This window comes from Leisingera methylohalidivorans DSM 14336, assembly GCF_000511355.1.
GTDB classification, from domain to species: Bacteria; Pseudomonadota; Alphaproteobacteria; order Rhodobacterales; family Rhodobacteraceae; genus Leisingera; species Leisingera methylohalidivorans.
In genome coordinates this window covers 3,155,968-3,212,843 of the sequence record NC_023135.1, presented here as the reverse complement: position 1 = coordinate 3,212,843, position 56,876 = coordinate 3,155,968, and the positions used below count along the sequence as shown (strand labels likewise).

Here is a 56,876-nt window from a genome sequence, read left to right as displayed (position 1 = left end):
CCTTTCAACTACAGCTGCATAACACACAGTTTTTGATTGATGCAATTCTAGCAATAATAATGGCCGATACGGCGATTGCTTGTGAGGTGCCTGTGATTGATTTTGGAGGAGTGACCTCTGACCCGAGATCAAGACGCCAATGCAGCAAGGGCTGGCTGAGGCGGACATAGCGACCTACAAAATCGAAGGACAACAAAATGAGTAATGTTGATAACGCAGCACTGGACAAGATGCTGCACGAGGCATTCGATGCTGCATCCGCCCTTTACAAAGAGCGCGGCTTCCAGCGCCGTGTGGGCTTTGGCAAGAAACCGGCCCTTGTCAGCGTTGATCTTGCCAATGCCTGGACCCGGCCCGGAAACCCTTTCACCTGCGATCAGGAGAAGATGGACAACGAGATCATTCCGGGCATGCAGCGCCTGCTGGAAGCCTGCCGTGCCAATGGGCATCCGGTGATCCATGTCACCACTGCCTATGAGATCACAGACCGGAAGGCACCGTTCACAGACATGGGGCTGTGGCACGACAAGATCCCGGTTGATGTGGTGGACCTGGCTGACAAGGACCTGTGGGCGATCGACAGCCGGATTGCGCCGGTCGAGGGCGAATATACGCTGCTGAAGAAACGGGCGAGTTCGTTCCACGGCACCGAACTGGCCGGCATCCTGCGGGCCAATGGGGTTGATACCATCCTGGTGACCGGCGTGACCGCCTGCGCCTGCGTGCGTCAGACGATCTGCGACGGTATTGCGGATGGTTTCCGCACGATTGCGGTCAAAGAGGCGATCGGCGACCGGGTCCCGGGTGCTGTCGCCTGGAACCTGTTCGACATCGACGCGAAGTTCGGTGACGTCGAGACCGTCGACACCTGTGTCGATTATCTCAACACCGTCAGCAACCGCTAAGCGCTGGGGAAATCCCGGAAGGGCGGTCGAGCGCCCTTCCGGACAGGGAGGAATTGGAGGACATCATGGCTCGCATCGGCGTTGACGTAGGCGGTACAAACACCGACCTTGTGCTGGAATGCAATAACGGCACTTTTTTCCATAAAGTGCCCAGTACCCTGAAGGACCAGTCGATCGGCGTGGTCGAGGGCATTCACCAGATTTGCGAAATTGCCGGGATCGGCAAAGAAGCAATCGAGGTCATCAACCACGGCACCACTGTCGCAACGAACATTACCATCGAGCATAACGGCGCCGAAGTCGGGATGCTGACGACGAAAGGCTTCCGCGACATCTTGCACATCGGCCGCCACAAGCGCCCGCATAACTTTTCCCTGCATTTTGAAGTGCCCTGGCAGAACCGGCCGCTCGTCAAGCGGCGCAACCGGATCGCCATCAGTGAACGGATCCTGCCGCCAACCGGCGAAATTGAAACGCCGCTGAACGAGGATGAAATCCGCAGTGCCTGCGCGCTGTTCCGCAAGCGCGGCATCACGTCGGTCTGTATCGGTTTTATGTTTTCCTTCCTGAACGATGCACATGAAAAGCGTGCCCGCGACATCGTGCTGGAGGAAATTCCGGACGCTTACGTCTCGGTGTCTTCTGACGTTGCAAATGTCATCCGCGAATATGAGCGGTTTTCCACGGTTGCCATGAACGCGTTTGTCGGCCCGCGGTCGGCCTGGTACCTCCGCAATCTGGAGCAGAAGGTGAAGGAAGGCGGCATTCCGGCCAAGCTGCGCGTCATCCAGTCAAACGGCGGGATATCCACCATTGACGGATGCGCCCGAAAGCCCGTGAGCATCCTGATGAGCGGTCCCGCCGGCGGTGTGCTGGGGGCGCTTTCCGAAGCACGGCTGGCGGGGACGGACAACATCCTTACCGTCGACATCGGCGGCACGTCGGCGGACATTTCCACCATTGCCGGGGGTGAAATGCGCATCAAGAACCCGCGTGATACCCTGGTGTCGGGACATGCGGTGATGGCCCCGATGATCGACCTGGAAACCATCGGCGCAGGCGGCGGGTCGATTGCCTATCTGGATGAGGCGGGCGGTTTCAACGTCGGGCCCCGGTCAGCCGGTTCGGAACCCGGGCCCGCCTGTTACAACCGCGGCGGCACGGAACCGACCGTGACAGACGCGCAGGTCGTTCTGGGCCGTATGGATGCGGACAAGTTTCTTGGCGGCGACCTGCCGTTGGACCCGGAACTGTCGCACAAGGCAATCAAGGAAAAGATCGCTGATCCTATGGGGGTTTCTGTGACAGAGGCCGCGCTAGGGATCATCAAGATCGTCAACAACAATATGGCGCTGACGATCCGCTCCAATTCGGTTGCGCGCGGCTATGACCCGCGGGAGTTCTCGCTCATGCCGTTCGGCGGTGCCGGCCCGTTCCACGGTGTTGCTTTGGCGGAACTTGTTTCCGCGCGGGACGTGCTGGTTCCGATTGCGCCCGGGATCACAGCTGCCATGGGGCTGCTGGGCACCGACCTTCAGTACGAGCACACCCGCTCGGTCATCACCAATCTGTTCCAAGCTGACCAAAGCGCCATCGGCAGGGTGAACGCAGCTGTCGCGGACCTGCAGGCTGCCGGTAAGGCCGATCTGGAAAACGACGCCATTCCAGAGGCGCAGCAGAATTTCGACGTGATCGCCGAAGTGCGGTATCACGGCCAGGGTTTCGAGCTGCGCGTGCCGATGCCGAAGGAAGGCCTGGCGCTGGAAAACGTGCCGGACGTGATCCGCGCGTTCCACAAGCAGCATAAGGCGGATTACGGATATTCCTTCGATGACAGCCTTGTCGAGCTGTACAATGTGCGGGTCATCGCGTCGGCAAATGTCCGGCACCTGGAGCTGGCACCGCTTTCATTAGGCAGCCAGGACGATACCAAGGCGGCCTTCATGTACCAGCGCGAAACTGTCTTCGACGATGGATCGGTGCATATGACACCGCGCCTGGATCGCGGGAAACTGGGAGCGGGAATCCGCGTTGAAGGCCCGGCCATCATCATCCAGCACAATTCAACAACGCTGCTGCCGCCCGGCTATGCCGCTGAGGTTCAGGATTTCGGAAGCCTGCGCTTGAGCAAGTCCTGAGGGAGAAAAACAATGCCAAAAGATATCAGTAAACCGATCGATCCGGTCACTCTTCAGGTCATCCGGGGGTCTATCGAAACCATTGCGGAGGAAATGGCGCATGTTCTGTTCCGCATGTCCTTCTCCTCGATCATCCGGGAGTCCGAAGATCTGGGCGCCGGGCTTTTCGACACAGGTTTCAACACGCTCTGCGAGTCCGAATCCACGCCGATGCACATTGGCTCGATCCCAGGGTATCTGCGGGGTATCGCGGACTCCCTGGATGACGGCGAGTGGTATGAAGGCGATGTTGTCGTCCACAACCATCCCTACCTGGGTTCGTCGCATACCCCCGATCTGGCAATCGTCATTCCGATTTTTCACGAAGGTGAGCTGGTCGGATACGCGGGCAATACCGCGCATCATATCGATATCGGCGCCGCAACACCGGGCCTGATCATCGATGTGCCGGATGTTTACGCCGAGGGCATGCTGTTTGCCGGCACCAAGCTTTACCGCAAGGGCGAGCGCAATGAGACGATGTGGAATTTCATCCGCAACAACTCGCGTGCTGCGCGCCAGCTTGTGGACGACATCGAGGCGCAGATTGCTTCTGCCCGGCTTGGCGCGAAGCGCTTTAAGGAATTGTTGGAACGCTATGGCAAGGACCTGGTGTTCGGCGCCTGCAACCAGTTGATGGACTACTCCGAGAAAATGCTGCGGCAGCGGATTTCGGACATTCCGGATGGTGAATACCGTGCCGAAGGCTGGCTGGATGATGATGGGCGCAACCGCGGCCAGACGCTTCCGGTCAAGGTCTGTGTCCGGGTTGTCGGAGACACCATCGAAGTCGACCTGACCGGATCAGCGCCGCAGACGCCCACCGCCTACAACGTGCCGTTTGAAGGTTCCACGAAAGTGGCCGCGTTCGCAGCGTTCCGCAAATTGCTGCTGGACACCGCGACTTCGGACACCAGAGTGCCGTCGAACCAGGGGTCGTTCCGGCCGATCAAAGTGACCGCCCCGGAAGGCACGATCTTCAACCCGATCGCGCCGGCCTCTGCGGAGGCCCGCTTTACCCAGTGCAACTTCATGATCGACCTGATCCTGAAGGCAATGGCGCCGGTCCTGCCGGAAGACATCATTGCCGGGTCGTCGGCCAGCATTTCCTTTGCCTCTTACGCAGGGGTGCGGGACGACGGGGAGTACTGGGTGTTCCTGGAAGTCAACGAGGGCGCCTATGGCGGCCGCCCGGAGTCCGATGGTCCTGACGCCATTGACAATCTGATGGCCAACACCCGCAACAATCCGCTGGAAGACCTTGCGATGCATATCCCGATGATCTGCGAGCGGTACGAATTGCGCGATGACGTCATGCCGGGTGCCGGCAAGCACCGCGGCGGGATCGGTGTCGTGAAGAGCCAGCGGATGCTGACCGATGGCATCATCACCCATGAGAGCGAACGGCATACCAATGTGCCATGGGGGATTTTCGGCGGCACGGAAGGGGCGGCCGGGAAATGCGAGATCTACAACTTTTCCAGTACCGGACCTGCGCGTCAGATGCATTCCAAGTTCCATGGCGAGGACGTCCGGAAAGACGACGTGATGGCCTACTACAGCCCCTGCGGCGGCGGCTATGGCAGCCCGCTGGAGCGCACTCCGGAAAAAGTTCTGGACGATGTGCTGGATGGCTTCTGCACTCCGCAGCACGCCCGGGATGTTTACGGGGTGGTGCTCGATCTGGACGCCGAAACCGTTGATGCGGCGGCAACCGAGGACCTGCGCCGGTCGCTGGACACCTTGCGTTAACCAGTGCGGAGGCCGTCATGAGCACCGAGAGAATGAAAAGCTATCGCAGTTTCATACCGAAGAGCGCAGCCTATTTCCCGGTGAAAGATGCCCTGCCTCCGCGCGACATCCACTTTGTTCTGCTGCCCAGGTTCACGATGCTGGCCCTGAGCAGCGCCATCGAGCCGCTGCGTGTTGCAAACCAGCTCTCACAGCATGAACTCTACCGCTGGCACACGGTGGCGGATACCCCGGCGGCCGCAAGCTCTTGCGGCGTTGAGCTGAATGTTCAATCGAGTCTGAACGGACTGCAAACAGCGGGTCAGCTGTTTGTGTGTTCTGGCACGGACCCCCGCAATGCGGCGTCCGAACGAACGATGCAGGCGCTGCGCCGGATCTCCCGGATGGGAGGGAAGATCGGCGCCCTGTGCACCGGTGCTTTCACCCTGGCCCGGATGGGCCTGCTCCGGGACAGGCGTTTTACGCTGCATTGGGAAAATCAAGCCAGTTTCCGCGAAGTTTACCCTGACCTGCAGAGCAGCGAACGGATCTTTGAAATCGATGGGCCGCTGCTGACCTGCGGCGGTGGGCATGCCGCAACGGATATGATGCTTGCACTGATCACTGCAGACTATGGCAAGGCTTTTGCGCAAGCCGTCGGGGACATGTGCCTGCATGGTGTGCCGCGGCCGCCGGAGACACCGCAAAAGACATCCTTTGCCTTCGCACATAATGCACGCAACCGGCATGTGACGGCTGCCATCGAAATCATGCAGCGCGATTTGGAAAGCCCGCTGTGCCTGGATGAGATCGCCCGGGAGTGCGGGTGTTCGCGGCGCCAGCTTGAGCGGCAATTCAAAAAGCTGCTGCGCACGCCGCCGGCCAAATACCACCGGAATCTGCGGCTCGATTTCGCGCACAGCCTGCTGATCGAAACAAATATGCAGCTTCTTGATGTGGCGGTCGCCGCCGGCTTCACGTCGCGGACACAGTTTTCAAGGTGCTTTTCCGAACGTTTCGGAACACCGCCTTCGAAGATCGGCACGCCCCCTTGTGCCGGCAACCCAACCAACAGGGAAACCAAACAATGACAATGACAGAAAAAATCCGCGAAGCGGAAACTGAACGCACCGGGCTGCTTGAGGAATCCATCCTGCCGACATTGCTGGAGCAGCGTCCGCTCGGCCTGGTTGGGTATGCCTGGATCTGGGTGGGAATTGCGGTCATCATCGCAACCTACTCACTTGGTGCTGCCGGTGTCGGCGGCGGTGTTCCGCTGGCAACGGTCATCCTGGTGATCATGCTGGCCAATATCGCGATCGGCGCATTCATGGTGCTGACGGCGGATATCGGAACTGAACACGGGCTGTCCTTTGCGGTCTATCTGCGCGCGCCGTTCGGCATTTATGGCACGCATCTGCCGGCCCTTTCCCGCGGCCTGATCGCCGCAATGTGGTTCGGCATTCAAACCTATCTGGGCGCCTTGGCGCTGAACGGGATCGGCCAGTACTTTCTAAGCTTCGACAACTGGGTGGTCTGGTACGCCGTGTTCGGCATCGTCCAGGTTGCGAACACTGCGATGGGGATCAAATCGGTTGAGCGGCTGGCGTCGCTGGCAGCCCCGGCAATCATCGCGATTTCGATCTGGATGTATTATACGCTGGAAGGCGTTGCCTCGACCAAAGGTGTGAACATCTGGACCTTTGAAGGGACTGGCGAAATGTCCTTGCTGGTGCTGTTCATCGCCAACATGGGCTTCTGGTCGACGCTTGCCATCGACATCCCCAACCTGACGCGGTTTGTGAAGACCGATGCCGGGGCCAAAGGCTTTGTAAAGCGCAACAAGAACATCTTCCTGGCGCAGCTGGTTGCCTTGCCCGTCACCCAGGCGCTGATTGCCGGGATCGGAGGCGTATCGTTCATTGCCACCGGCAATTGGAATCCGGTCGAGGTCATCCAGGGCCAAGGTGAGGGGCTGTCGCTGGTCGTTCTGCTTGCGCTGGTGGTGCTGGCGCAATGGTCCACCAACAACTCAGCCAACCTCATCCCCTCAGCGCTGACCTTCATCAACCTTGCGCCGCGTGTGATCAACTACAAGGCAGGCGTTGCGCTGGCAGGCGTCGCCGGCACGCTGTGCTTCCCATGGGAAATCCTGAACAACCTGTTTGTTTTCCTGGGCTACTACGGCGCGTTCCTGTCTGCCATCGGCGGCATCATGGTGGCCGACTATTACATTCTGCGCAAGCGCCGCCTCAATGTGCCGGACCTGTTCAAAACCGATGGCCAGTTCCGTTACTCCGGCGGTTTCAACCCGGCAGGCCTGATTGCATGGATCGTGGCGGGGGGTATTGCGGCCTGGTTCTCGCAGTACGCCTTCATCATCGGGTTCCCGCTCGGCCTCGCGCTCTATACCCTGCTGATGAAGACGATTGTTCTGCCGGGAAATCCGCAGGCTGAAATCAGCAGCGGATACGCGGATGAATTTCTCGCCACAAGCGAAGGGGTCAGCTGGGTCTATCTGGGGAAAGGCCGGTTCCAGCGTATGTCACCTGCGCAAACCCGCGATGAAGCGATCAGCCGGGAAGATTTGTAAGCCTCATTGACGATCCTCCCCGGCTTGCCCGCACCTGAACGGTGCGGGCCTTTTTGTTTAACCCGGTCAATGAACACCCGCCAATGACGGAGCGGTTCAGACCTTCGCCGGAGCGGATGGGCGCGCCCAGGGCCTGTCCGCAGTCAGCGGAAACCCCGTTACGCTTCAGCTATGAATGCCCGCTCCGGCGGCTCCGGCATGTTGTGTCTGATGCCGCATCCGGTTTTTGGCGGCCTTGGCGGGGGGTATTTTTGTCCGGACGGAAGCGGGGGGATTCCTTTTTTGGGGTGTTTGGAGCGATTCCGGGGGCGGTTCTGTGGATAAGGCGGGCCGGTCTGTGGGTAAGTCTGCCGGATCCCGGGGCGGCGGGGTCCGGGGCGGGATCCGGCGGTTGCGGCGGCGGTTCTGAGGGCGGCAGGCGGGGCAGGGGCTCTGAGTTTATTTCAGTGTAAGTGGTTGATTTTGATGGATTTGCGGTTTTTCCGGGCAGAAAGTTTTGTTTTTTTCGATTTTGGGCTTGCGGGTTCGGGGGGGTAACCGTAAAAGCCCCCTCACCGGCGGCGCTGAGGCGCAGCGGGACACACCGGACGGGGCGGCGGCGACGCAGGAACGGACGGGGGACACGGCGGAGAGACGCCGGGACGGGCCGGAGAGACGGCAGGACGCCCGGGAGAGACCGGGGCATTTTGATGGATTTGGCAGGCGGGCGCGCTGGGAGAACTGGCGCAACGGTCCTGTTTTTGACCTCGGGATGTTTGCTCTTTGACATTGATGGATAACTGAAGAGATATGTGGGCGGTTTGGTTCGTTTCGATGGATCAACGTCTGTATATCAACGCTCTTAGGAAGTTCGCTTCCGATGATTGAGTGTCAGCTTCACTGTCTTGTTCGGCTTCGGTTTCTTTTGAAACCAAGCACAACAGACAGAGAATAATTGGTTGCAGTTCCGGTTCCTAGCCGGGTCGGATCGCAAGGCATTTCAGACCCCCGTGTTTGAGTGTTTTGTTAAAGCAACCAGTGATGTGCAGAGGTTCGAACGTCAAGGATACGCTGGCAACGGCGTTTCAACTTGAGAGTTTGATCCTGGCTCAGAACGAACGCTGGCGGCAGGCCTAACACATGCAAGTCGAGCGCTCTCCTTCGGGAGGGAGCGGCGGACGGGTTAGTAACGCGTGGGAACGTGCCCTTCTCTAAGGAATAGCCACTGGAAACGGTGAGTAATACCTTATACGCCCTTCGGGGGAAAGATTTATCGGAGAAGGATCGGCCCGCGTTAGATTAGATAGTTGGTGGGGTAACGGCCTACCAAGTCTACGATCTATAGCTGGTTTTAGAGGATGATCAGCAACACTGGGACTGAGACACGGCCCAGACTCCTACGGGAGGCAGCAGTGGGGAATCTTGGACAATGGGCGCAAGCCTGATCCAGCCATGCCGCGTGAGTGATGAAGGCCTTAGGGTCGTAAAGCTCTTTCGCCAGAGATGATAATGACAGTATCTGGTAAAGAAACCCCGGCTAACTCCGTGCCAGCAGCCGCGGTAATACGGAGGGGGTTAGCGTTGTTCGGAATTACTGGGCGTAAAGCGCGCGTAGGCGGACCAGAAAGTAAGGGGTGAAATCCCAGGGCTCAACCCTGGAACTGCCTCTTAAACTCCTGGTCTTGAGTTCGAGAGAGGTGAGTGGAATTCCGAGTGTAGAGGTGAAATTCGTAGATATTCGGAGGAACACCAGTGGCGAAGGCGGCTCACTGGCTCGATACTGACGCTGAGGTGCGAAAGTGTGGGGAGCAAACAGGATTAGATACCCTGGTAGTCCACACCGTAAACGATGAATGCCAGTCGTCGGGTAGCATGCTATTCGGTGACACACCTAACGGATTAAGCATTCCGCCTGGGGAGTACGGTCGCAAGATTAAAACTCAAAGGAATTGACGGGGGCCCGCACAAGCGGTGGAGCATGTGGTTTAATTCGAAGCAACGCGCAGAACCTTACCAACCCTTGACATCCTCGGACCGCCAGAGAGATCTGGTTTTCACTTCGGTGACCGAGTGACAGGTGCTGCATGGCTGTCGTCAGCTCGTGTCGTGAGATGTTCGGTTAAGTCCGGCAACGAGCGCAACCCACATCCTTAGTTGCCAGCAGTTCGGCTGGGCACTCTAGGGAAACTGCCCGTGATAAGCGGGAGGAAGGTGTGGATGACGTCAAGTCCTCATGGCCCTTACGGGTTGGGCTACACACGTGCTACAATGGCAGTGACAATGGGTTAATCCCAAAAAACTGTCTCAGTTCGGATTGTCGTCTGCAACTCGGCGGCATGAAGTCGGAATCGCTAGTAATCGCGTAACAGCATGACGCGGTGAATACGTTCCCGGGCCTTGTACACACCGCCCGTCACACCATGGGAGTTGGGTTTACCCGAAGGCCGTGCGCCAACCACTTCGGTGGGGGCAGCGGACCACGGTGAGCTCAGCGACTGGGGTGAAGTCGTAACAAGGTAGCCGTAGGGGAACCTGCGGCTGGATCACCTCCTTTCTAAGGATGATGCTAGCATCATGGAGCCTGCTCCTGATCGTGCATCACTTAGCATGGACAGCAAACAAAGCTGTCCGCATCGGGGCATCGCAAGATGCCCTCTGGACCGGACCGTCCTCATATCTCTTCAGGAAAACACGCGGCAGCAGCCGTTACTGGCAGCTGTCGGTGACATAACCACTGAGTGCTGCTCTCGGGCATTGCCTTGCAATACCCTGTCGCACACCGGTTTTGTTTTGCAGAGCAGAACGAAAACCTGGGTCGGTAGCTCAGGTGGTTAGAGCGCACGCCTGATAAGCGTGAGGTCGGAGGTTCAAGTCCTCCTCGACCCACCATAATCCCTCGGGATATATTTGGGGCCTTAGCTCAGCTGGGAGAGCGCCTGATTTGCATTCAGGAGGTCAGGAGTTCGATCCTCCTAGGCTCCACCATCCCCCGCGGGGACGCCGTAAGGAAGAACATATCTTCAAGCAGTTTCTGACTGTTTGAACGTCTGTTCTTCAGACGAAAATTGACATCGTTAAGAGAGATACAATCAACAAGACTGTTGGCCGCCCGAGTGTGGGACCGGTCTCAGTCAGGTGCTGACTGTCCTTCGGGACGGGATGCGAGCTTCAGAATACGTCATGTTTCCTCAGACGTCCTGAAGTCTGCCTGATTGAAAAGACAGTGTTGTCCAAGTCAAGTACACTAACCCGCATGATCTGAGGATCATGCAACAAGTTCCTGGTCGCAGATGTGGCCGGGAGCGGGATAGTTTGCTTTTTGGTTCAGAATAAAGGCGCCGGTTTCTTACCAGCTTCCGGAGCCGCGGAAGGTAACACTTTCTTTTTCTGGATCAAATCAAGCGCGAGAAGGGCGTTTGGTGGATGCCTTGGCAGTAAGAGGCGATGAAAGACGTGATACCCTGCGATAAGCTTGGGGGAGCCGGGAATAGGCTTTGATCCCAAGATCTCTGAATGGGGGAACCCACCTGAAAGTTTGTTATAATAGCCGCCGGTTTATTCCGGATGGCTGCTTATAATGGGCTTAACCAGGTACTTATAGACTGAATACATAGGTTTATAAGAGCAAACCCGGGGAACTGAAACATCTAAGTACCCGGAGGAAAGGACATCAATAGAGACTCCGTTAGTAGCGGCGAGCGAACGCGGACCAGCCGAGCCTGATGAGTGAGAAGAACATGCTGGGAAGCATGGCCATAGCGGGTGACAGCCCCGTATTCTAAGCTCTGAGGGACGTATTAAGTAGGGCGGGACACGTGAAATCCTGTTCGAAGATCGGAGGACCACCTCCGAAGGCTAAGTACTCCTTACTGACCGATAGCGAACCAGTACCGTGAGGGAAAGGTGAAAAGCACCCCGGCGAGGGGAGTGAAACAGTACCTGAAACCGAACGCCTACAATCAGTTGGAGGCCCCTTGAGGGCTGACAGCGTACCTTTTGTATAATGGGTCATCGACTTGGTCTCACGAGCAAGCTTAAACCGTTAGGTGTAGGCGCAGCGAAAGCGAGTCTTAATAGGGCGCATGAGTTCGTGGGATCAGACCCGAAACCGAGTGATCTAGGCATGGCCAGGTTGAAGGTGCGGTAACACGCACTGGAGGACCGAACCCACATCCGTTGAAAAGGATCGGGATGAGCTGTGCCTAGGGGTGAAAGGCCAATCAAACTCGGAGATAGCTGGTTCTCTGCGAAATCTATTTAGGTAGAGCGTCATCCGAATACCCCGGGGGGTAGAGCACTGGATGGGTAATGGGGCCCCACAGGCTTACTGATCCTAACCAAACTCCGAATACCCGGGAGTACTGGATGGCAGACACACGGCGGATGCTAACGTCCGTCGTGGAGAGGGAAACAACCCTGACCTCCGGCTAAGGCCCCCAATTCATGGCTAAGTGGGAAAGCAGGTGAGACGTCCAAAACAACCAGGAGGTTGGCTTAGAAGCAGCCATCCTTTAAAGATAGCGTAACAGCTCACTGGTCTAATCAAGATGTCTTGCGGCGAAGATGTAACGGGGCTCAAGCCATGAGCCGAAGCCGAGGATGCACATAGTGCATGGTAGCAGAGCGTAGTGTGACATAGTTCCATGCGTCCTTACTTTCCTCCGGGAAAGATTGGACGCAAGGAGCTTTCGATGAAGCGGGCGCGTGAGCGATCCCGTGGAGAGATCACTAGTGAGAATGATGACATGAGTAGCGACAAAGAGTGTGAGAGACACTCTCGCCGAAAGTCCAAGGGTTCCTGCTTAAAGCTAATCTGAGCAGGGTAAGCCGGCCCCTAAGCCGAGGCCGAAAGGCGTAGGCGATGGGAACCACGTTAATATTCGTGGGCCAGGAGGATGTGACGGATTGTGAAGGTAGTTCATCCTTATCGGATTGAATGGGCTGCTGATCAGTCCCTGGAAATAGCCCTCCGTCAGACCGTACCCTAAACCGACACAGGTGGACTGGTAGAGAATACCAAGGCGCTTGAGAGAACGATGTTGAAGGAACTCGGCAAAATACCTCCGTAAGTTCGCGAGAAGGAGGCCCGGGTCCTACGCAAGTGGAATCCGGGGGCACAAACCAGGGGGTGGCGACTGTTTATTAAAAACACAGGGCTCTGCGAAGCCGTAAGGCGACGTATAGGGTCTGACGCCTGCCCGGTGCCTGAAGGTTAAAAGGAGGGGTGAGAGCTCCGAATTGAAGCCCAGGTAAACGGCGGCCGTAACTATAACGGTCCTAAGGTAGCGAAATTCCTTGTCGGGTAAGTTCCGACCTGCACGAATGGCGTAACGACTTCCCCGCTGTCTCCAACATCGACTCAGCGAAATTGAATTGCCTGTCAAGATGCAGGCTTCCCGCGGTTAGACGGAAAGACCCCGTGCACCTTTACTACAGCTTCGCACTGGTATCAGGATTGTGATGTGCAGGATAGGTGGTAGGCATCGAAACCGTGACGCTAGTCGCGGTGGAGCCTCCCTTGAGATACCACCCTTCGCACTCTTGATATCTAACCGCGGTCCGTTATCCGGATCCGGGACCCTGCGTGGCGGGTAGTTTGACTGGGGCGGTCGCCTCCTAAAGAGTAACGGAGGCGCGCGAAGGTTGGCTCAGAGCGGTCGGAAATCGCTCGTTGAGTGCAATGGCAGAAGCCAGCCTGACTGCGAGACTGACAAGTCGAGCAGAGACGAAAGTCGGCCATAGTGATCCGGTGGTCCCGAGTGGAAGGGCCATCGCTCAACGGATAAAAGGTACGCCGGGGATAACAGGCTGATACTGCCCAAGAGTCCATATCGACGGCAGTGTTTGGCACCTCGATGTCGGCTCATCTCATCCTGGGGCTGGAGCAGGTCCCAAGGGTACGGCTGTTCGCCGTTTAAAGAGGTACGTGAGCTGGGTTTAGAACGTCGTGAGACAGTTCGGTCCCTATCTGCCGTGGGTGTAGGATACTTGAGAGGAGTTGCCCCTAGTACGAGAGGACCGGGGTGAACGAACCACTGGTGGACCTGTTGTTGCGCCAGCAGCAGTGCAGGGTAGCTATGTTCGGACAGGATAACCGCTGAAGGCATCTAAGCGGGAAGCCCCCCTCAAAACAAGGTATCCCTGAGGGCCGTGGAAGACCACCACGCCGATAGGCCGGAGATGTAAGTGCAGCAATGCATTCAGTTGACCGGTACTAATCGCCCGATAGGCTTGATTTGATCCAGTAACAGACAGTGTTACTCGAACCAAAGCAAACACATCCCAAACTGACTTGGACAACCTTGATTGTAACGCCTTCCGCTTTTGGAAACGTCCCCGTGACGTAACAGACCAGCGGCAACGCATGTTTGCTTTGCAAACACGCTGCCTGCCGCCAAATCCAAAAGCCGGAGGCTTTTGGATTTTCCTCGGTTTGGTGGCTACAGCACAAGTGAAACACCCGGTCCCTTCCCGAACCCGGAAGTTAAGCACTGTCGCGCCGATGGTACTTGGGCTCAAGCCCTGGGAGAGTAGGTCACCGCCAAACCTAGTAAAATCCAAACCTCTCATAACGATATCAAAAAAAAACACCTGACGCGGGATGGAGCAGCCAGGTAGCTCGTCAGGCTCATAACCTGAAGGTCGCAGGTTCAAATCCTGCTCCCGCAACCAGCGTTTCCGACCAAGCCTCCGCCAACAGCGGGGGCTTTTTCGATTCCGGGCTCCCCAAAGCCATGATCCCGGCCAATTCCCCAACAAGTTCAAGCTCATGCCCGCCCGGCGCATCAGCGTCCGGAACCATCCGAACCTGCGAAATCAGCGCCCGCAGCGCTGCTGTGGCTTCCCGCTTCACCTCCGGCGCGTTCAGCGACCGGGCGAGATCTTCGACCATCTCGCCGTAGCGCTGCGAAAGGCTGGGATGCAGCCGCAGGGCAGGGGGCCCAGGGCTTTCCTTGATGATGGCCTCCAATCCGGCTTTCTCCGCTTCCAGTTCCGACATCTTGGCCTTCAATGACGCATGGTACATGCCGTCTTCGATGGCCTTCAGAATGCCAGCGATCTTTCCCTCCACGGTGCCGAACACGAGCCGCTCCGCTGCGCGGCCAGCGAGGTGGATACACATCTGCCTGTCGAAATCCGCCTCCAGTCCCGCGCTCGGCGGTGTCGTGCGCTCGGTCAGCCCGCCAGTGGGGGAGACCTTCGCACGCCGGGACTGACTGGTAGCGTGCGGAGATCTCCTGCCTTTCGTTGCACGCGGGCGGTTTGCACAGTATCCGAAATGCGGCTGACCTCCGGGGTGGGGGAGCAGGAGGTTGCTGCAGTTAACTAATCGCCGAAAGGTATCGCACGATCTAGACTTAGGGCTAGATTTATCCTGCGGAAGATGAAAAATCGGATAAGCCTCCAAGGCATCGCGCTGTGTGTTAAAGTATACGGCGCTGGTCACAAAGGCGCTCTGAACTCACAATGAGGACTTTGAGCATGATCACGCGAAACAACGTTGTCGTTTCCGGTGCGGCCGGCGGCCGGCCGCTCGTTTTCATCCATGGCTTTGGATGTGACCAGTCGATGTGGCGGCAGATTGTGCCGAGCCTTGCCGAAGATTTCCGGATCGTGACCTACGACCTGACGGGCATGGGACAGTCGGATCTCTCTGCTTACGAGCCGGGGCGCTACGCCGGACTTGAGGCACATACTGAGGATCTGCTGGCGATCATCGATGAGCTTGAGCTTGAAAAAGCGGTACTGATCGGGCACTCCATCGGTGCAACAATTGCGTTGCTTGCGGCCAACCGGGCGCCCGAAAAGATCTCCCGGATTGTTCTTGTATCTCCGACACCGTGTTTTCTCAACGACGGACCCCACGGGTATCACGGGGGGTTTTCTCAAGGAGACCTTGAGGAGCTGATCTCGTTCCTGGACGAGAACCATCTGGGATGGTCTGCGCAAATGGCCCCGACGATCGCCGGTCAGCCGGCAGGCGCTCCCGCAGCTGACGAGCTCACCCAAAGCTTTTGCCGCACCGATCCCGCCATCGCCCGGCATTTTGGCCGTGTGACTTTTTTCGCGGATGAGCGGCCGGCTTTTGAAAGGGCAGCATGTCCTGCCCTGATCCTGCATTGCGACGATGATGCTCTCGTGCCGATGCAGGTTGCGGAGTGGATGCGTGACCGGATGCCAGGCGCGACCCTGAAGGTGCTGAAGGCCACCGGCCACTGCCCTCATATGACTGTACCCTCTGACGTGGTCGCCGCAATCCGCGGCTACCTCAAAGACATCTGAGCGCCATGGACGGCAGAGAGGAGCTTCGGTCAGCCTTCGCGGAACTTTTGGAGGATGCGCCCTGCGGGATCGTCGTGACGGACCCGGATGGAAGGCTGCAGTATGTCAATGAAACTCTGAACCGCTGGTTGAACCTTCCGGCCGGGACCGAGGAGCGACCGCAACGGTTACCCGAACTCATGACCGGTCCAGGAAAACTATTCTACGAGACGCATTTGGCTCCGATGATGCGCCTGCAGGGGTTCGCCCGCGAGATTTCCTGTTCTCTGGAAGTGACGACCGGCACGCCCCTGCCTGTTCTGCTCAGCGGCGTTGTGCGACACGATTTCGAGGGAAACCCTGTCCGGTTCGATTATACTATTTTCGACGCTCGCGAACGCCGCCTGTACGAGGACGAGCTGCGGGCTGCGCGGCGCGAAGCAGATGAGCTTGCGGCCATCGTCCGTACCTCGCCGAATGGCATACTTCGTGTTGAAGAGGATGGTGTTATCAAAAGCTGGAATGCAGGTGCTGAGCGGCTTCTTGGGCGGACCTTCGAAGCTGTTCAGGGATTTCCTGTGCAGGACCAGATCCGGTTTGAGGATCATCCGGACTGGTTCCCGCGTGCAGTCGAAACCTGCAAGAGCACGCCCGAAGCTGTGTTTGAAACAGTAGACAGTAAGGGGCAGAGCTTTGAGATCACCGTGGTGCCGATCGAGGAACGCGAAATCGGGTCCAAAAGAAATTACTCAATCGTCCTGCGCGACATAACGGACCGCAAGAAGGCCGAGCTCCGTCTGAAGGTCGCGATGAACGAAATGAAGCATCGCATCAAGAACACCCTCGCCGTCGTTGCCGGGATCGCCAGGCAAACCCTTCCAGCCGAACACCTCGCGAGCTTTACCGGCCGTCTTCAGGCTATGTCAAAGGCGCATGATGTCCTGACAAGCGAAGGCCAGAAGACTGCGGATCTTATGGGGCTGCTCGCCCTGACAGCGGAAGAAGCCGGCGGGGCGGAACGCTTTCGTATCACAGGGATACCCGCGATGCTGCCATCTGAGCAGGCGACCAGCCTTTCAATGGCGCTGCACGAGCTCACGACCAACGCCCTTAAATATGGCGCGCTTTCAGAACCAGGAGGGTATGTCGAAGTCGCCTGCGAAAGGCTTGAACAGAAGGACGGTTTACTTCGGCTGGTCTGGCAGGAACGCAATGGTCCGCCTGTCGTTGCACCAACGCGCAGAGGGTTCGGCAGCAAGATGATTGACACTGTTTTGAAGTTTGATTTGGGCGGAGAGGTGGAAGTCGATTACCGGTCTGATGGGCTTCGGTGCGTGATCACCTTCGGGAAGGAGGCAGATGGATGATCATCAGTTGTGGCAGTCCTGACCTCAGCCGACGGCTGTCTTAAGGTCTGGACCCATTAGTTTCCGATTGTCGGAATGATTCATCATTCGAAAATCGAGCGGTGAACATGTGCGGCAGTTGCAACGCTGCGTCTAGCGCGGATGTCGAGTTCGGGCTCACAGGCGGCTTGCGGCGGTGCAGCGGGCTGGTCACCGGCCTGGACAGTTGCCGTCGCCGTTGCAGGTGACCGCAAGCAGCCCAAAGCGATCTCAGCATTCGGGCCGGTATCACGGTTCATCACATTCCGCTGCACGTGCTCGGTATCTATCCTGTGACGGTGAAACCGGACATTGCAGGCTTGCAGGCATTTTTTGCTTTGATGATGTGCCGTCCCCGTTCCAGCTTGCTGGGAAGGGGGCGGTGTCAGATCACATCGAGACTAATGCAATTTTGGATAGAAATGTGCTTCTTCAATTGTGCGGCGTCCAAATTTCTAGCGGCTCTGTTTCCGGGTTGCCAGCAGTGTAGCCCCGGCTGCGCCCCAAACTGAACCACTTGCGAGGCCCATCTGCTGCCTGCAATCTATGCCTGATTTGAGTTTTGTGAATGTGTTGAGGGGGGCGATGCAAATTCCTGTTTCCTGACGCTCGTTTTCTGTCCGTTTAGGGGGGGCAATGCACCGTAAATGTTTGTTTATGAGTGGTTCTGGAGAATCTTGCCGTGCGGTGGGCTCTGAATGACCGTAGCGCTGGCCGCTCTTGGGGAGTTTTCAGAAAGTTACTTGTAGGGTTGAGTTCGTTTGGGTAGCGTGCCGGGGAATGAACTAAACTAAAAGTAGCGCAAAATGCCGGTCTCCCCTGCCGCGGTCACCTACCGGGTAGCGACCAGCGAAGATGATATCCCTGCCATAATCACCCTTGCTCGCGAGGCGCATGAAGAGAGCCGGTACAGGCACATCCCCTTCAGCGAGGAGAAGGTGCGCAAGCTGGCCATGAGTGCCTTTGCAGAAGGCGCGCCGCATGTGGTGCCGCTGGCTTTCAACGGCGGGGTGCCTGTGGGGCATGCCGCCTGTTCGGTCGGGAAATACCACATTGGCACCGGCATGCAGATTGCCAGCATTCAGAACATCAGTGCGTCGCGCAACGTGCGGTCTGCCTTGGGCGGAAGCCGGGTAGCCCTGGGGCTAATGCAAGCACTCCACCGATGGGCTACGGCGCAGGGCGCGCAGGAATTGACGCTTCATGGAACGTCGGGTGTCGATTTGCAGCGTTTGCACAAGTTGGCCGCGAGGTTGGTGTATGAGTTTACCGGTGGGAATTACACGCTTGTGATATCAGGTATTTGAGTATCCGCGTTTTGAAATTATTGTCTGAGGGTCTGTAGCATGAAGTTCCTTCTCACTTTTTTGTTGATGAGTTTCTCCGGGTCGCAGGTATCGGCTGATCTGGGTGTAAAAATCAACATAGAAACCACACTCGGTGATATGGGGTATCAGGAGGTTGAGCTTCGAGGGTGCAGGTTGTCATTCGGAAAAGAAGTTTTGCCGAGTAGCGAGAACAACTTTTTTAGGAGTATCGGAGAGTCGTGTGGCTGTCGTCTTTGGATTTTTCACTGGATCCGACTGAAAGGAAAATTGGCGACGAGATACACGCTATACGCGTTCCATTGGCGGGCGGATATGTGAAAAAACTGTTTGCAATACGAAATTTCCGCACTTGGTCTATGCAAAAGTTTCTGGGGAGTAATTGGCCGTTCGACTTTCCGCATATTCAAGATGATAGCTCTCCAGAAATTCAAAGGCAGCTCGACAATCGGATTCAAGATTTGGAAAAATTCAATAGGTGGATTTTTTCGACAATATACGGCGATTCTACGAGCGTCTTTGATTTCTTTGAAATAACTTATTCCGAGCCAGTTGCCTTGCGGAAATTAGTTGAGTTGCTCTCGGAATATTCTTTGAGAAATGATTGCATTCAATAATATTAAGGGTAAAGATGTCTGATAATCGTACTAAGGGGTTTGCCCGAAGCCAAAACTTGGATGTGAGTCTTCCTGGGTACAATGATCTTCTCGGAATGACAGATCGGAATATTTCTATTGCCATAAGCCGAGCCGAGAGTATCGCTTCGTTTTCTCACTCTATGCAAACAACAGGCCGGGCTGTTTCCACAGAGCAGCAGGTCGCTCCAAATGCCTTTTCAAAACACCCAGTACTTGGGCCTGTCGTTGATTTTGGTGTGAAAACCAATAGTGATATTAATGACCTGCCGGCAAACATAGCTGCAACAATCGGTGTTGAGCAGCAAGCGGTGCAGATGCAAAAAAACGCTTATGGGTGGAGTAGCCCCCTGAAAGTGGTCCACCAACTGGGATAGATTGTCCCTTAATTTGGAGGCTCTGGCTGAACGATGGCTCCTGCGGGCGCCCGGTGTGGCTGTAGAGATCAGCGAGGTAAGCGCGGACCCCGGACAGATCCTCGACACGTTTGATCTCTTCTCCGTGAAGCCAGGCTGCGATGGCATGGCCGCATTCGTTGACGGCGATCTGCCCAATCGCCCTGCAAAGAAAGGACGCGCTCTTTACAGGTCACGATGCCGGTGCGCAGAACTGGGCCATGATCGCGTCGCTGATCGAAACCTGCAAACTCAACCAGATCGAGCCGCACAATTATCTGACAGGCGTACTCACAGCCATCGTCTATGGCCATAAACAGAAGAACATTGAGCAGCTGCTATCCTGGAGCTACGCCAAATAGGTAGGGGCAAAGCAGCACTTACGGTTCATTTTTGATCGAACAAATTGCATTCGTGGATAGGGGCGCCTCAGGCACATTACGATGAGAGTATTGCTGTTTTCACGGATATTGACCCTCTCCGCCCAAGGTTCATCACTGGACTCAGACCAGAACGAAAGATCGGATCAAAACCTGTTCTTGCGGCCGAACGACCTCCAACGAGCCGACAAAAACACGCTCATTCAACCAGTTCATCCTTCCTGCCGGTGCTTCAGCAAAAATCCGGCAGCGAGCGTAATGCAGTTTGCCGGCGGCATCGTAAGTCAGCAGTGCCAAATTTCGGATTTCGACCGTGATGCCATCGTCGGTCTGCATGTGATAGATGGCCTCCAGTTCCTTGCAACCGTCGGCGCGTTCGCGTTGCAGATCGAAGCCGCCGGGCAAAACCACGCCGCAGAAAACAACGGGTTCGTCAGTTTCAGGCGCGATTTGCCCTGCAAACCGGCCACCGATGATCGGCACTACATTGCGGTTGCCGAAGGGGCCGGGGCCGTTGGTCTGGGCCGGCGCGATGTCGACGTGGGCCTCCCAGCAGGGCAGCAAGCGAGGGGCGGCGGCGGAGAAAGCGGTCATGATGGTTTCTTCAGAATGAGGCGTGGATAAGGTAAAGTGAAATAGCCGGGAAGGCGGCCAACAGGATCAACCGCAGCACGTCGATAGCAATGAAGGGCATCAGACCACGGAAAATTGTCGTCATGCGCACCCCCGGCAAGCAAGAGTTCAGCACGAAAACATTCATGCCAATCGGCGGCGTGATCAACCCTATCTCTGTCACCACCACGACCAGGATGCCAAACCACACCAGATCCATGTCGAAGGCCAGGACAATCGGCGAAAAGAGCGGCACGCAGATCAGGATGATCGCCAGCGAATCCATCACGCAACCCAGCACCAGGAACACGGCCAGCACGCAGAACAGCGTCTGATAGCTGTTCAACCCGCTGCCGACGAGCAGACCTTGGATCGCCTCGCCAATGCCGGAGACAGAGATGAGCTTGGCCAGCAGCATCGCGCCGAACAGCACGACATAGAGCATGACCGAGGTAGTCACGGTTTCCGCGAAGGCCTTGGATAGGATCGCAAAGCTCAGACGGCGCTGCAACAAGGGGATAAGGATCGCGAAACCAGCTCCGAGGCCTGCAGCCTCGGTCGGGGTGAACAGACGGAAGTAGATGCCGCCTATGATCAGGGCAAAAAGGGTGCAGAACGGCCAGACGCCGAGCAGGGACCGCATCTTTTGGTCGAAGGGGACGCTGGGGCTGCGGGGCGCGTCCTGTGGCCGCAGATGACAGATCACCATGACCACAGCGGCGTTCAAGAACAGCCCGAGCAGGCCGGGCAATACGCCCGCGATAAAGAGATCCCCGATGCTGGTTTCCGTCAGGATGCCATAGAGCATGAGAATCGTTGACGGCGGGATCAGGATGCCCAGCGTGCCACCCGCGGCAATCGTCGCGCTCGATAGGCGATCAGCGTAGCCGAATTCTTTCATCGACGGATATGCGACCTTGGCCATTGTTGCAGCGGTCGCAAAACTTGATCCGCAGACCGAGGCGAAGCCTGCGCAGCTGACCATCGTGGCGAGCGCCAGACCGCCTTTGCGCGCGCCCAGAAAGGCGTTGGCGGCGCGGAACAGGTCTCCGGAAATGCCGGTCGCCGCCAGTAAGTTACCCATCAGCAGGAACATCGGCAGCACGGCCAGATCGTAGGAGAACGCGTTTTCAGAGATCGTCATCGCCAGCATATTGCCGGCGAGCGCAGGTCCGTACAGGGCGGACAAGCCGATCAGGCTGACCGTCAGCAGCGCGATCCCCAATGGCACCCGTAGAAAGGCCAGCAGAAGGATGGAAGCAAGGGCTGTCAATCCGAGGAACATGGCTCGGTCTCCTACTGGGGCTGCAATATTTGACCGCGATCAATCCAGCCGCGGATGACAGCGGCTGCGGCAGATACGAAGGCGGAGAGAGCGAAAAAGCGATAAAAGCTGGCCCGCGGCACATTCAGTTCCATACTCATCTCGCTGAACTGTGCCGCGTCGTTGGCGGCCTGCCACATCAAGAGGCCGAGGAAGCTCAGAACAGCCGCAATTAGTAAAGAGACGAGCAGGTGCCAGGGCCAGAGGGCGCGTCGCAGCAGATATTTGTCGAACAGATCAACGGTTAGGTGGCCTCCGGCCAGCGTGATAAGCGGCAGGCCCAGAAACACGATCAGCGCCATCAGGTGTTCGGTGATGTCGTGTGCGCCGTAGACGGGACGCCCAAGGATTTGCCGGGCCAGCACATCAACAAAGGTCAGGGCGACGATGGCACCTAGCGCCACCATCATGCTCGTTGTTATCGCCCCGTGCAGTATGCGCAGGCCCGGCGTTGTCATTGTGCCGCCTCGGAAATTTCGGCGTAGTTGCTTTCGAAAAATACCACGACCTCTTTTGCGTTGGGCAGGCCAAAGTCGGGGCCGTCCGCGTACCACTGGTCCAGAAAGTCTGTTCTGACCTTGCGGATCATATCGGTCAGCGCGGGCTCTGGCGTGGCAAAGGTGTGGCCCATCGCGACCAGTTTTTCACGGGCAGTGGCGTTCTCACCGTCCCAGAATGCGCCCCATTTGGCAGAAAGTGCCTCTCCGGTGATTTCAGAGATGGCCGCACGGTCTTCGTCGCTGATACTGTCCCACTTTCCCTGATTGATGGCCAGAAAGAACATAGCATCGTAAAGACCGCCCTCGACCTCGGTCGTAAAGGGCAAGGCGTCCTGAAGGCCGAAGCCAATAATCGACTCGATGGGATGAAGCGAGCCATCGATGACGCCGGAATCGATCAGCTCGAATGCTTTTGTGGCCGGTGCGGCGACGGGGATTGCGCCCATCTTTTCCAGAAGGGTCTTTTGCAGCGGGTTGCCCATGCGGATCTTTTGGTTGCGAAAATCCTCTGGCGTGACCAGCGCCCTATGCGCGTCATGGACATCGGCACCGCCGAACAGAGATACGGCCAGCATGTGTGTGCCGTCGAAGACCGGCATATCCTTCAGATAGGTATCGAACGTGCGCCACAGTGCGATTGAACCGGCTTCACCGCTTTCGCCGGACATGGGCAATTCACAAAACCACATGACCTTGAACCGTTCAGGTTCGTAGGTGAGGTTACCCCATGTGATATCCGCAATGCCCTTGCGGGCCAGTTCGTAGTGCTGAGGCGGCGCGCCAAGGGCAGCGGGCAGAATGCGAACGGTTACGCGGTCGTCGGTCACGCGGGCAACGTCGGCGGCGAAGCTGTCCAGAAATTCAGTCGATAGTGTGGATGTAGCCGGTGCCCAACTGGACATCGTCAGGACCGTATCGGCCATCGCCACCGTGGACGATAAACACAGACCGGCCGCGAGGGTGGCGCGTGTGAGGGGACGGTAAAACGGAAAGGTCATGTTGTTACTCCTTGCTGGAATTTATCCTCTACCAGCCCGGCCCAGAACTCGGCCCCGACGGTCAAGTTGTTGTCGTTGAAGTCGAAGTAAGGGCTGTGCACAGAACAGGGCCCGATGGGCTTGCCGTCGCGGTAGCCGTTGTCACCGTTGCCGATCAAAAAGAAGCTGCCGGAGCAGTGCTTGAGGTAGAAAGCAAAGTCTTCGCTTGCCGTTACGCGGGCGGCATCCGTGACGACGCGATCCGTCCCGAATAGGCGTGTGGCGGTGGCGGCGGCAGCGGCCAGGGTCTGGGCCTCGTTGACAACTGAAGGGTAGCCGTAGTCGACGATCACCTCGCCGGTGCAGCCGAAGGCCTGCGCCTGTGCGGACACCACTTCCTTGATGCGGCGATGCACCAGCGTTGCGGTCTCGGGGTTGAAGACACGGATGCAAGCGGTGATCCGCGCCTCTGACGGAATGATGTTGAAGACGGTTCCGGCGCTGACCTGGCCAACGTTGAAGATCGCCGTTTCCAGTGGCGGAACGTTCTGCGAAACGACCGAATGCAGTGCCATGATGGTCGACGCCATCGCGAGCGATGCGTCTTTGGCCAGATGCGGCGTGGCACCGTGGCTGGATGCGCCCCGGATCACGATCTCCAGTTTGTCGGAGGAACACATGAACGGGCCTTCGCGGAAATACATCCGGCCTTCCTCCTCGGTCGGGCCATTGTGGATGCCATAGACCTCGTCGGTGGGGAATTTGTCGAACAGCCCCTCGGCGATCATGCGCTGCGCGCCGCCGTCGCTGCCGCCGACTTCCTCGGCCGGCTGAAAGATGAAGGTGACGGTGCCATTGCCCTTGATCTGGCCGGACCGGACACGCCGCGCGATCAGGTCCGCCCCTCCAAGCAGCATGGCAGTATGGCCGTCATGGCCACAGGCGTGCATCTTGCCCGCAACCCTGGAGGCATATGGAAGCCCGGTATGCTCCTGCATCGGCAGCGCGTCCATATCGGCCCGCAAGGCCAGCCGCGGCCCCTTGTCCGGGTCGCCCACGGCGATCTGCGCCACGACGCCGGTACCGCCAAGACCCCGGGTGACGCTTAGGCCGAAGCTTTCCAGCCGTTCCGCCACATAGGTACTGGTCAGATGTTCTTCGAACCCCAGTTCGGGGTTCTGGTGAATGTGCCTGCGCCAGTCGCGCATGGCGTCGAAGTCGGGGCGTTCCTGCGAGGATGTATGTGTCATATTTGTGATGCTACCCAGCGATCGGTTTTCGCACAGACAGAAAAACGGATAGGGTGACAACAAAAGCTGGTCAGGGGTGAGTGATGCAATTAAATCAGTTAAGGGCATTGGTGACCCTGGCAGAATGCGGTTCGATCCGCGGCGCAGCCCGCGCCCTCGGTCTGAGCCAGAGCGCAGTCACTCGGACGCTGCGCGAGATGGAACGCGAACTTGGTGCGACCTTGCTGATCAGGCAAACGCACGGAACTGACTTCACAACCGCCGGCCAGTCACTGCTGTCGCACGCTCGTCTGGTCCTGGCGACGATGCAGCGCGCAGAAGAAGACGTGCGCCGCCTGACCGGTCAGGTACAGGCCAACGTGCGGATGGCGATCACGCCCGTACTTGCCGCGTTCAGCCTGCGGCGGCTTGTCGCGGACTTTGGCGCACGTTACCCCACCGGATCGCTCGATATGGATATTGGCTTCATGCTGACTACCCTTCCCAAGCTGACAGAAGGGCATCTCGATTTTGCCGTCATTCTAGCGGACAGCGCGACCCTGCCGTCGGACATGACGTTCGTGAAGGTCAGGGAAATTCAGATGATCCCCGTTGCAAATGCCAGCGCGGAGTTATCCGGCCCGATCAGCTGGGAGGATCTGGCCAAGAGGCGCTGGGCGATCAATCCATCGCCCGCCAGTGCCGACCAAGCTCTTCTGGACTGGCTGGGAAGGCGCGGCATCCAGCTTCAACAGGTGCCCGTTTATTGCCGCTCCCCTTACCTGCTTTCAATCCTCAGCGAAGCCGACGACATCGTAGAACTGTGCCCCGAGCCCTTGTATCGCAAGCAACTTCACGCGCACGGGATGCAGGCAATTGGCGTCCCGGATTTGCCGCCGCCGATGCAGATGGGTGTCGTCTATCTGACACATAAGCCACGATCCGAGCCAGTGCAGTGGTTGATCGACGCTGCGATCCGCATGGCGGGCAGGTTTTGATTTTGAACGAGGCCTGCAAATCCTCCCTCTTTGGCCATTCGCAGTGGCGGAAGAGAAAGGCTTGGGGGGCCTTTTGAGCAGCCCCGCTTGAGTGGTCCAAATTGAAAGTTAGTGCATGATTGGCCTGCGGTCCATCAAGACGATGGCTTCGGGCGCTGGCGGGCGGTAGCCCAATGCACTGTGTGGTCGCTTGGTGTTGAGTGTTTTCTCCAGCTTTCGATGATGATTTGGGCTGCGCGCAGCGGGTAGAAGATTTCACCGTTGAGCAATTCGTCCCGCATCCGCCCATTGAAGCTTTCGCAGCAGCCGTTTTCCCAGAGTGACCCAGGCTCGATATACGCAGTCTTTGCTCCGGCCGCTTTGATCCAGTCTCTGACAGCCTCAGCGATGAACTCCGGGCCATTGTCTGACCGAATGCAGCCTGGCACGCCGCGCAGGGTGAACAGGTCAGTCAGTGCATCAATGACTTCGGTCGGGTTCAGCTTGCGTTTTACACGGATCGTCAGACATTCCCGGCTGTGCTCGTCCAAGATGTTGAGCGTCCTGAACGCCCTGCCAGCGTCGGTTCGATGATGCACGAAGCCATACGGCCAAACATGGTTGCGATACCCGGGCTGCAGACGGACGCACGATCCATCGTTCAGCCGGAGCCGCCCCTTCTTTGGTTGTTTCATTGGCACTTTAAGCCCCTCACGCCGCCCCAAGCGTTCCACGCGTTTGTCATTCACCTGCCATCCTGCATCTCTCAGCAGGGCGGCAACCCGGCGGTAGCCATATCGACCGTGCTGCCGTGCCAGCTCAATCATATCCGCGATCAAACGCTCCTCGTCAGCCCGCCCTCGTGGCGATCGACGCTGTGTGGGCCGGTGCCGGCCCAGAACACGGCAAACGCGTCGCTCAGATACCTTGAACCGGCTACGCACATGATCAGTGCAAGCGCGTCGGCGTGAAGGGCTCAAAAGTTTCCCGATGCGGCTTCCTTCAGGATCAGCTTGTCCAAAGTCAGATCCGACACCGCACGACGCAGCCGCTCGTTCTCTTTCTGAAGCCGCTTCAGGTCCTTGAGTTGCTCTGTGCCCATTCCACCGTACTTTTTCTTCCAGCGGTAAAAGGTTTGTTCGGTCACGCCGATCTGTCTGATCGCATCGAGACGCGGCATGCCTTGTCCTGTCAGGACCTCAACTTGCCGTAACTTCGTAACAATCTCTTCGGGCTTCGGTCGCTTGTTGGCCATTGCTGGTCCTCCGTTTCCTAAACATAGGGGCGGACCACTTCAAAGGGGGAGGCTCAGCGCCTGGGCGATTGCGACCTGGTCTGGGCCAATGGCTATGGCTTTCCAAACTGGCGCGGCGGCCCGATGCACTATGCCGATGAGATTGGATTGAGCCAGATTCTGGAACGCATGACCCACTATCGGCAGTCGCTTGGCGCCTATGGCGAGATGCGGTTCACGCCTGCGCCTTTGTTGGAAGACCTCGCAACCTCGGGCGTGACACTTGCCGCGCATTTTGATGTCTAAAAGGAAAAATCATGAGAGAAGCCGTTATCGTCTCAACCGCGCGAACCCCGATTGGGACTGCCTTTAAGGGTGCGTTGAACAACATAAAATCCCCTACCATGATGGGTCATGCTATTCAGCACGCGGTTGAACGTGCAGGTGTAGTCCCCGGCACGATCGAAGATGTTGTCATCGGATCGGTGTTGACTGCGGGAATGCCTGACACAATGATGGTCAGATCCTGGCCTGTTCCAAACCCTTTGAATGTTTGCCGTGCGCGCACACTAAGCACGGCGTTGCAAAAGGAAATGCAGGCATTTGGCTGCGTACAGAAAAATCACCTTTAGTAGTGTGCCAGGCTCAGGACATTACTGTACTTGCAGACCGCCACGAAGCACGCCTGATTCTAGGCGGAATTTTGCGGATACTTCGATGCTGGCCAGAATTCCCGGCCTATTTTGTCTCATTGTGGACGTGCGCGGGCAGTTGGCTTCCTGTGCCGTCACAGTGAACCCTCTATATGGCCGAGCGCAAATTCTGCCACCCCGTGCCATTCGTCAGCTGTTGCCCCGTCACGGGCTTGAGCTGCAAGCCCCTGAAACAGTACCGCAACGTATTTCGCTAGCAGATCCGGCTCGGTGGAAGCAGGCATGTCACTTTCCTCGATTCCGCGCCGGATCCGGTCTGCAATTATGGACTCGCTGGCTTGCCTGTACCCGGCAAGCAGATCCTGCGCGCCGGTGCTGCCCTTGCCGCAATTGGTTGCGGCACTGACAAGCAGACAGCCCTTGGGCGTCTCTTCCGCGGAAAATGCCTTAATCGCCTCGGACACAAGGCGGCACAGTGCCTTTGCGGCGGTTACTTCCTCATCAAGGGCGCGAGGGGCGTAAGCTGCAAAATGCTGCGCATAATGGGCGGCGCACCGTTCAAACAGCGCCTGTTTGTTGCCAAAGGCCGCGTAGATGCTGGGCGGGTTCAATCCCATGACAGCACTGAGATCGGCCATGGACGCGGCCTGATATCCGCGCTCCCAAAACAGCAGCATCGCCTGTTCAATCGCGTGATCGGTGTCAAAGGACCGCTGCCGCCCCATCGTCGCCTCCATTATCATTTATCGATCACTACACAATGAATGGAGGCACGGATGAAAGCTGCAATTATCGAGACCTTTGGCGGGGCGGACGTGTTCCGGATTGCAGACCTGCAGCGTCCGGAGCCCAAGTCGGGGGAGGTGCTGATCCGGGTCCATGCCTCCAGCGCGAACCCGGTGGATGCGGGCGTCCGGTCAGGAAAGTTCCTGCCCGATGACCCGGCCCATTTTCCGATGGTCCTGGGCTGGGACGCAGCTGGCACCGTCGAGGCGCTTGGCCCGGATACGGAGGGATTCGCCCCTGGCGACCGGGTGATGGCGATGTCGCCGCAGCCGGGATCGCTGGTAGGCACCCATGCGGAATTTGCCGCCCTGGCGGCCAGTCAGGTTGTGAGGATTGCCCATGCAGTTTCCTTTAGCACTGCCGCCGCGGTGCCGCTGATAGGCAGCACAGCTTTGGCAGCATTTCTGGCCCTGGACCTGCCGCCGGGCGCCCGTGTTCTGGTCAACAACCCCAACGGCGCGGTTGGCGCAATGGCCGCGGCAATCGCGCCCCTGCTGGGGTTCGAACTCACGGCCCCGGATGCACGAGACGTGGATGGCGCCATTGACGTGCGCGGCCGGGAACATGCGCAACGGGCTTTTGCTGCGGTGACGGACGGCGGTGCCTATGCAACCATTGTGCCGGAATGGTGGAAGCCGGGCGGGGTCTTTACCGCGGCTCGGGGGATCACTCCGGTGACGGTTCAGAACCCTGCAGATCAGGAGGTGCTGGTGCCCTTGGCGGGCTGGCTGGCACAGGGCGCTCTGGCCCCCGAGATCGAAGATATTCTGCCGCTTGACCAAATCGCAGAGGCGCATCACCGGCTGGATACGCCGGGGCTCACGGGCAAATTTGTTCTAGACCATGCTTGCTGAGACCTGATGGACCAGGCAGGGCTGCCCCCGCCTGGTCCTCAATCCTGTTTACGGGGCCTCTTGCTGGTTTTGCCCTGCTGCTGCCAGGATCCGCTGCGCCCCGTCCATAACAACGGCCAGGATATCGCTGGCAGGCAGCACTGTATCGATCAGGCCGATGCCTTCACCGGCAAAGGCGGTTGCAACATCCAGGTTCCCGGCCTCCTGAGCTGCCGCCCATTTCGCCGCTTCAATGCCGACTTCCAGTTTCAAGGCGTCCTCGGAGCCGTGCCATTTCTGAACGAAGGAATTGCGCAGGACGCGCCCGTTGTAGCGGCCGGGCCAGTCATAACCGCGGACCACGTCCACCACTTTGGTGCGGATGGTATCGTCCCCCGTCGCCGCCAGTGCGCGGTCCAGAATGCGCGGATGCACCAGCGCCTCGTGCGAGGCCCAGAACCGCGTGCCGATCACCGCTGCGTCCGCCCCGAGCATCATGGCCGCCGCAAGGCCGCGCCCGTCCGCGATACCTCCAGCGGCACACAGCAGCGCCTTGTTGTTCCGGCGCGCAATCTCGTCCGCAATCTCCGGGACCAGCGCAAAGGTGCCGCGTGCCTCGCCGTGCCCTCCGGCATCCGCGCCTTGGGCGACAATGATGTCTGCGCCGCAGTCCAGCGCTTGCCGCGCATCGCGCAGGGTCTGGACCTGGCAGATCAGCGGAACACCGGCGTCCCGGATCGCGGGTGCAAATGGCTCCGGATCCCCGAATGACAGGAACAGCGCCGCCGGATCACGCGCCAGCACCCGGTCAAGCAGCTGCGGCTGTTTCGCCAGCTTCCAGGTGATCAGCCCGCAGCCCACACGGGCGCCCGCGGCGATATCGAACTGCCGATTGATCCACTCAGGATCGCCGTAAGCACCTCCGATCATACCCAGCCCGCCGGCATTGGAGACGGCGCTTGCCAGCGCACCGCCTGCCGCAAAGGCCATCGGCGCCTGGATCACCGGGCAGGTGATCCCCAGCGCTTCTGTCAGCCGCGTCTTCATTGCGCCTGCTTCCGGTACTCCTGAACCGGCAGGCCGCCAACACCCCAATCCTCCAGCGGGACCTCATTGATCACAACAAAGGTTGTCGCCGGGTTCTTGCCCAGAACATCCTGCAAGAGCTCCGTGACCCCGGCAATCAGCTGCGCTTTTTGTTCTGCGCTTGGGCCGGTGCCGTCGGGGCCGCCTTCGCGGGTCACTTTGATATTCACATAGGGCATCGGTCAGTCCTTTCGCGGAACATAGGAAAACACTTTTGCAATGATGCGCCATTCGGCGCCGTAGCGGACAAGGGTGAGCAAATCGTGGAAATCGCGCCCCATCATAGTCATCCGGGCGCTGACACGGGCCAGCCGGTCGCTGGCAAAAGCAATCTCCAGGATCTCCTCCTCGCGCGGGTCACCACGTTTGACCGGCGGCTCACGACCGTCCACGCGGCTCATGTAGGTTTCAAGATCCAGATATAGTTCATCGCCTTCGGTGGCGCAGACATAGGCCAGCTGCGGATGAAAAACCTTACGCAGCTGGGCGCTGTCGGCCTGATGGAGGCCCTCAAAATAGGTCTCCATCAGGTCGCTGACCATTTTGTGGTCAGCGGGCGTCATTGGATCAGCCCTTCGGCGCGCATTGCCGCCTGAGCCGACGGACGGGTGGCAATGCGGCTCACAAAGGCGGCCAGCCGGGGCCAGCGGGCCAGATCGATGCCGGTGAAATTGGCCCAGTTCGAGACAACGAACAGATAGGCATCGGCGACTGAGAACTGGCCGGCAACCAGCCACTCGCGGCCATCCTCCAGCTGGGCCTCTATGAAATCGAACTTGCCCGCAACAGCGGTGCGCGCGTCGTCTTTGCCTGCTTCGGATGTAGCCTCGCGGAACAGCGGGCCAAAGGCCTTGTGCAGTTCGGTCCCGATCCAGTTGAGCTGTTCCTGCATCTGGGCGCGGGCCAAGGTACCGGCGGCCGGCGCCAGGCCTGCCTCCGGGTGGCTGTCTGCGATATACTGCAAAATAGCCGCCCCTTCGGTGAGAACGCTGCCATCGTCCAGGCCCAGGGCCGGAACATAGCCTTTGGGGTTGATTGCGCGGTAGTCCGCGCCGCTATCGGTCCGGCCTGCTGCGGTGTCCACGGCTTCGATTTCAAACGGGCGGCCGGTTTCATGCAGGGCGATATGGCTAGCTAGCGGACAGGCACCGGGTTTGTAGTAGAGTTTCATGATAGTCTCCTGTGCTTGGTGATGCCCCTGACTACCCTCTGGTATGATTGATTGATAATATAGTGTTGTAACATTAATGATGAACAAATCAGATCATGTTGGGTCCCATGAAACACGACCAGCTCCTTGCCCTGGAGGCGATTGTCTCTACCGGCACCTTCCGCGGTGCAGCGGAGCGTCTGCACAAATCGCAGTCCGCCATCAGCCACACAATCCGCCAGCTGGAAGAGGAGCTCGAGCTGGATCTGTTCAGCCGCGAGGCTTACCGCCCATCACTCACCCCGGCCGGTGAAATCTTCTATCGCGAGGCGTCGCGGGTGCTGCGGCAAATGCAGGGCCTGCGGACCACCGCCGCCCGGCTGCGCGCCCGCGAAGAGCCGGAACTGACAATTGCCGTCAGTGCCACAATGGATCTGGACCCATTGCTGCCGACGCTTGCAGACACCGGCCGACGCCACCCTGCCACCCACCTGCGGCTGCGGATGGAGATGATGGGCGGCCCGATTGCCCGGCTGATGGAGGGTAAGGCGGACATCGTGCTCGCTTCCCTCGACGGGGTGCCCCTGGACGATGTGGAGGCAGAGCCGGTTGCTGAGGTAACGATCCGGCCCGTGGCCAGCCCTGACTTGAACCTGCCCGCCGGTTCCCGCGCATTGTCGGCATCCGAAATGCACAGCCACGTGCAGGTGGTCGCGGCCGGCACTGGCGGCGCCGCGCATGAACAGAGCCGCGATTTGCTTCCAGGAGGGCTGAAATGGACAGTTTCCGATCTCGCCGCCAAGAAAAAGGTGATCCTCGCCGGTCTCGGCTGGGGCGGTCTGCCTGATCACATGACGGAGGAGGAGCGGCAGTCCGGGGCCTTGCTTTCCCTGAACCTGGAAGGGTTCCCGCTGCGCCGGTCGATGCTTTTCAAGATAAGACGCAGGGACCAGGCAATTGGCGTCGTTGCTGATGAGCTTTGGAACAAAATCGGGATTGTCTAGTCAGCCTAGAGCAGGAATTGTCCAGGACTGCTCATCCTTTGCAGCTAAAGTGGCCCCCATTACGTTAAGGCAAAAGATGTTTCAGCGAAGGCCAGGTATTTTGGTGCAGCTGTTAACGCAAGGCCGGTTTGGATTGGGAGGGGACGAACGCACCCGAAGCATCGCCACTATGCAGCAATGACAGATATGGGCTCTGACCGGGTGACCTGCTCCCTGAAAAGTCCGGTGTTTTGAGTTAGCCTGTTCTCTGACAAGGAGACAGACGATGAAGAGAAGCCGTATCAGCGAAGAACAAATCATTGGAATATTGAAGGGACATCAGGCAGAGCTTGGTGCGAAGGAGTTGCCCCCGGCTGACCCATGAATCGTGATCAGCCGCGACACCCGCTCCCGGTAGGGGAACGGCCATTTTTGCAAGTGCAATGTGTTTCATTTTGAAAAACGGGGTGAGAAGTCAAATAGATAATCCCCGGGAGCGAGTGCCTTAGGAGCTCGTGGATAGCTAGCCTTCTGCGCGGCTTGCAGCGCGGCTTGGTCCAGACGCGAACTGCCGGAGCTTCTTACAACAGATACTGCAATCAACTGGCCTTGGGCCGAAACCTTCAAGCGCACTCTTGCGATTCCCTGCTCCCCTCCGCGGGGCCACCGCATCTGGCGTTCGACCCGGGATAGAATTGCCGCCCCCCATCGGCGTTTCAGTTGGGCTTCACGTAAAGAGTTTCCGGTGCTCGCTTCATCAGCACCATTGTCACCACGGGCCCTCCGCTGCCCGCTGCCAGCCGCCTTTTCATTCTTCGCCGCTGACGCAGGAGACAGCTTTGCTTGCGCGGGAGCCGCAGATGCTGGCGGCGGAGGAGGAGGCGTTGTTGGGGAAGGTTGTGCAGGCAAAGGATCTGATTGTGCCGCGGGCGCAAGCGCGGAAGCGGCTGGAATAGACGGAGTGGTCAGCGCTGCAGTTATTGCATGGAGCGGCGCAGCTGAAGATGCGGGCGGTTCTGCAAGGGAGGCCGGAGGGTGGACCACTTGCGGCCGGTTCCACCTTGCGACCTGCTGTATCAGCTCAGATGAGGCAGCAGTGAGCGTGACTTGCCCAGTCCCGCCATCGCCTCCCGCCTGTGTCCCCCCCTCCTGCAAGGCCAGAAAGGGCGCCGCATGCAGGATCGCAGCTGCGGCAACACAGGCCGGGAAGAGGATGCGGTGGTTCATGAGCCAATCCCGGCCAGTGTGACCGATGTGATCCCCGTGTCTCTGAGCCGGGAGATCAGAGACGCAACTTCACGTGCTGGCACTGCGGCATCAGCCCGCAAGCTGAGGCGCCGGCGGCCGCCGGCCTGCGCGATGACCGCAGCCAATGCATCCCCTCCCTTTGCTCCGCTGAAATGCAACTGACCGTCCGCTGCCATAAACAGAATAGCTCCTGAGGCAGCGGCCTCGCCGGTCTCCAGTTTGGGCGGAACCACCGTAAAGGGCGCCCGCGGGGCGATCTGCGAGGACAGCAGGAAGAAGATCAGCAGCAGGAAGACTACGTTGATCATCGGCAGGATTGGCTCAGCTGTCCGGCGCCTTTGGGGTGTGGAGAAATCCATGCCGCTCACTCCATGACAACCAGGCCGGTGAAACCCGCCTCTGTCAGCAGGGCCGCGGCATCCATTAGCTGCTGTAATGAGGCGCTGGCGTTCGGCTGCAGGATGATGGCGTCAGACTTCTTGCGAGTCAGCGGAGCCAACCGCTCTGCCAAGGCCTCAGCCTCCACGGGCACACCGTTCAGCCGCAGCCCTTCGGCGGTCACCAGAACCAGCCGCGGCGGCCCCTGATAGGCATCGCCCGCACCGCCCATGGCCAGCGGCACCATCCGGTCGCGGCCGAATTGCGAAGCGAGCATGAAGAACACCAAAAGCAGGAATACCACGTCGATCATCGGCGCGAGGCCGAGGCGCTTTTTCGTGCGCGGTGGTCCAAAGGCCAGCGTCATTCTGCGGCGTGCCGCAATGCAGGGCGGGCGGCTGCCGTGGTATACACGCGGGTGGCAGCGTCCTCCATTGCTGCCTGTTCACGCTCGGCCAGCCCTTCTATCCAGGAGGCCAGCGCCGTAGCCGGGATTGCCACGGCCATGCCGGCCGCCGTGGTCAGCAGCGCCTCCCAGATGCCGCCTGCCAGCACCGAAGGATCCGCGCCGCTGCCGCTTTCCTGCAAGGCCTGGAAGGCGCCGATCATGCCGAGCACGGTGCCAAGCAGCCCGACCAGCGGCGCGATGGCAGCGATCAGCTCCAACGGGCGCAGACCACGGCGCAGGGCCGCCAGCTCGGCCTTGGCAATACGGGTGGTTTCCCTTTCTGCGGTCTCTGGTGCGAAGTCAGGCGTCAGCAGCGCACGCATCGCTGAAAGCGTCACCCTATCCAGCGGAGTTTGGCCATGACCGGCAGGAGGTGCCTCTCCCTTGCTCCATTGATCAAGCCAGACCTTAGTCTGAGGTTTGCGCCAAGCACCTGTATGTGCAAGCTCGATTACCCGCCAGAGGAACAGCGCCATGGTCAGCACTGAAAGCGCAGCAATCACCCACAGGGCCGGGCCGCCGCGGGTCATGAAATCGAAGAAGGGGGCAAGGGACATCGCGGCCTCCGTCAGTGGCCCGGGTTTTCCGGGTCGGTTTGCTCAGCGCCGCGGTCAAAGCGCTCGGCGTAGGATTCGCTCAGATGGCTGGGCCCATGCAGCACCCGCCACTGCCGGATGCCATTGCGCCAGCCGGCCCGGCCTTCGCGGCTCTCCGGCTCTTCTGCCTCATCGGCGGGCGTTGCCGTCTTCAGCAGTTCCCATACCGCCTGCTTGCCTTGGCAGTATGCCTTGGCACCCCAGGCCGCGAGCAGTTCCTGGAAGGCGTCAAAGGCAGAACGGTTGAACAGCTTGTCCTCGCCCAGCCGACCGATCACCGGATTTTCGGGATGCAGGCCGCAGCAGGGCACCCAGCCCTCGGGGATCGGGGTGTTGGCGGAATGAGTGCGTTCGGCGCGCAGCAGTTTCGGCAGCACATGGGTGTGCGGGCCCTCCGGGGATTTGCCGCCGGTGTCGGGACCGCCGATCATCTGATAGACCTCGACCCGGCCGAGGCGGGTCAGCAGCACCCGGTGGGGATGGTGCTTCAGAATCGCGCCCATCGCCGGATTGCCCTGCTCGAACAGCGAACGGCCGGCGTTTTCATCCAGCACCTGCAGCAATTCCGGGTCGGCGGTGCGGATGCAGAAGTCGGCCTGAAACTGGCCCAGCCCCATGTCGAACAGCTGGGCGCCGCGGTCCTCGTCCCGCAGTGCGTCCTGATCCGGGCCAAGCGCGGTCAGCACATCGCGCCGGTTCATCGCAGCGGCATCACGCGGCAGGCACAGCGATACCGCCTGGGTCCAGCGGTGCGGTTTGGGGCTTAGGGTCTCATAGGCGACCGGGCGCACGCCCTCCAGCGTATCAACGCGCAGGCCGCCGCGGCTGGTCACCTGCATCAGGCCGGGCTGTTCCTGCGGCGCCGGGTCGCCAGCCACATGGTGGAACTCGGCAATCGCGCCAAAAGAACCCATGTTCCAGCCGCAGCCCTCCTGCATCAGCGCCTCTTTCAGCACCTGTTCAAGCTCAAGCATATGCTGCTCTCCTGTTGGTTAATTTCCATTCCAAGGCGCCGATGTAGACGGCCTGGTAAACGGCTTTGCCGATGGCTTCGCCAATTGCGGTGTGCAAGCCGGCATAAGAATTGGCGCCTGCGGGAGCAGCCACCGCGACGCAATCGGTGCCGGTGCCCGTCGCGGTTCCGCTGGGCAGGGCGATGCCCGCGTCCATCACCGCGGCGGTGCGGGCCTGGACAGCGATGCTCATCGTTTCGATCAGCCCGGCATGTGTCAGCTCTTCGGACAGGTGCAGAGCGACATTGATGGTGCCCCAGTTGCGGCGGGTATAATCCATCCTGCTGCCCACGCGCTCGGCGTTCGACAGGCCGACAGTGGCCACCGCATGAGCGTTGATGCCCTCCACCGTGGCCTCGGCTTCGCAATAGCGGCGCACATCGCGCGAAGTGAGGAAGGCCACGGTATCCTCGCCGCCGCGCTGCACCAGTTCATCCGCAAACCATTCGGTCACATCCAAATCCGGTGGCAGGTCGCTGTTCCGGACCTCGCGCCACAGGATGCGGCGGGCGGTGACGAGGCCGGGGCGGTTCACAGCCCAGCTCAGCACCTGCATTTCTGCGCCGAGGTCAAATTCGATCCAGGGCCGCTCTAGGTTAATACTGCCCATCACAGCACCTCCAGCGGCTGGAACACCGGCCCTTGCGCCGTGGTCTCATGCCAGACCGAGATGCCAAAGGCGCGGGCCATCAGGGCCGGTGTCAGCACTTCGGCGGGCGCGCCATCGGCCAGAATGCCGCCTTCGGCCAGCAGGATCAGCCGCGTGCAATGGCGGGCAGCCAGCCCCAGGTCATGCAGCGAGACCAGCGCGGCGCGGCCTTCGGCGGCCAAGCTGGCAAAGACCCCCATGGTGGATATCTGATGCGCCGGATCCAGCCCCGCAGCCGGTTCATCCGCCAACAAAAGCGGCGTGTCCTGCGCCAGCGCGCGGGCAATCAGCGCCCGGGCCTGCTCGCCGCCGGACAGGCGCGAGGCAGCGCGCTGGCGGAACGGCTCCAGCCCCATGCGGGCGATGGCCTGATCGACCAGCGCCTGATCCGCCGGCGGCAGCCGCAACCCCTGCGGCAGATGCGGCAGGCGGCCAAGCGCCACCAGCCGCTCCACCGGGATCGGCCAGGCAATCTCGCGCGATTGCGGCATCCAGGCGGCGGCACGGGCCCGGTCTTCGGCAGTCATCTCTGCCAGCGAGCTGCGCCCTTGCGCCGGGATCAGCCCCAGCGCGGCGCGCATCAGGCTGCTTTTGCCGGCACCGTTCGGCCCCAGCAGGCCGACAAACTCGCCTTCCCGGATCGCAAACGACACCTCGCGAAGCACCGTACGGCTGCGCAAGGTGACCGATAGGTTTTCGACCGAAAGCACGCTCATGCCAGCCCCTTCCGTGTCTTGTAGATCAGATGCAGGAACAGCGGTGCGCCAACCAGGGCGGTGACCACCCCCAGCTTGAGGTCGCGCGACGGCAGGATGATCCGCACCGCGATGTCGGCCAGTTGCAGCATGATGGCGCCGCCAAGCGCCGAGGCCCACAACAGCCGTGAAGGCTGGCCGCCAACCAAGGGGCGCAGGATATGCGGCACCACCAGGCCGATGAAGCCGATGGCCCCGGCCACCGCGGTGGCGCCGCCAACCACACTGGCGGTGCCGACCACCAGCAGCAGCCGCAGCCGGTTCAGGTTCAGCCCCATGGTCTGCGCCGCATCCTCGCCCAGGGTCAGCGCATCCAAGCCCCGCGCCAGGGTCAGCAGGATTGCTGCCCCCGTCAGCGCAAAGGGCAGCACCAGCCAGACATGCAGCATCGACCGGTCCGCCAGCGATCCCATCATCCAGAACACGATCTCATTGGCGGCAAAGGGGTTGGGCGACAGGTTCAGCACCAGCGAGGTGAGCGCCGCCGCCATCGCTGAGATCGCGATCCCTGCCAGGATCAGCGTCAGTGAGCCGCCCTGCGGCCCGGCCAGCGCCATCACCAGAAAGACACCTGCCAGAGCACCGGCAAGAGCGGCCAGCGGCAGGCCCAGGGTGAGGCTGGCAGCCAGCCCGGTGTTGATCGCCAGCACCGCCCCCAGAGCGGCCGAGGAGGATACGCCGATCAGTCCCGGCTCCGCCAGCGGGTTGCGCAGGTAGCCCTGCATCGCGGCACCCGCCAGCCCCAGCCCGCCGCCGATGATCCCCGCCAGCAGCGCCCTCGGCAGGCGGATTTCGCGCATCACCAGGGTGAGCGGCCCGTAGTCCTCGTCAAACAGCGCCGCCAGGCTTTCGCCGATGCCCAGATCCGCAGGCCCCACGGTCAGCGACACCAGAAACAGCGCCAGAACCGCCGTGGCAAGCACCAGCATCAGACGGGTCATTGGCTGCCCTCCTTTTCCAGAAACTTGCGGCGTTCCTCCGCCAGCGCCGCCACCGCGCGCAGCACATGCGGGGTGCCGCAGACCCAGTCAGCATCGCGGATCTGCCCCGCACCGCTGCGGCCGGCCAGGCGGCGCACCGCCGGATGCTGCAGAACCTCCTCGCTGCGCGAACTGCGGTGGTAGGGGGCGGTTCCGATCAGCAAATCGGGCGCCGACATGGTGAGCAGTTCCAGCGGCAGATGACCGGATTGCTCGTACCCAAATTCATCCGCGATATTGCGCAGCCCCGCCGCGCGCAGGATCTGTCCGGCCAGGGTCATGCTGCCGGAGGTGAACCCGTTGGCGGCATAAAGCGCGGCGCGCGGCGCCTCCGGCCCGGCGTCCTGCAAGGCGGCGAGCCGCTGGTCATAGTCTGCCAGCAAAGCCCGGGCCGCCTCTTCGCGGCCCAGAACCTCACCCATCTGCAGGATACGCGCACGCACATCTTTCAGCGATTGCGCGGGCTGAAATGCCACTACCGATACGCCAAGCCGGCGCAACATATCCGTGGTGGCGGGGGTGGAATAGGCGCCGGCAATCACCAGATCCGGCTGCAGCAGATAGATCTCCTCTGCCAGCCCGTGGTTGACGGGATAGGCCAGGGCAGCCTCTGCCATGGCCGAGGCGCGGGTATCCCGCGCGATGTAGGAGACCGAGGTCAGCTGGCCTGGTGCGGCCAGCATCATCGCTAGCTGGTCGGCGCAGAGGTTCATCGTGACCACGCGCGACGGCCCGGCAAAGGCGCCGGTGGCGGCCCACAAAAGGGCCAGGGCTATGCCGGGCAGCCTGCGCATGGGTCAGAACGAGGCCCGCACGCCGATATAGGCGGCACGGCCGCGCTTGGCGTAGCCCCAGACGTCAGCATAGTCCTCGTCGAACAGGTTGCTGACGCGCCCGGTCAGCACCACATTGTCTGTCAGCTGATACTGGGCCGAGACGTTGACAGTGGTGTAATCGTCGAGTTCGGCAACCGTGCTGGAGTTGAAAAACTGAGTGTCCCAGTTGCCCGCAACATGCCGGATGTCGGTGGTGATGGAACCGCGGCCGTTGACGGTATCCAGCGTAGCGCTGAGCAGCAACTCATGCTCCGGACGGCGGATTTCAACCGAGCCGTTGGGGTTGCTGGCGTCCAGATAGGTGTAGGAGAGGCGCAGGCCGAGGTTTTCGGTGGCCTCCAGGCTTGCTGCCAGCTCAACACCTTTGCGATCACTGTCACCGGCCTGGTTGCGGTAGGAGATCGTGGTCGCGTTCACCATGTAGCTCTCGATTTCACCCGTCAGCGTTTCGTCGAAATAGGTCACATCGACCAGTCCGCGCCCCTGCAGGAATGGCACCTCAACCCCAAAGTCGAAGCTGCGGTTTTCCTCCGGTTGCAGGCCCGGGTTGCCGAGATAGGTGGTGGAGCCAAAGGTACTGTTGGCAAACAGCTCAAAGTAAGAGGGATTCACGACGCCAGTTCCCGCCGAGCTGTGCAGACGCACGCCGCTGCCAGCAAATATGTAGGAAGCACTCGCCGTCCAGCTGGTTGCGTCTTCGAAAACGCTGTTGCTGTCGTGGCGCACCCCAAGCTGCAGATCCAGGCCATTGGCAAAGCTGCCGCGGTACTCCAGGGCAAATGAGTTGGTTTCGCGCGCAAAGGCCGGGTTGGTGCTGCTGGAATCCTCTTCCCATTCCAGAATTGCGTTCAGAAGGTGGTCTGCCTGATCTGCCGGCCGTCCGTCCAGGCCAAAGCTCAGCAGGTATTTTGCTGCTTCGGTCTTGGTTTCGGTCGGGGTGCCGCCATTGAAGGATCGGTCAAAGTCAGTGCGCTCCAGCGACAGCCGGTGTTTCAGGCGGCCGCCCAACGTGTCAAGCTCGGCATATACCTGGGCCAGCTGTTCATCGCGGTCGCTGAATTGCGTGGGATCATCCACGACATAGCTGGCCGAGTCCGTTGCGGTGAAAGAGGTGCTATCGCCGTCATATCGCTCGTCCGAGGTGCGGAAGTTGAAGCCAAGCTTCAGCCGGCCGTTGACCAGCTGGTCGCCCTTCAGCTGCAAGGTGTTGCGGCGGATGCCGTCCTTTTCGCCGCCGTCGCCAGAGATGTCGTAGCCGTCGTCGTTGTCATGCGCCAGGCTGAAGGAGACACCGCCGCGTTCGGTGCGCGACGAAACCCGCGCCGAGGCACGGTAGCCGTCCGAACCCGCCTCAGCGCTGCCGCCGTATTCTGTGCCGGTACCGCCGGTCCTGGTGATGATGTTGATCACGCCGGCCGAGGCGTTGGAGCCGTAGAACACCGATTGCGGGCCGCGCAGCACCTCAATGCGCTCGATATTGGCGGTGTCCAGCCCGGACAGGATGTATTCGCTGTCGCCGCCGGAGGCCTCGACGCCGTCAATCAGGATCAGCGTGTGGTTGGCTTCGGCGCCGCGGATGCGGACCTGGGTAAAGCTGTCGCCGGAGCCGCTCACCATCAGGCCGGGAACCGAGCGCAGCGCATCCTGAACGGTGGTGAGGCCGCGGTCTTCGATCTCCTCGCTGGTCAGGACCGAGGCAGAGCGGCCGTATTTCTGCGCTTCAACCGGGGTGAAGCCGCCGGAGACGATGATTTCCCCCAGATCGGTGATCTCTGCGTCCTGGGCAGTTGCGAGTGCGGGGGCGGCGGCGGTCAGGGCCGCGGCCAGGGACAGGCTTGCCTTGCTCATATTCCATTCCTCCCGGCCTGCGCAGCAAGCACAGGCCAAGTGACTGCCCAAGCGGGCAGTGTATTCGAGTTTGGGTCATTGGAAGGCCTTGCCTCCGCAGACGGTGAAAACTGCCACCACTACGGAAATCCGTTATCTACGGCGCGCCCCGCACCGGGATAGGGTGATCATCCTGGCAGGTCTCCTGACTCGCGGGTCGAAGCTTTGCCGCGCCTTCCCGCCCCTTGGGGCAGTGGCATTCCGCAGCATTGCTCTCCGCTCACAGTTGCGGGGGCAGTCACGGATTCAGCGCCTGTTGGCTACACCTCACCGTGTTCCCTTTTACCCGGGTGGTTTCCCAGCCGGACCAGAATGTCCCGACTTAGGCAAACCGGGTCTGTTCTGTCAAGCGGGAGAAAACTCTATCTCGGCTGTTATGGATCGGCTCCAGAGCGGACTGAGCATAAACAATTGCTTCAGGTTAAACGCTTGCGCTAGGAAAATCCCGATGAGAAAATGTGGATTGAACACCAATGGGGCGCCTAAATTCGGGAAACGGTATTTCGAAGTGAAGTTGATGCCGCCGTTCCATCTTTCGCTGAGTTCGAGAGGCTAGACCTTACCACACAGGCAAAGCCGTCTATGTTCTGTTCAGGAGTTAATTTAAGATGGGAAAGTCAGCTTTCGCGCAAGTTGTCAAAGCTGGTTCAGTTTGCGCTGTTTGTTTGCAACCGCGGCGAAAGCACGCTTTGTCCCGCACCCCGGCCACATGATGCCAGTTGCCTGCTGAACTGATGACAAGCGGCAGCTTTTTATCGCGGCGGAGCAGCGAAAATCGATGCCGGATCTGGCCACAGGAATGGAATGAAAATGGCGCTTTTGCGCACAGTGTACACAAGAAGATATCCAAGCAGCGCTTGCAACGGATGGCGGCTGGCAACGCAGCAACAAGTCATTGGGCTTGAATGAAACAGTGTCCAAATCCTGCTCCCGCAACAATCGTTTCCGACCAAGCTCCTGCAACCCGCGGGGGCTTTTTCGATTCAGGCTGACCCAAAGCCAACAATCCCGCTAATTCTCCAATGAGTTCAAGCTGATGTCCGCCAGGCGCATCAGCGTCGGGAATCATCCGGACCTCCGAAATCAGTGCCCGCAGCGACGCCGTGGACTCCCCGCTTCACTTCCGGTGCATTCAGAGACCGGGCGAGGTCTTCGACCATCTCGCGGTAGCGCTCCGAAAGGCTGGGATGCAGCCGCAGGCAGGGGGCTCCGGGCTATCTGCGATGATCGTCTGCAGCCGGGCCTTCGCTTCTTCCAGCTCTGACATCGTTGCCTTCATCAAGGCATGGTGCATGCCGTCTTCGATGGCCTTCAGAATGCCCGCGATCTTGTGTGGCGTGCCCCCATCGGGTGGTCCGGTTTGATTGTTAGTGCATCGTCGGTCTCTGGTCCACTGGGACGATGCCTTCCGGCGCAGGCGGGCGGTATCCCAATGCGCTGTGCGGCCTGACGGTGTTGCAGTGAACCCGCCATTGACCGATTAAGATTTGGGCTTCGCGCAGACTGAAGAAGATTTCCCCGTTCAAAAGCTCATCGCGGAACCGGGCATTGAAGCTTTCGCAATATCCGTTCTCCCAGGGTGGCCCCGGCTCGATCTACGCAGTCTTTGCGCCGGCAGCGGCGATCCAGCCCCGGACTTTCTGAGCAATGAATTCCGGGCCGTTATCCGATCTTATGTATTCCGGCGGGCGGCGCAGAATGAACAGATCAGTCAGCGGATCCAGCACATCGGTTGAGTTGAGTTTGCGATCGACGCGGATCATCAGCGCCTCCCTTGTGTATTCTCCGGTAATGTTCAGTGTCCGGCAGAGCCTGCCATCAGCGGTACGGTCCTGGACGAAGTCGTACGGCCAGACATGGTCGGGGCGTTCAGGCCGCAGACGCACCCAGGAGCCATCGTTCAGCCAGAGCCGCCCCTTTTTCTTCTGCTTTTGCGGGATCTTCAGCCCTTCGCGCCGCCAAATGCGGCCGGCCCGTTTGTGGTTCACATGCCAGCCCGCATTGTTCAGCAAGCCAGTCACCATCCGATACCCATAGCGGCCGTGTTTGCCCGCCAGTTCGATGATGTCATCGGTCAGTCGTTCCTCATCGGACCGGCCCTGCGGCATACTCCCTTTGGGACCAAGTGGCTGTCTATGAGGATTGCGGATGTTCGGCACAGGCGGCATTGGCTCGAAGTGTCTTCCACACGTCTCATTCTTCATTCATTCGGTTGGCTATGCATTTTCGCATCTGAGGCTGTGTAAATCGGACACTCGTGCATTGTGCAGCATCTGTAGCTATGGGCTCGAAGCTGCCAGTGGCATCGCGGCGACAGGTGCGCCGCCTTGAAGCGTGCCGGTTGGCCAGCCGATGGCGGCAGCCAGCCCGGAGCGGCCGTAGACAAGGGGTGCCGCGTCAAAAATGCTGCCGGTGCGAAATTCCATGGTCACTTTCCCGGAAGCATGCGTAATTGGGCAGACCCTGAACTGAGGTCGAGCTCCCGATAGGATCACAATAGATCTGTGAAGATGGGAGATTTCGAATGGAGTATTTCGCGGGCTTGGACGTTTCGCTGCGGTCCTGCGCGGTCTGTGTTGTCGATGGCAAAGGCACGGTTCTGCACGAGCAAGAACTGCCTTGTGAGATTGAGGAGATTGCCGGCTATCTGACTGCGCTTCGCTTTCCGATTGAGCGTGTTGGCTTTGAAGCCGGTACGATGTGTCAGCATCTGTACTACGGCTTGATAGCTGAAGGGTTTGAAGTTGTCTGTATGGAAGCGCGTCAGGTGAGCGCCGCACTATCGGCGATGCGCAACAAGACGGATCGGAACGATGCTCGGGGAATTGCTCAAGTCCTGCGCACGGGGTGGTTCAGCCCCGTTCATATGAAGAGCCGGGAGGCGCACGGCATTCGGGCGCTTCTGAGCACACGGAAAGCTCTGCTGAGCAAGACCATTGATCTGGCCAACGAAGTGCGCGGTCTTTTGAAGATCTTCGGTATCCGCCTGCCCAAAACAGTGCAGCATGGCAGCTTTGACGATATGGTCCGGCCAATGGTCGAGATGGACGAGGTGTTGGCCCATGCCTTGCTGCCGCTGCTTGATGCCCGGTTGGCGCTGCACCAACACTTCCTGGAACTGGACCGGCGGGTTAAACGCGCGGCCCGCCAGGATGAGGTCTGCCTGCGCCTGATGACGGCCCCCGGCGTGGGCCCGGTTACAGCATTGACCTTCAAGGCTGCGGTTGATGACCCCGCGCGTTTCAAACGATCTCGCACTGTGGCCTCTCACTTTGGTTTGACGCCCTGAAGATACCAGTCCGATGAACAAGATAATCCCGGTCGAATATCCAAGGCCGGGGATCGAGACGTGAGGGCGACACTTTACGCCGCCGCCAACGCCTTGCTGGTACGAACCAAGGCGGGCTCTCAGATCAAATCATGGGGGATGCGATTGATGCGCACCAAGGGGCGCCGCCGCGCTGTCGTGGCTGTCGCCCGCAAACTGGCCGTTCTGCTCCATCGCATGTGGGCAGATGGCGCCGAGTTCCGTTCAGGGACGGTGGAGGGCATGGCATGACCTAATAGCCCAATACCAAAACTGAACGGGATCGTCCTCACCGGACGAGGTTCGTGGAAGAAGCCGAAAGTGTCTGCTGCGCAACGAGAAGCGCGTCCGAAAGCGAGGCTCTCCACAACCAATCCGGCACATGCGTGCAGCGATGCCTCACCCGGCATCACCCAGACTGCGAAGAGAAGCGTGACCCGGATGAGCGACAAAGATCCCGTACAAGGAAGGAAAACGAGCTTGACCCGAACGCCCAATTAGAGAAGCAGACCCTCGGCAGGGCCAAGCTGCCTCATGTGATGCTGCGGGTTGCACCGGGGGCAGCGGAGCGCAGATAGCGGAATTTGCAAACTCAACCGTTTGACGCCACCAGCCGAGTTTTTCTGCTGCGGCGCAGCCCGCCGTTCCTGCCGTTCGCTGCGCCAAACATGAATGTCCAGATTGCGCAAAAAGCGCGCGACGCTCGTTTGTGAATTTCCGGCACCCTGGTCTTGGTATTGGCGGCATTTATCGGCAACTGGGCAGTCCGAGAGGCTTTCACGCAGACAGTTTCCGGATCAAGGAGATTGTTGACGGGTCTTTGCCCTCAGCTGAGGCCCCCTTGATCATTGGCACCAGGGCGCTGGCCAGTTCTTTGCCCAGTTCCACTCCCCATTGATCAAAAGAATTGATCCCCCAGATGGCGCCCTCCACAAACACCCGGTGTTCATACAGCGCGATGATCTGGCCCAGCGAGTACGGCGTCAGCAGCGGATAGGCCAGCGTCATCGAAGGGCGGTTGCCAGGAAAGGTCCGGTATGCCGCTTGGGCGCGCTGCTCTTCACCGGTATAGCCAAGCGCTGCAGAAATCTCCAGGGCCTGCTCCCGGGAGCGGCCAAGCATCAGGGCTTCGGATTGGGCCAGGCAATTCGCCTTCAGCAAATCATGGTGTTCCTGCAGACTGGGTTCATGGCTGCGCGAAGACACCAGAAATTCGGCGGGGATCATTTCGGTTCCCTGGTGCAGCAGCTGATAAAACGCATGCTGCCCGTTGGTTCCCGCTTCGCCCCAGACAACAGGGCCAGAGCCGCGTGCCAACAAGTCTCCGCCGTTTGAAACACGCTTGCCGTTGCTCTCCATGTCAAGCTGCTGAAGGTAGGCCGGTAATTTGGCCAGCCGCTGATCATAGGGCAGGATTGCACGGGTCGGATAGCGGCAGATGTTGCGGTGCCAGATCCCCACAAGCCCCATCAGTACCGGCATGTTTCCCTGCGCGGAGGCGGTGACAAAATGCGTGTCCATGGCCCGCGCACCAGCCAGTAAGTTGTGGAACTCCGCAGGGCCGATGGCCAGCATGATCGGAAGGCCCACAGGCCCCCAGAGCGAATACCGGCCGCCCACCCAATCGGCAAAACCGAAAACCCGCTCGGAGCTGATCCCCATGCCGGCGGTCTTGTCGAGCGCAGTGGATACAGCAGCCAAATGTGAATCCGCTTCGTCCCCCAGCGCATTCTTCAGCCAGCTGATAGCGGTTTCGGCGTTGGTCATCGTCTCAATCGTGGTGAAGGTCTTTGACGCGATGATGACCAGCGTCGAACGGGGATCGAGCTTGTGCAGGGTGTCGGAGATCTGGGCGCCGTCGACGTTGGAAACAAAGTGGCAGCGCGGTCCGTTGTGATAGGGGCTCAGCGCCCGGACGGCCATGACCGGCCCAAGGTCGGAGCCGCCGATGCCGATATTCACTACATCGGTGAATGCCGCGCCCCCTGCGGTTGCGATACGGCCCGAGCGGATGCCGCCGGCGAAATCCTCCATCGCCTGCAGGGTTTTCCTTATCCCCGGGCGCACGTCCTCACCATCAACCACCAGCGGCTCATCATCGCCAGCGCGCAGGGCTGTATGAAGCACAGCCCGGTCTTCGGACCGGTTGATCCGCTCGCCGCGGAACATGGCATCGCGTTGGCCGGCAACGTCCCGCACCTCGGCCAGTTCCAGCAGCAGATCAAGTGCCGCACCGTCGATGCTGGTCTTTGAGAAGTCCAGAAGCAGCCCGTCTGCTTCAACCGAAAACCTGTCAAAGCGCTGCGGGTCGTCGAACAGGGAAATGATCGGCCGCCCTTCTGCCGTGCTGTGGTTCTCCTGCAGCTTGGTCCAGATATCCTTCATGCGCTTTCCCCCAGTTGCGCGGCCTGTCTGGCCAGCAATTCAATCCCGCCCCAGTTCCCGGCCGCAATAAGATCCTTTGGCGCAACCCAGCTGCCGCCCGCACACAGCACGTTTCTGAGGGACAGATAGCTTCCAGCGTTTGCGGGGCTGATGCCGCCGGTGGGGCAAAAGGTGATCTGCGGCAGCGGTGCGCCGATGGCCTTCAAGGCCGGGGCGCCGCCTGACGCTTCCGCGGGAAAAAACTTGAGCATGGCGTAGCCGCGCGCAAGGAGCCGCATGGCTTCGGTCGCGGTCGCGGCGCCCGGCAGCAGCGGCAGCTGTTCCGCCTCGCAGGCGGCCAGGAGTTCATCGGTGGCACCGGGCGAGACCCCGAAGGCCGCCCCGGCAGCCTTGGCGGCGCGGACATCCTCAGGGGTGATCAGCGTGCCGGCGCCGACATGGCCGCCTGGAACCTCGGACATGGCGCGGATCGCTTCCAGCGCGGCAGGGGTGCGCAGGGTGACTTCCAGAGCGGGAAGCCCGCCCGCGACCAGCGCTTCGGCCAGCGGGCGGGCTGTGGAGTCATCTTCAATGACCAGCACCGGCACAATCGGCGCGAGGCCGCAGATTTCGCGGGTCAGCCGGCTGGCATCTTTGGGGGACAGGGTCATGGATCAGGCTCCGAAAATGGAGGCGCCGTCCGTTGCGGCGCTGACAGAGTTTCTGAAGGCTGCGAACAACTCGCGGCCGGTCCCGGACTGATTGGCGGTGAGGTCCGCAACCGCCGCCGGGCGTTGGCAGACACCTTCGGTCAGGATGTCGAGAGTTCCGGCTGCGGCATCCACACGCAGGAGGTCGCCGTCCTGCAGGCGGGCAATTGCGCCGCCGTCGACGGCTTCGGGGCTGACATGGATCGCGGCGGGCACCTTGCCGGAGGCGCCGGACATGCGGCCATCGGTGACCAGTGCAACCTTCAGGCCGCGGCCCTGCAGGATCGCCAGCAGCGGCGTCAGGCTGTGCAGCTCAGGCATGCCGTTGGCCTTTGGCCCCTGGAAGCGCACAACCACGATAACATCCCCGGTAAATTCACCGGCTTTGAAAGCGGCTTTGACTTCGTTCTGATCGGCGAAGACGCGCACTTGCGCCTCGACAACCCGATGGTCAGGCGCCACGGCAGAAACCTTCATGACCGCGGTGCCAAGATTGCCGGTCAGGCGCTTCAGGCCGCCGGTCGGCTGGAACGGGTCGTGCGGCGGGCGCAGGATGGCCTCGTTCAGACTGCGGCCCGCACCCTTGCGCAAGGCCAGAACGCCATCGTTCAGCACAGGCTCCTGGGTGTAATTCTCCAGCCCCTCGCCTGCCACGGTCATGGTGCCGGGGTGGAGCAGCCCGGCTTTTAGCAGCCCGCCAATCATGCAGCCAAGCCCGCCCGCGGCATGGAAATGGTTCACGTCCGCCAGGCCGTTTGGATAGACCCGCGCCATCAGCGGGGTAACTTCGGAGAGATCCGAGAAATCCTGCCAGTCGAGCACGATCCCGCCCGCCCGCGCCATGGCCACCAGGTGGATCAGCAGGTTGGTCGAGCCGCCGGTGGCATTCAGCCCGACAATGCCGTTCACAAAGGCTTTTTCATCAAGAATGTTGCAGACCGGGGTGTAGTGATTGCCAAGCGCGCTGAGCGAAAGGGCGCGTTTGGCGCCTTCCTGTGTCAGCGCATCGCGCAGCCCGGTGCCCGGCGGCACAAAGCTGGCGCCCGGCAGGTGCAGCCCCATAAACTCCATCAGCATCTGATTGGTGTTAGCGGTGCCATAGAAGGTGCAGGTGCCCGGGCCGTGATAGGCGGCCATTTCAGCAGCCAGCAGGGTGTCCCGGCCTACTTCGCCCGTGGCAAACTGCTGGCGGACCTTGGCTTTTTCGTCATTGGCCAAGCCGCTGGCCATGGGGCCTGCGGGCAAAAATACCGACGGCAGATGGCCAAAGGCCTGCGCCGCGATCACCAGCCCGGGCACGATCTTGTCGCAGACTCCCAGATAGACGGCGGCGTCGAATGTCGCGTGGCTGAGCGCAACCGACGCCGCCAGCGCGATCACATCGCGGGAAAACAGGCTCAGCTCCATGCCCGCCTCCCCCTGGGTGACGCCATCGCACATGGCAGGCACTCCGCCCGCCACCTGCGCGGTACCGCCCGCCACGCGGGCCGCCTGCTTGATCAGGGCCGGATAATGTTCAAAAGGCTGATGGGCCGACAGCATGTCGTTGTAGGCGGTGACGATGCCGAGGTTGCCTGCATTGCGCTCGACCAGATGCGTCTTGTCGCCACCGGAAGCGGCATAGGCATGGGCCTGGCCGCTGCAGGACAGATGCGCGCGGGCCGGGCCCTTTTCCGCGGCCCGGTGCATTCGTTCCAGATAGGCGGCACGGGTGGTTTCGCTGCGGGCAATGATCCGATCGGTCACGCGCAGAAGAGTGTTATTGAGCTGGCTCATTGGTGCGCTCCCTTGGGAAAACGGATTGGCGGGACGTTACATAAGAGGCGAGGCGTGGCCGGGGCCAGGGACGTGCAATCCTGATGCATTGCTCAGCCCCCGATCTCGCGCCACCGCCGGCCCTCGCGGTGCAGCAGCATCAGGGCGTCCTCCGGGCCGGACCCTCCCGGATCGTAGGGAGACGGGGCGGGCCCGACGTCCTCCCAGCCGGCAATGATGGGGTCAGCCCAGGCCCAGGCTGCCTCGACTTCATCGCCGCGCATGAACAAAGTCTGGTCGCCGCGGATCACGTCCATGATCAGGCGTTCATAGGCATCTTGCGGTTCAGCCCGTTCCCCCAGCGCCTCGGCAAAGGTCATGTCCAGCGACACCTCCGCCAGACGGAAGCCGCCCGGACCCGGCTCCTTGATCGTGTTGCGCAGGGTGATGCCTTCATCCGGCTGCAGGCGGATGATCATTGCGTTGCTGCGCCGCCCGGCCATGTCCGGAAAGATCATGTGCGGCGGGCCGCGGAACACCACCGCAATTTCCGAACAGCGCGCCCGCAGCTTCTTGCCCGTGCGCAGGTAGAACGGCGTGCCCGCCCACCGCCAGTTGCCGATATTCACCTTCATGGCAATGAAACTTTCGGTGCTGCTGTGCGGGTTGCCGGCATGGTCGCGGTAGCTGCCCGCGCTGCCTTGGGCGCGGTACTGGCCGCGCACGATGTCCGGTGGCGCCACCGGTTCCAGCGCCTCGATCACCTTGACCTTCTCATCGCGCACCGCGTCGGAGGTAAAGCGCGACGGCGGCTCCATCGCGGTCAGGCACAAGAGCTGCATCAGGTGGTTCTGCACCATGTCCCGCATCGCACCGGAGCGGTCGTAATACTCGCCCCGGCCCTCAACGCCGAGGCTTTCGGCTACGGTGATCTGCACGTGATCCACATGGGTGGAGTTCCACAAAGGCTCCCACAGAGCATTGGCAAAGCGCAGCGCCATCAGGTTCTGCACGGTTTCCTTGCCCAGGTAGTGGTCGATCCGGTAGATCTGATGCTCGTCGAAGTTCCGGCGCAGATCCCCATTCAAATCCCGCGCTGACGCCAGATCGTGACCGAAGGGCTTTTCCACCACAACCCGGCTGTTTGCCGATGCGATGCCCCGGCTTTTCAGATTCGACGCGATGGAGCCAAACAGCGCAGGCGAGACCGAGAGGTAGAACGCCTGCACCACATCCGGCCTGATCGCCTTGGCAAGGGTGTCCCACCCGTCCTCGCCTCCGGCATCGGCACGAACGTACTCCAGGCTGGCAAGGAACTTCTCCAGCAGTGCTGACTGTTTGGCGGCCTCCGGCGCAAATTCCAGCAGGCTGGCATGCACCGCCTCGGTGAACTCCGCCCGGTTCATCGCTGAGCGGGCAGTGCCGATGATGCGTGCCCCATCTGGCATCTGCCCCACCGCAAACCGGTGGAAAAGGCCAGGCAGGATTTTGCGGCGTGCCAGGTCGCCGGTAGCACCGAACAGGACAAGATCAAAAGGATCGACCGGAATGACTCGGGACACCATCAGCTTAGCCCGCCCGCTTGATGGGCGCGCCGGACCGCGGCCTGCGGCCAATGACGGCGAACTGGATGGTCATGGCGTTTTCTCCTCATGGCTGTGCTGCGGGTTCATAGTTGACCCTCGTAGTTAGCGCTAACATTTGTAGACGGAAAAGAGGACAGGAAAGTGCGCATTTACAGCTCTCCGGCCCAGGGCGGGTTGGCGCCGGCGCGGGACACGGTAATTGCCGCCACTTTCGCACCATGCTCCATTGCCTGCTGCAGAACCTCAGGCGGCAATGCGGCCAGCTCCGGTTTCGTCAGCCGGCCTAGCTCGGACAGTTTGGCAAGAACGCCCGCATTGAAAGTGTCGCCAGCCCCGACGGTATCGGAAATTTCCGCCCGAACCGCGGCCACACGCACTTCGCCGCCATTCGCAAGATACCCGGTTGCACCTTCGCCGCCGCGGGTCAGGATCAGCACGGACGGCCCCCGTTCCAGCAGGATGGACACTTTCTCGTTCAGCGACAGCGGGTCCGGCAGCAGCCAGTTCAGATCCTCATCGGAGACCTTCACGATATCCGCCTGCGCCACCATGCGGTCCAGCCGGGTGCGGTAGCGGGCGAAATCCTTGATGAACCTGGGACGGACGTTCGGATCGATCATCACAGCGCGATCCGCGGCTTCACGCTCCAGCAGCGCTGCATAGGCGCCGGCGCAAGGCTCAGAGGCCAGGCTGATACCGCCGAAAAACAGGGCTGAGATCTCCCGGGGGAGCTTGGGCATATCCCCCGGCGCCAGCATGCGCCCGGCTGAGTTCTCGTCGAAGAAGCAATAGGTGGCATGGCCATCCACCAGACGGACGAAGGCCAGCGTGGTGGGGCGGCCGGACTGGATCACCAGCGAAGTATCAACATGGCTGGCCTTCAGCGACTCGGCCAGCTGCCGCCCGAACATGTCGGTGGACAGGCCGGTCAGTATCCCGGCCCTCACCCCAAGCCGCCCCAGCGCAATAGCGGTATTGAACACGGCCCCGCCGGGGTGAGGCACAAACCCGTCCGGTCCGTCCGCAGTTGGCGCGGGGATCATGTCGATCAGGGCTTCTCCGCAACACAGTATCATCGTCCTGTTTCCCCCTTGGCCTGCCCTTGCCCCGTATAGACGCGCAAAGCGGCTTCGCTTCCCTCCGACCAGATCAGGCCGAGCCAGCGCGAAAATTCAACGGCAAACCACTGGTTGTCGGCGAGGCCGCTGTAAATAGAATGCTGTTCGAGCCAGGCCTGCGGCCGTTGCCTGGCCGCCAGGGCCGCCTGGGCCAGCGCCTCCCAATTCGGGTCGTTTGCCTCAATCACCGTGCCGTCCTCGCGCGTTCCGGCACACATGCGCGCCCACAGCGCCTCGACCAGGCTCAGGCCCGAGACCGGCCCCCCCGCCGCCAGCGCATCCCGCAGAATGGGATGCACAAAACCCGGGTGCCGGGAGGAGCCGTCAAAGGCAACCCGCCGGACCGTGTCGCGGATGGCGGGGTTGGAAAACCGCCGCTCGATCAGTTCGGCATAGTCTTGCGGGTTCATTTCGGGAACCGCTGCAACGTAGGGGGCGATCTCCTCTTGCTGGACCTTGCGGAACAGCGCGGCAATCAGCGGATGCGCCATGCAATCGGCGATGGTCTCCACCGACAGCATCTCCCCAGCATTGGCCAGAACCTGGTGGCCCGCATTCAGAATGCGAATTTTCATCACCTCGTAGTCATGCACCGAGGGTGTGAAAACCGCCCCGGCCTTGTCCCAATCGGGTCGGCCTGCGCAGAAGTCATCTTCAATCACCCATTGGCGGTAGTTTTCATGGGTGACGGGGGCGGCATCTTCGATGCCCAGTTCGCGGGCAAGGGCGATTTCGCCGGGGCCGGTTGCGGGCACGATGCAGTCGACCATGGAATTCGGAAAACTGCAGGTGTGGTCAATCCAATCCGCCAGCTCCGGGTCTGTAAGCCGTGCGAGCGAAACCACCGCCTGCCGGGTGGCGGTGCCATTGCCGCGCAGGTTGTCACAGCTCTGAACGGTAAAGGGACCGGCTCCCGCGCCGCGCCTCGCCTTCAGCGCCGCCGCAATGGCCCCGAACACCGTGCGGGGCCGGGCTGGGTTTTCCGCGTCACGCCGGATGTCAGGATGTGCCGTATCCAGCCCGCCGGTATTCGGGTCCATGAAATAGCCGCCCTCGGTCACGGTCAGCGACACGATACGGATCGCTGGATCGGACATTGTGCGGATCAGCGGGCCGTTTCCCTCTTCTATCGGCAGATAATCGATCATTGATCCGGCAATCTCGGCAGAGACGCTGCCGGGGGACAGCTCAATCAGCGTGGTCAGGCAGTCCTGCGCCAGCAGTTTCTCCCGCATCGCGGCATCATAGGGGCGCACCCCGGCCCCGATGATGGCCCAGTCCTGCGCCATGCCCTGCTGCAACAGCCGGTGCAGGTACCAGGCCTGATGAGCGCGGTGAAAGTTGCCAAGCCCGATATGGATGATCCCCGGCTTCAGGGCGCTGCGGTCGTATTGAGGGCCTGCCACATCTTCGGGCAGCTCCTTCAGCGCCCCCTGGTTCAGTTTCACCGGGGCGCGTTGTGCTGTTTCCCGTTCCATCAGCTCATCCATTGTCCGCCATCCACATTGTAGGTCTGGGCAACGACATATTCGGCCTCGTCCGAGGCCAGAAAAACAGCCATGCCGGTCAAGTCCTCCCCCCGTCCGATGCGCCCGTAAGGCACCGCCTGCGCCACCTCTTGCTTCTTCTGGCCGGGCGCCTTGCCCTCATGCTTGGCAAAGAGCGCATCGACGCCGTCCCAATGCTCACCCTCCACCACACCGGGGGAGATGGCATTCACGTTGATTCCGTGCCGGATCAGGTTGAGCCCGGCAGATTGGGTCAGGCTGATGACGGCCGCCTTGGTGGCGCAGTAGACGGCAACCAGCGGTTCCCCGCGCCGCCCGGCCTGGCTGGCCATGTTGATGATCTTGCCGCCTTCGCCGCGTTCGATCATGTGCCGGGCCACTGCCTGCAGGGTGAACAGCGTGCCCGCGACATTGACGGCAAAGGCGCAGTCATAGTCATTGCGGGTAATTTCACTCACCGGAGCGGCGGTGAAGATGGCCGCGTTGTTGATCAGGATGTCGATCCGGCCCAAGTCGGCAACCGTCCGGGCAGCGGCCTGTTCAATACTGGCCTGATCGGTGACATCCAGCCGGACGGCAGCCGACCCGCCGCCCAGTTTCTCAGCCGCCGCTTGCGCGCCTTCGAAATCAATATCGGCGATAGCCACGCGGGCGCCTTCGCGGACATAGGCCTCTGCGAAGGCACGGCCGATCCCCCGGGCGCCGCCGGTTATCAGCGCGGTTTTGCCTGCCAGCCGCTTCATGCGATCCGCAGCCCTTCTGCGTCAAACTTGTGGATCACATCGGCGCGCGGGGTCATGAAGATGCGGTCGCCGTGGCGGAAGCCGACTTCGCCGCCGGCGCGCACGGTGATGGTTTCCGCCAGGCCGCTGTCATGCACATGGAAGAACGTGTCAGAGCCCAAGTGTTCCGAAACGCTGACCACGCCGGACCAGGCGCCGGCCTCGCCGGACACCTCGATATGCTCGGGGCGGACGCCGATGGTGTGGGCGCCGTGTTTGGCGGCCTCCGCGCCTTCAATGAAGTTCATCTTGGGCGAGCCGATGAAGCCGGCCACGAACTTGTTGCGCGGCGTGTGGTACAATTCGAGCGGCGAGCCGACCTGTTCGATTACACCGGCCTGCAGCACCACGATCTTGTCGGCCATGGTCATGGCTTCGACCTGGTCGTGAGTCACGTAGATCATCGTGGTTTCCAGCCGTTCGTGCAGCTCGGAAATCTCCAGCCGCATCCCCACCCTCAGGGCCGCATCAAGGTTCGATAACGGCTCATCGAACAGGAACGCCGAAGGCTCGCGCACAATGGCGCGCCCGATTGCCACCCTTTGGCGCTGTCCGCCGGACAGCTGGCCGGGGCGGCGGTCCAGGTAATCGGTGAGGTTCAGCGCGTTGGCCGCGGCTTCGATGCGGCGGTTCTGCTCCTCTGCCGGGACCTTGGCCATCCGCATCGGAAAGGCGATGTTCTTGCGCACCGACATATGCGGATAGAGTGCGTAGGACTGGAACACCATCGCCAGCCCGCGTTTCGCGGGCGGCACGTATGTGGCGTCCTGTTTGTCGATGCGGATCTGGCCGGAGCTCACATCCTCCAGCCCGGCGATCAGCCGCAAGAGGGTGGATTTGCCGCAGCCCGACGGGCCGACAAAGACCGTGAATTCGCCATCATCGATGGTCAGGTCCAAGGGCGGGATGACTTGTACGTCGCCAAAGCTTTTGGAGACCTTGTCCAGAGTGATACGTCCCATGTTGATGTCTCCTTATTTCACAGCGCCGAAGGTCAGGCCGCTGACGAGTTGTTTCTGGCTGAACCAGCCAAGGATCAGGATCGGGGCAATAGCCATAGTGGAGGCCGCGCTGAGCTTGGCGTAGAACAGGCCTTCGGGGCTGGAGTAGCTGGCGATGAAGGCGGTGAGGGGGGCTGCCTTGGCCGCGGTCAGGTTGAGGGTCCAGAAGGCTTCGTTCCAGGCCAGGATCACATTCAGCAGCAGCGTCGAGGCGATGCCGGGAATGGCCATGGGCGTCAGGATATACAGCACCTCTTCGCGCAGGGTAGCGCCATCCATCCGGGCGGCCTCCAGGATCTCGCCGGGGATCTCCTTGAAGTAGGTGTAAAGCATCCAGACGATGATCGGCAGGTTGATCAGCATCAGCACGATGACCAGTCCCACCTTGGTATCCAGCAGCCCCATTTTGATGAAGATCAGGTAGATCGGGTACAGCACGCCCACGGCAGGCAGCATTTTGGTAGACAGCATCCACAGAAGAATGTCCTTGGTCCGTTTCGAGGGCACAAAGGCCATCGACCAGGCGGCGGGCACCGCGATCAGAATGCCGAGAATGGTGGAGCCGCCTGCGATGATGATCGAATTCCACAGGAACCGGCCATAGTTGGAGCGCTCCTGTACCACGGTGTAGTTCTCCAGCGTCCAGTCAAAGAACAGGAAGACCGGCGGGTCGCTGATGGCCTGGGCTTCGGTCTTGAAGCTGGTCAGGATGGTCCAGAGGATCGGGAAGAAGATCAGAAGGCCCACACCCCAGGCCAGGGCAGTATTCAGGGCTTTGCGTTGCGATGTGATTGCACGTGCCATGAGGGCCTCCTTACGCGTCCAGGTTCTTGCCGACGATGCGCATCAGGAAGATGGCAACGATATTGGCGAGGATGATGGCGTAGACACCGCCAGCGGAGCCCAGGCCGATGTTCTGGCTCTCCAGCACGCGCTGGAAGATCAGATAGGTCAGGGTCTTGGTGCCAAAGGCGCCCTGGGTGGTGACAAAGATTTCCGCAAATATCGACAGCAGGAAGATGGTCTGGATCAGCACCACAACGGTGATGGCGCGCGACAGATGGGGCAGGGTGATAAAGGCAAAGCGTTTCACCGGAGGTGCGCCGTCCATTTCCGCGGCCTCCAGCTGTTCGCGGTCCAGAGACTGGATCGCGGTCAGCAGGATCAGCGTCGCAAAAGGCAGCCACTGCCAGCTGACGATCAGGATGATCGACTGGGTCGAGGCTTCGGTCAGCCAGACCAGCGGCTCGGCGCCAAAGGCCCGCCACACATGGGCCAGCAAGCCGTTCACAGGGTCCATGAACATGTTCTTCCAGACCAGTGCGGACACGGTGGGCATGACGAAGAAGGGCGCGATCACCAGGATGCGGACAATACCCCGGCCCCACATTGGCTGGTTGAGCAGGATTGCCAGCATCACCCCCAGCACCACAGTGATCAACAGGACGCCGCCGACGATCACCAATGTCGCCTGCACGCTGGGCCAGAAAGCGCTGGAGGATATGAAACGGACATAGTTGTCGAAACCAACCCAGCCCAGGTCGCCGCCCCGCAGCGGCAGGAATTTCTTGAACGAGAAGTAAAGCGTCATCGTCAGCGGCACCAGCATCCAGCCCAGCAGCAGGATGACAGCGGGCGCCATCATCAACCGGGCTGCGGTGCGGGCTTGTCTGGTTCCACCCTTGTGATCCCCTGAGGCGGGCTGGGGTGCCGCCGTGGGCGCGGGTGTGGCCATCGTCAGCCGCTCCGCCGATTGGGAGTGTTGCGTTGCCATTTGATATACCTCCTCCGTTGACGGCATCGGGCCGTCCTGGACGATTATGCGCTTTTGGGGATTGCTGAGG

General features: G+C 60.4%; 45 protein-coding genes, 3 tRNA genes, 3 rRNA genes, 4 pseudogenes and 1 riboswitch. Of the genes and pseudogenes, 23 read left to right on the top strand and 32 right to left on the bottom strand.

The features are described from left to right. The first annotated feature begins 197 nt into the window (after positions 1-197). The 17 genes and pseudogenes from METH_RS15785 to METH_RS15695 all read left to right on the top strand — a co-directional run. Positions 198-905: an isochorismatase family protein gene (locus tag METH_RS15785; protein ID WP_024091476.1), complete on the top strand. Its 708-nt coding sequence runs from the start codon at positions 198-200 to the stop codon at positions 903-905. 65 nt (positions 906-970) lie between these two features. Further along, positions 971-3,043: a hydantoinase/oxoprolinase family protein gene (locus tag METH_RS15780; RefSeq protein WP_024091475.1), complete on the top strand. Its 2,073-nt coding sequence runs from the start codon at positions 971-973 to the stop codon at positions 3,041-3,043. 12 nt (positions 3,044-3,055) lie between these two features. Next, the gene (locus tag METH_RS15775; protein WP_024091474.1) at positions 3,056-4,834 is read left to right on the top strand and encodes a hydantoinase B/oxoprolinase family protein; all 1,779 of its coding nucleotides are present in this window, start codon (positions 3,056-3,058) and stop codon (positions 4,832-4,834) included. Positions 4,835-4,851: 17 nt separating this feature from the next. Continuing rightward, positions 4,852-5,904, top strand: coding sequence for a helix-turn-helix domain-containing protein (locus METH_RS15770; RefSeq protein ID WP_084013808.1), 1,053 nt, complete (start codon positions 4,852-4,854; stop codon positions 5,902-5,904). Further along, complete coding sequence (locus METH_RS15765; protein WP_024091472.1) at positions 5,901-7,406, top strand: NCS1 family transporter; 1,506 nt, start codon at positions 5,901-5,903, stop codon at positions 7,404-7,406. Before METH_RS15770 ends, METH_RS15765 begins: the two co-directional genes overlap by 4 nt. Before the next feature lie 1,065 nt (positions 7,407-8,471). Next, positions 8,472-9,939: ribosomal RNA gene (locus METH_RS15755) — 16S ribosomal RNA — on the top strand. A gap of 258 nt (positions 9,940-10,197) precedes the next feature. Then, positions 10,198-10,274 (top strand) — tRNA-Ile (locus METH_RS15750). A gap of 20 nt (positions 10,275-10,294) precedes the next feature. After that, positions 10,295-10,370, top strand: a tRNA-Ala gene (locus METH_RS15745). Between the two features lie 410 nt (positions 10,371-10,780). Beyond that, positions 10,781-13,624 (top strand): 23S ribosomal RNA (locus METH_RS15740). Positions 13,625-13,817: 193 nt separating this feature from the next. Beyond that, positions 13,818-13,932, top strand: a 5S ribosomal RNA gene (rrf, locus tag METH_RS15735). Together the 16S, 23S and 5S rRNA genes with 3 tRNA genes alongside form the textbook arrangement of a ribosomal RNA operon. Before the next feature lie 48 nt (positions 13,933-13,980). Further along, positions 13,981-14,057: transfer RNA gene (locus METH_RS15730), tRNA-Met, on the top strand. Positions 14,058-14,867: 810 nt separating this feature from the next. Beyond that, positions 14,868-15,668, top strand: a complete 801-nt coding sequence (locus METH_RS15720; protein ID WP_156927505.1) for an alpha/beta fold hydrolase — start codon at positions 14,868-14,870, stop codon at positions 15,666-15,668. 5 nt (positions 15,669-15,673) lie between these two features. Next, complete coding sequence (locus METH_RS15715; protein WP_024091469.1) at positions 15,674-17,014, top strand: sensor histidine kinase; 1,341 nt, start codon at positions 15,674-15,676, stop codon at positions 17,012-17,014. 824 nt (positions 17,015-17,838) lie between these two features. Beyond that, positions 17,839-18,339: a GNAT family N-acetyltransferase gene (locus tag METH_RS15710; protein ID WP_024091468.1), complete on the top strand. Its 501-nt coding sequence runs from the start codon at positions 17,839-17,841 to the stop codon at positions 18,337-18,339. A gap of 254 nt (positions 18,340-18,593) precedes the next feature. After that, the gene (locus METH_RS15700) at positions 18,594-18,974 is read left to right on the top strand and encodes a hypothetical protein (RefSeq protein ID WP_156927504.1); all 381 of its coding nucleotides are present in this window, start codon (positions 18,594-18,596) and stop codon (positions 18,972-18,974) included. A 14-nt stretch (positions 18,975-18,988) separates the two neighbouring features. Beyond that, positions 18,989-19,369 carry a hypothetical protein gene (locus METH_RS24020; protein WP_156927503.1) on the top strand — a complete coding sequence of 127 codons (381 nt, stop codon included), beginning with the start codon at positions 18,989-18,991 and terminating at the stop codon, positions 19,367-19,369. 167 nt (positions 19,370-19,536) lie between these two features. Next, a pseudogene (locus METH_RS15695) lies at positions 19,537-19,749 on the top strand (transposase domain-containing protein); the annotation flags it as partial. A gap of 141 nt (positions 19,750-19,890) precedes the next feature. Here METH_RS15695 and METH_RS15690 read toward each other — a convergent pair. Genes METH_RS15690 through METH_RS15670 form a run of 5 tightly spaced genes read right to left on the bottom strand, consistent with a single transcriptional unit; the run spans position 19,891 to position 24,430 of the window. Beyond that, entirely contained in the window at positions 19,891-20,361 is a 471-nt protein-coding gene (locus METH_RS15690; protein ID WP_024091465.1) for a DUF3237 domain-containing protein, read from the bottom strand. Positions 20,362-20,371: 10 nt separating this feature from the next. Beyond that, entirely contained in the window at positions 20,372-21,664 is a 1,293-nt protein-coding gene (locus METH_RS15685; protein ID WP_024091464.1) for a TRAP transporter large permease, read from the bottom strand. An 11-nt stretch (positions 21,665-21,675) separates the two neighbouring features. After that, the gene (locus METH_RS15680; protein WP_024091463.1) at positions 21,676-22,161 is read right to left on the bottom strand and encodes a TRAP transporter small permease; all 486 of its coding nucleotides are present in this window, start codon (positions 22,159-22,161) and stop codon (positions 21,676-21,678) included. Then, positions 22,158-23,201, bottom strand: a complete 1,044-nt coding sequence (locus METH_RS15675) for a TRAP transporter substrate-binding protein (RefSeq protein ID WP_024091462.1) — start codon at positions 23,199-23,201, stop codon at positions 22,158-22,160. The genes METH_RS15680 and METH_RS15675 overlap by 4 nt, the downstream gene beginning before the upstream one ends. Next, positions 23,198-24,430, bottom strand: a complete 1,233-nt coding sequence (locus METH_RS15670; RefSeq protein ID WP_024091461.1) for an amidohydrolase — start codon at positions 24,428-24,430, stop codon at positions 23,198-23,200. Before METH_RS15670 ends, METH_RS15675 begins: the two co-directional genes overlap by 4 nt. A gap of 83 nt (positions 24,431-24,513) precedes the next feature. Between METH_RS15670 and METH_RS15665 the strand changes: the two genes are divergently transcribed. Continuing rightward, a complete protein-coding gene (locus METH_RS15665) occupies positions 24,514-25,407 on the top strand; it encodes a LysR family transcriptional regulator (RefSeq protein ID WP_024091460.1) in 894 nt (297 codons plus the stop codon). Positions 25,408-25,515: 108 nt separating this feature from the next. Here the strand turns inward: METH_RS15665 and METH_RS23250 are convergent. Further along, positions 25,516-26,641: pseudogene (locus METH_RS23250) on the bottom strand (IS3 family transposase). A 123-nt stretch (positions 26,642-26,764) separates the two neighbouring features. Here METH_RS23250 and METH_RS23245 point away from each other — a divergent pair. Together METH_RS23245 and METH_RS24880 are read left to right on the top strand one after the other, a co-directional pair. Further along, positions 26,765-26,926: a hypothetical protein gene (locus METH_RS23245; protein WP_024091458.1), complete on the top strand. Its 162-nt coding sequence runs from the start codon at positions 26,765-26,767 to the stop codon at positions 26,924-26,926. 11 nt (positions 26,927-26,937) lie between these two features. Beyond that, positions 26,938-27,252 (top strand): thiolase family protein, encoded by a 315-nt coding sequence (locus METH_RS24880; protein WP_245602906.1) that lies wholly within the window; start codon positions 26,938-26,940, stop codon positions 27,250-27,252. Between the two features lie 155 nt (positions 27,253-27,407). On the opposite strand, the gene METH_RS15650 is transcribed toward METH_RS24880, so the two are convergent. After that, a complete protein-coding gene (locus METH_RS15650; RefSeq protein WP_245602905.1) occupies positions 27,408-27,998 on the bottom strand; it encodes a TetR/AcrR family transcriptional regulator in 591 nt (196 codons plus the stop codon). Positions 27,999-28,049: 51 nt separating this feature from the next. On the opposite strand from METH_RS15650, the gene METH_RS15645 reads away from it, so the two are divergent. Further along, positions 28,050-28,913: an NADP-dependent oxidoreductase gene (locus METH_RS15645; RefSeq protein ID WP_044008698.1), complete on the top strand. Its 864-nt coding sequence runs from the start codon at positions 28,050-28,052 to the stop codon at positions 28,911-28,913. Positions 28,914-28,961: 48 nt separating this feature from the next. Here the strand turns inward: METH_RS15645 and METH_RS15640 are convergent, their stop codons facing one another. Genes METH_RS15640 through gstA form a run of 4 tightly spaced genes read right to left on the bottom strand, consistent with a single transcriptional unit; the run spans position 28,962 to position 31,149 of the window. Then, positions 28,962-29,939, bottom strand: coding sequence for an NAD(P)H-dependent flavin oxidoreductase (locus METH_RS15640; protein ID WP_024091455.1), 978 nt, complete (start codon positions 29,937-29,939; stop codon positions 28,962-28,964). Further along, positions 29,936-30,157: a tautomerase family protein gene (locus METH_RS15635; RefSeq protein ID WP_024091454.1), complete on the bottom strand. Its 222-nt coding sequence runs from the start codon at positions 30,155-30,157 to the stop codon at positions 29,936-29,938. The genes METH_RS15640 and METH_RS15635 overlap by 4 nt, the downstream gene beginning before the upstream one ends. A 3-nt stretch (positions 30,158-30,160) precedes the next feature. After that, complete coding sequence (locus tag METH_RS15630) at positions 30,161-30,541, bottom strand: nuclear transport factor 2 family protein (protein ID WP_024091453.1); 381 nt, start codon at positions 30,539-30,541, stop codon at positions 30,161-30,163. Then, a complete protein-coding gene (gstA, locus tag METH_RS15625; RefSeq protein ID WP_024091452.1) occupies positions 30,538-31,149 on the bottom strand; it encodes a glutathione transferase GstA in 612 nt (203 codons plus the stop codon). The genes METH_RS15630 and gstA overlap by 4 nt, the downstream gene beginning before the upstream one ends. A 107-nt stretch (positions 31,150-31,256) precedes the next feature. Here gstA and METH_RS15620 point away from each other — a divergent pair, with 107 nt between their 5' ends. Further along, positions 31,257-32,132: a LysR family transcriptional regulator gene (locus METH_RS15620; protein ID WP_024091451.1), complete on the top strand. Its 876-nt coding sequence runs from the start codon at positions 31,257-31,259 to the stop codon at positions 32,130-32,132. A gap of 429 nt (positions 32,133-32,561) precedes the next feature. On the opposite strand, the gene METH_RS25390 is transcribed toward METH_RS15620, so the two are convergent. From METH_RS25390 to METH_RS15560, 11 genes and pseudogenes are all read right to left on the bottom strand, one after another. Then, positions 32,562-33,338: a TonB family protein gene (locus METH_RS25390; RefSeq protein WP_044008457.1), complete on the bottom strand. Its 777-nt coding sequence runs from the start codon at positions 33,336-33,338 to the stop codon at positions 32,562-32,564. Next, positions 33,335-33,718, bottom strand: a complete 384-nt coding sequence (locus METH_RS15610) for an ExbD/TolR family protein (protein ID WP_024091449.1) — start codon at positions 33,716-33,718, stop codon at positions 33,335-33,337. The genes METH_RS25390 and METH_RS15610 overlap by 4 nt, the downstream gene beginning before the upstream one ends. A gap of 5 nt (positions 33,719-33,723) precedes the next feature. Continuing rightward, complete coding sequence (locus tag METH_RS15605) at positions 33,724-34,104, bottom strand: ExbD/TolR family protein (RefSeq protein ID WP_024091448.1); 381 nt, start codon at positions 34,102-34,104, stop codon at positions 33,724-33,726. Continuing rightward, on the bottom strand, positions 34,101-34,742 hold the full coding sequence (locus tag METH_RS15600) for a MotA/TolQ/ExbB proton channel family protein (RefSeq protein WP_024091447.1): 642 nt from the start codon (positions 34,740-34,742) through the stop codon (positions 34,101-34,103). Before METH_RS15600 ends, METH_RS15605 begins: the two co-directional genes overlap by 4 nt. 11 nt (positions 34,743-34,753) lie before the next feature. Next, positions 34,754-35,755, bottom strand: a complete 1,002-nt coding sequence (locus METH_RS15595) for a DUF6925 family protein (protein ID WP_024091446.1) — start codon at positions 35,753-35,755, stop codon at positions 34,754-34,756. Continuing rightward, positions 35,748-36,404, bottom strand: a complete 657-nt coding sequence (locus METH_RS15590) for an adenosylcobinamide amidohydrolase (RefSeq protein WP_044008456.1) — start codon at positions 36,402-36,404, stop codon at positions 35,748-35,750. The genes METH_RS15595 and METH_RS15590 overlap by 8 nt, the downstream gene beginning before the upstream one ends. Then, positions 36,404-37,159 carry an ABC transporter ATP-binding protein gene (locus METH_RS15585; protein WP_024091444.1) on the bottom strand — a complete coding sequence of 252 codons (756 nt, stop codon included), beginning with the start codon at positions 37,157-37,159 and terminating at the stop codon, positions 36,404-36,406. The genes METH_RS15590 and METH_RS15585 overlap by 1 nt, the downstream gene beginning before the upstream one ends. Continuing rightward, positions 37,156-38,139, bottom strand: coding sequence for a FecCD family ABC transporter permease (locus tag METH_RS15580; protein WP_024091443.1), 984 nt, complete (start codon positions 38,137-38,139; stop codon positions 37,156-37,158). The genes METH_RS15585 and METH_RS15580 overlap by 4 nt, the downstream gene beginning before the upstream one ends. Further along, positions 38,136-38,972, bottom strand: coding sequence for an ABC transporter substrate-binding protein (locus METH_RS15575; protein WP_024091442.1), 837 nt, complete (start codon positions 38,970-38,972; stop codon positions 38,136-38,138). Before METH_RS15575 ends, METH_RS15580 begins: the two co-directional genes overlap by 4 nt. A gap of 3 nt (positions 38,973-38,975) precedes the next feature. Further along, complete coding sequence (locus tag METH_RS15570; protein ID WP_024091441.1) at positions 38,976-40,862, bottom strand: TonB-dependent receptor plug domain-containing protein; 1,887 nt, start codon at positions 40,860-40,862, stop codon at positions 38,976-38,978. A gap of 157 nt (positions 40,863-41,019) precedes the next feature. Continuing rightward, positions 41,020-41,228, bottom strand: a riboswitch (cobalamin riboswitch). 1,040 nt (positions 41,229-42,268) lie between these two features. Then, positions 42,269-43,009 (bottom strand): annotated as a pseudogene (locus METH_RS15560) (IS3 family transposase); the annotation flags it as partial. Positions 43,010-43,425: 416 nt separating this feature from the next. Between METH_RS15560 and METH_RS15555 the strand changes: the two are divergent. Further along, positions 43,426-44,460 (top strand): annotated as a pseudogene (locus METH_RS15555) (IS110 family RNA-guided transposase). A gap of 525 nt (positions 44,461-44,985) precedes the next feature. On the opposite strand, the gene pgi reads toward METH_RS15555, so the two are convergent. The 10 genes from pgi to METH_RS15505 form a co-directional block, all read right to left on the bottom strand. Continuing rightward, a complete protein-coding gene (gene pgi / locus METH_RS15550) occupies positions 44,986-46,593 on the bottom strand; it encodes a glucose-6-phosphate isomerase (RefSeq protein ID WP_024091438.1) in 1,608 nt (535 codons plus the stop codon). Next, positions 46,590-47,243, bottom strand: coding sequence for a bifunctional 4-hydroxy-2-oxoglutarate aldolase/2-dehydro-3-deoxy-phosphogluconate aldolase (gene eda, locus METH_RS15545; protein WP_024091437.1), 654 nt, complete (start codon positions 47,241-47,243; stop codon positions 46,590-46,592). The genes pgi and eda overlap by 4 nt, the downstream gene beginning before the upstream one ends. A 3-nt stretch (positions 47,244-47,246) precedes the next feature. Then, the gene (gene edd, locus METH_RS15540; protein ID WP_024091436.1) at positions 47,247-49,058 is read right to left on the bottom strand and encodes a phosphogluconate dehydratase; all 1,812 of its coding nucleotides are present in this window, start codon (positions 49,056-49,058) and stop codon (positions 47,247-47,249) included. A gap of 92 nt (positions 49,059-49,150) precedes the next feature. Continuing rightward, positions 49,151-50,602 carry a glucose-6-phosphate dehydrogenase gene (zwf, locus tag METH_RS15535; protein WP_024091435.1) on the bottom strand — a complete coding sequence of 484 codons (1,452 nt, stop codon included), beginning with the start codon at positions 50,600-50,602 and terminating at the stop codon, positions 49,151-49,153. 170 nt (positions 50,603-50,772) lie between these two features. Continuing rightward, positions 50,773-51,699 (bottom strand): carbohydrate kinase family protein, encoded by a 927-nt coding sequence (locus tag METH_RS15530; RefSeq protein WP_024091434.1) that lies wholly within the window; start codon positions 51,697-51,699, stop codon positions 50,773-50,775. After that, positions 51,696-53,231 (bottom strand): mannitol dehydrogenase family protein, encoded by a 1,536-nt coding sequence (locus METH_RS15525; RefSeq protein WP_024091433.1) that lies wholly within the window; start codon positions 53,229-53,231, stop codon positions 51,696-51,698. Before METH_RS15525 ends, METH_RS15530 begins: the two co-directional genes overlap by 4 nt. After that, positions 53,219-53,992, bottom strand: coding sequence for an L-iditol 2-dehydrogenase (locus METH_RS15520; RefSeq protein ID WP_024091432.1), 774 nt, complete (start codon positions 53,990-53,992; stop codon positions 53,219-53,221). The genes METH_RS15525 and METH_RS15520 overlap by 13 nt, the downstream gene beginning before the upstream one ends. Beyond that, complete coding sequence (locus tag METH_RS15515; RefSeq protein ID WP_024091431.1) at positions 53,989-54,993, bottom strand: ABC transporter ATP-binding protein; 1,005 nt, start codon at positions 54,991-54,993, stop codon at positions 53,989-53,991. The genes METH_RS15520 and METH_RS15515 overlap by 4 nt, the downstream gene beginning before the upstream one ends. 12 nt (positions 54,994-55,005) lie before the next feature. Continuing rightward, positions 55,006-55,836: a carbohydrate ABC transporter permease gene (locus METH_RS15510; RefSeq protein WP_024091430.1), complete on the bottom strand. Its 831-nt coding sequence runs from the start codon at positions 55,834-55,836 to the stop codon at positions 55,006-55,008. A 10-nt stretch (positions 55,837-55,846) separates the two neighbouring features. After that, positions 55,847-56,677 carry a carbohydrate ABC transporter permease gene (locus METH_RS15505; RefSeq protein ID WP_024091429.1) on the bottom strand — a complete coding sequence of 277 codons (831 nt, stop codon included), beginning with the start codon at positions 56,675-56,677 and terminating at the stop codon, positions 55,847-55,849. Positions 56,678-56,876 lie beyond the last annotated feature (199 nt).

What these genes read in the sequence shown, in the direction of transcription:
- METH_RS15785 (WP_024091476.1), top strand. Translation starts at nt 198, where the DNA reads ATGAGTAATGTTGATAACGCAGCACTGGACAAGATGCTGCACGAGGCA.
- METH_RS15780 (WP_024091475.1), top strand. Translation starts at nt 971, where the DNA reads ATGGCTCGCATCGGCGTTGACGTAGGCGGTACAAACACCGACCTTGTG.
- METH_RS15775 (WP_024091474.1), top strand. Translation starts at nt 3,056, where the DNA reads ATGCCAAAAGATATCAGTAAACCGATCGATCCGGTCACTCTTCAGGTC.
- METH_RS15770 (WP_084013808.1), top strand. Translation starts at nt 4,852, where the DNA reads ATGAGCACCGAGAGAATGAAAAGCTATCGCAGTTTCATACCGAAGAGC.
- METH_RS15765 (WP_024091472.1), top strand. Translation starts at nt 5,901, where the DNA reads ATGACAATGACAGAAAAAATCCGCGAAGCGGAAACTGAACGCACCGGG.
- METH_RS15720 (WP_156927505.1), top strand. Translation starts at nt 14,868, where the DNA reads ATGATCACGCGAAACAACGTTGTCGTTTCCGGTGCGGCCGGCGGCCGG.
- METH_RS15715 (WP_024091469.1), top strand. Translation starts at nt 15,674, where the DNA reads ATGGACGGCAGAGAGGAGCTTCGGTCAGCCTTCGCGGAACTTTTGGAG.
- METH_RS15710 (WP_024091468.1), top strand. Translation starts at nt 17,839, where the DNA reads ATGCCGGTCTCCCCTGCCGCGGTCACCTACCGGGTAGCGACCAGCGAA.
- METH_RS24020 (WP_156927503.1), top strand. Translation starts at nt 18,989, where the DNA reads ATGTCTGATAATCGTACTAAGGGGTTTGCCCGAAGCCAAAACTTGGAT.
- METH_RS15690 (WP_024091465.1), bottom strand. Translation starts at nt 20,361, where the DNA reads ATGACCGCTTTCTCCGCCGCCGCCCCTCGCTTGCTGCCCTGCTGGGAG.
- METH_RS15685 (WP_024091464.1), bottom strand. Translation starts at nt 21,664, where the DNA reads ATGTTCCTCGGATTGACAGCCCTTGCTTCCATCCTTCTGCTGGCCTTT.
- METH_RS15680 (WP_024091463.1), bottom strand. Translation starts at nt 22,161, where the DNA reads ATGACAACGCCGGGCCTGCGCATACTGCACGGGGCGATAACAACGAGC.
- METH_RS15675 (WP_024091462.1), bottom strand. Translation starts at nt 23,201, where the DNA reads ATGACCTTTCCGTTTTACCGTCCCCTCACACGCGCCACCCTCGCGGCC.
- METH_RS15670 (WP_024091461.1), bottom strand. Translation starts at nt 24,430, where the DNA reads ATGACACATACATCCTCGCAGGAACGCCCCGACTTCGACGCCATGCGC.
- METH_RS15665 (WP_024091460.1), top strand. Translation starts at nt 24,514, where the DNA reads ATGCAATTAAATCAGTTAAGGGCATTGGTGACCCTGGCAGAATGCGGT.
- METH_RS23245 (WP_024091458.1), top strand. Translation starts at nt 26,765, where the DNA reads ATGCACTATGCCGATGAGATTGGATTGAGCCAGATTCTGGAACGCATG.
- METH_RS24880 (WP_245602906.1), top strand. Translation starts at nt 26,938, where the DNA reads ATGAGAGAAGCCGTTATCGTCTCAACCGCGCGAACCCCGATTGGGACT.
- METH_RS15650 (WP_245602905.1), bottom strand. Translation starts at nt 27,998, where the DNA reads ATGGGGCGGCAGCGGTCCTTTGACACCGATCACGCGATTGAACAGGCG.
- METH_RS15645 (WP_044008698.1), top strand. Translation starts at nt 28,050, where the DNA reads ATGAAAGCTGCAATTATCGAGACCTTTGGCGGGGCGGACGTGTTCCGG.
- METH_RS15640 (WP_024091455.1), bottom strand. Translation starts at nt 29,939, where the DNA reads ATGAAGACGCGGCTGACAGAAGCGCTGGGGATCACCTGCCCGGTGATC.
- METH_RS15635 (WP_024091454.1), bottom strand. Translation starts at nt 30,157, where the DNA reads ATGCCCTATGTGAATATCAAAGTGACCCGCGAAGGCGGCCCCGACGGC.
- METH_RS15630 (WP_024091453.1), bottom strand. Translation starts at nt 30,541, where the DNA reads ATGACGCCCGCTGACCACAAAATGGTCAGCGACCTGATGGAGACCTAT.
- gstA (WP_024091452.1), bottom strand. Translation starts at nt 31,149, where the DNA reads ATGAAACTCTACTACAAACCCGGTGCCTGTCCGCTAGCTAGCCATATC.
- METH_RS15620 (WP_024091451.1), top strand. Translation starts at nt 31,257, where the DNA reads ATGAAACACGACCAGCTCCTTGCCCTGGAGGCGATTGTCTCTACCGGC.
- METH_RS25390 (WP_044008457.1), bottom strand. Translation starts at nt 33,338, where the DNA reads ATGAACCACCGCATCCTCTTCCCGGCCTGTGTTGCCGCAGCTGCGATC.
- METH_RS15610 (WP_024091449.1), bottom strand. Translation starts at nt 33,718, where the DNA reads ATGGATTTCTCCACACCCCAAAGGCGCCGGACAGCTGAGCCAATCCTG.
- METH_RS15605 (WP_024091448.1), bottom strand. Translation starts at nt 34,104, where the DNA reads ATGACGCTGGCCTTTGGACCACCGCGCACGAAAAAGCGCCTCGGCCTC.
- METH_RS15600 (WP_024091447.1), bottom strand. Translation starts at nt 34,742, where the DNA reads ATGTCCCTTGCCCCCTTCTTCGATTTCATGACCCGCGGCGGCCCGGCC.
- METH_RS15595 (WP_024091446.1), bottom strand. Translation starts at nt 35,755, where the DNA reads ATGCTTGAGCTTGAACAGGTGCTGAAAGAGGCGCTGATGCAGGAGGGC.
- METH_RS15590 (WP_044008456.1), bottom strand. Translation starts at nt 36,404, where the DNA reads ATGGGCAGTATTAACCTAGAGCGGCCCTGGATCGAATTTGACCTCGGC.
- METH_RS15585 (WP_024091444.1), bottom strand. Translation starts at nt 37,159, where the DNA reads ATGAGCGTGCTTTCGGTCGAAAACCTATCGGTCACCTTGCGCAGCCGT.
- METH_RS15580 (WP_024091443.1), bottom strand. Translation starts at nt 38,139, where the DNA reads ATGACCCGTCTGATGCTGGTGCTTGCCACGGCGGTTCTGGCGCTGTTT.
- METH_RS15575 (WP_024091442.1), bottom strand. Translation starts at nt 38,972, where the DNA reads ATGCGCAGGCTGCCCGGCATAGCCCTGGCCCTTTTGTGGGCCGCCACC.
- METH_RS15570 (WP_024091441.1), bottom strand. Translation starts at nt 40,862, where the DNA reads ATGAGCAAGGCAAGCCTGTCCCTGGCCGCGGCCCTGACCGCCGCCGCC.
- pgi (WP_024091438.1), bottom strand. Translation starts at nt 46,593, where the DNA reads ATGAAGGATATCTGGACCAAGCTGCAGGAGAACCACAGCACGGCAGAA.
- eda (WP_024091437.1), bottom strand. Translation starts at nt 47,243, where the DNA reads ATGACCCTGTCCCCCAAAGATGCCAGCCGGCTGACCCGCGAAATCTGC.
- edd (WP_024091436.1), bottom strand. Translation starts at nt 49,058, where the DNA reads ATGAGCCAGCTCAATAACACTCTTCTGCGCGTGACCGATCGGATCATT.
- zwf (WP_024091435.1), bottom strand. Translation starts at nt 50,602, where the DNA reads ATGGTGTCCCGAGTCATTCCGGTCGATCCTTTTGATCTTGTCCTGTTC.
- METH_RS15530 (WP_024091434.1), bottom strand. Translation starts at nt 51,699, where the DNA reads ATGATACTGTGTTGCGGAGAAGCCCTGATCGACATGATCCCCGCGCCA.
- METH_RS15525 (WP_024091433.1), bottom strand. Translation starts at nt 53,231, where the DNA reads ATGGATGAGCTGATGGAACGGGAAACAGCACAACGCGCCCCGGTGAAA.
- METH_RS15520 (WP_024091432.1), bottom strand. Translation starts at nt 53,992, where the DNA reads ATGAAGCGGCTGGCAGGCAAAACCGCGCTGATAACCGGCGGCGCCCGG.
- METH_RS15515 (WP_024091431.1), bottom strand. Translation starts at nt 54,993, where the DNA reads ATGGGACGTATCACTCTGGACAAGGTCTCCAAAAGCTTTGGCGACGTA.
- METH_RS15510 (WP_024091430.1), bottom strand. Translation starts at nt 55,836, where the DNA reads ATGGCACGTGCAATCACATCGCAACGCAAAGCCCTGAATACTGCCCTG.
- METH_RS15505 (WP_024091429.1), bottom strand. Translation starts at nt 56,677, where the DNA reads ATGATGGCGCCCGCTGTCATCCTGCTGCTGGGCTGGATGCTGGTGCCG.